This window comes from Aliikangiella coralliicola, from assembly GCF_007004725.1.
Classification (GTDB): Bacteria; Pseudomonadota; Gammaproteobacteria; order Enterobacterales; family Kangiellaceae; genus Aliikangiella; species Aliikangiella coralliicola.
This window is the reverse complement of record NZ_ML660161.1, coordinates 408,136-465,806: the sequence shown is the minus strand read 5'-3', so window position 1 is coordinate 465,806 and position 57,671 is coordinate 408,136. Positions and strand designations below refer to the sequence as shown.

The following is a 57,671-nucleotide window of genomic DNA, read 5'->3' as shown; positions in this document are numbered from 1 at the left end:
TCTCGTCTGGATTTCAAGGTTGAAATATTCGTTTGAATTCTCAACACCTGGCTTCTTACTTCCTGATAGATTGGACCTTCTTTCAATTCTTCATATGCACCAGTCTTACGACTTTCTATTTCCTCGACAATCTGCTTTTTTAAAGTCGCAATTTGGCTTTTGATTTGTACAATGTCAGGAAAGGTATCATGATAATCGAGCCGAAGTGTGTCCAACCGGCTTTCGAGATTAACAATTCTTTGATTCAACGCAGATTCACGTGCCAAGCTTGAGGAGCTGATACCTGTTCCTTCACCTGATAACTGCCTTCGTCTGGCCAACAATTTAGAATCTTCACTATGGATTTCCAGGTTGATATTTTCCAATTGCCGCTTTAATTCCAACAAGCGATCATTGGTTACAGTTTTTGAGCCTGGTGCGGAGGAATCAATATTTCTCGAACGAAATTCTTTTATTGCCAGTTCGACCGCTTGTAGTTTTTTATGGTAATTATTAACCTCGTTATTAATAAACTCATAAGCTGCTCGACTTTCTGCCTGCTTGGCTTTGATAGTGTCATCAACAAAAATTGATGTCATCGTTTTAGCAACGTTAAAAGCTCTCTCGGGGTCAAGATCACTAAACCGGATTTCGATTAAGTTCTTGCCTGAATTACTAAAATTTGTTTTTGACTTTATTTCTTCTACTTGTAAGTCCATTTGAACGGGAGTAGGCTCTTCATCAAAAAACTCACCGGCATCAATAATTTTTAGCATCGATTCTCTGCTGAAAATTACCTGCCTGGCCATCTTAGCCCGATCAATTACGCTAGAAGAAGTAACAGCAGTCCCTTCCATTAATGGACTTAGAATGTCCTGTTGATCAACTAAAATCACACTCGATGAGGTATAAACCCGCGGCCATACCCAGGCAAGCACCAAAAACGAAAACGCGGTTACCAGGTAAACCGCCGCTACAATCTTTTTTCGTTCCCACGCTTCGCGAAGAATTCGCTTTACAAGATCACCAATCGAAAATTTCATATTGTCACCAAATTAAAAAATACGCTCTGGAATAGACAAGATATCTCCTGGCTCAAGTGAGTAATTTGTTGCCATGTCACCGTTATTGAGGATTTCAAAAAGCTCAATATCAATGGTATTTACCTTTCCATCAACCTTTCTAAACAATCTTGTGCTATTAGCAGAGGCAAACTCATTCAAGCCGCCGGCTTCCAAAACCACGTCCAGTACAGTCATACCTTGTCTAAAAGGTAAAGACATTGGCGATCTCACCGCGCCAGTCACTCGAACACGAGACAGGAATTCGTGACTTCTTAACTCATTAAGAATCACTGCCACTCGCGGATCTCTTATATATTTAGCGAGTTTGTTCGTAATATCGTCGGCAACTTCAACGGGGGTTTTTCCGCCTGCAGTCACTTCTCCAACCAATGGAACTGAAATTTTGCCATCAGGTCGGACCGGGACAGTAATCGACAATTCCGGGTTTTTCCAGACATTGACCGACACAATATCGTCAACGCCAATATAATATTGGTCCACCAGAAGTTTTTTATCCTGGCTTGTGGCCGGGCCTGAAGCAACGTCCTTTGGCGTGCTCCCGCAAGCTACAATTAGCGACAACAACCCGATTACAAGTATTAATCTCATTTTTTTCCCCTATCTTGCGCCCTTACCCAATATTATCACTTCTACTGTTTGCAACAAAACCAGAACATCCATCAGGAATGAGTGGTTTTTAACGTAATAGAGATCATATTGTAGTTTATTATAGGCATCATCTTCACTTGCGCCATACGGGTATTTTAACTGAGCCCACCCAGCAAGTCCCGGTTTAACTCTATGTCTGGCGCTATAAAATGGCACTTTATTATCCAACTGTTCAACAAATTCAGGTCTTTCGGGCCGCGGACCCACAATACTCATGTCTCCACGGAGTATATTCAGCATTTGCGGTAACTCGTCGATACGTACTTTTCGAATAAATTTCCCAATTCTGGTAACTCTCATGTCGTTCTGCTTAGCCCACTGAGCACCATCTTTTTCCGCATTCACCACCATACTGCGAAATTTTAACAATTTGAAAGGCTTCCCATTAAGACCAACTCTTATCTGAGAATAGAAAATTGGCCCTTTGAACCCACTTTCAATAAAAATCAATATTGCAGTCACGATCAAAACAGGAAACATCATTGCTAAAATAACAAAGCTGATAGCAATATCGAATATTCGTCTGATTGACAGGCCAAAACTGCTCTGTTTGCATCCATCTGCGAATATCATCCAGCTTGGATTGAGCATATCCAGACGTAACATGCCTTTTTCTCTTTCCCAGAAAGAAACAAAATCGATAACATTAATATTCGAAAGTTTACAATCAAGAAGAGCGTCGACAGGCAAAGTCTTGCGGCGATCTGAAATCGCGAGCACAATTTCGTCAATTTCATAGGCTTCACAATATTCAGCAAGATTATCCCCTGGACTAACCAGGTATTGTTCTGAAATGGAGTGTTGGTCATCTGGAAAATCAACAAACCCATGAATCACATAGCTCGCGTTTTTAGGCGCTAATATTCTTACCGGGTCCGTTTTATCCAACAAATGGCTAGCTAAATCTCCGGCACCTAATACCAGAACTTTACGACGAAGCGAACGTCCATCAACTGTCTGGAAAAAGATTAACCGAATTAATACCAACCCAATAAAACTGGTCAACAAGGTATAAGCCAAAATTCCTCGGCCTAAAACAATGTTAGGAAATACGTAATAGACAACGGCTAAGGCTAGTCCGCCGAGTGTCAAACTTATTAAAACCCTGACAACGATACTCGGAAGATAATATTTACCCCGTGGACCGGGTGTCTGATATTGACCCATTGCGACCATCGCAAACAACATGATGATTGCATAAATGGCTCCTCTCAGAGGAAAAAATTGCAATTCTTCAGCGGTTGGCTGCCACAATAATTCACTAAATCGTAAATAGGAGCCTGCGTAAACCGAACCAAACAAAAAAGACAGCTCGATTAAGATTAGAAATACGTACGGAACTCGAAAATGATGATTAAAAATTTTGACCGTGGCCATTTGAACTTCCCTATACCAAGGCTAAGCAGAATGTTAGTCGGTTGTTATTCAAAAAAACTCAAGTAATAACCCACAAATACTAATACTTAAAAAGCACTGAAATTGCTTTATTAAGTTCCCCATTCAGACATCGAACTCACCACCTCAAACATGAGTTCTCAATCTTCATTTTTATAGTTAAACAACTAAGAGTATCTGGTTTAAAACTGAAAGCTTTTTCGTTTTAATTATTATTAACAATTTCTATTTTGAGAAATTGAAAGCAAGCTGAAAATCGTACAGTGACAGCAGCTTATTGTCAATAACCGACTAAAACTCATCGCTTGTTCGCCTGTTTTTTGCGACAAAATTAACATTATAAAAACGGAATGTTTCGTAATCGTTTTCCAGTAGCTGCAAAATAGGCATTGGCCACCGCGGGCGCTAACGGTGGCACGGCTATTTCACCAACGCCGCCAGGCTTTTCACTACTGTTAATTATATTGATATGAATAGGCGGTATTTCATTTATTCTTAACATCGAATAATCATCAAAATTACTCTCTTTGACACGACCTTGTTCAATCTCAATTGAATGTTTAACGGTGGCATTTAAAGCAAAAATAATCCCACCTTCTATTTGCGCTTTGACCGTATCAGAGTTAACCACGATACCGACATCCGCAACACAATAAATATTGTCGATGTTTAACTCATCAGCGTCATCAACTTTAGCTTCAACAACCATTGCAATATAGCTACCAAAACAGGGGTACAGAGCGATTCCAAGAGCGCGACCTGAATTTTCTCGTTGCTGCCATTGTGCAATGCGCGCCACATTCTCCAAAACCAATTTCGCCCGATTATTTGCAACCAGTTTCAATCGAAATTCTAGTGGGTCTACTTTAAGTGAATGGGCAATTTCATCGATAAAACACTCAGTCACGAAGGCGTTATGAGAACTTGCAATCGAACGCCATGAACCAATGGGCACACCATGGTTTTTATGGCTGAAATATAACGACTGATGTGCCATTGAATAAGGCATTGAAAGGGCGCTCCCGGCGACCAGTCCTTTCGATGCGCCGGCAGCGTGATGTTGCCAATCAATAATATTTTGCTGCTCGTCAATTTTTGCGGCAATTTTATGGTATGAAAACGGCCGGTAAAAGTCGTGCTGAATGTCCTCTTCACGAGACCAGATGAGCTTCACAGGAAAATCCACCTGCTTTGCAATAATGACAGCTTCTGCAACATAATCCTGCTTTAATCGTCTGCCGAATCCACCACCAACCAGCGTCGGAAAAACTCGCACATTGTCGGATACGCCAATTTTTCTGAGCATTTTACTAGCCCAATATCCAACGCCTGAATTCAGATTTTCCCGTGCTTCAGCCTGAGCGGCAACGGGGTGCTGTGTCGGCGCCCAGATATCACAACCATCGTCATGAACATGGACAGTACAATTAACGGTTTCCATTGGTGCATGGGCTTGAAACGCGGCAGAATATTCAGCATTAATTTCCAGTTCTTTACCGGTGGATACGATAGTTCCATTTTGCTTAACCAGCTCGCCCTTTTGATTGACCAGTTGTTGTAAGTCAGTTCGAATTTGTGCAGTGCTGAGTTTTTCTCTGGTAGATTCAGTCCAAGTGATCAGTAACTTATCTAACGCTCGTTGCGCCTGCCAGTACGAATCAGCGACAACCGCCACCGCTTTTTCTAACTTAACGACCTTTTGGACACCACTAAGTCCGGCAATTTTTGACTCATCAACGGATTGCAGTCTAGTACCAAACACCGGTGCGTGTTTAATCGCTGCAAATTTTAAACCCGGCAATTCAACGTCAATTCCAAATTGCGCTGCTCCAGTGACTTTATCAGCTGCATCAAGGTGTTTAACCGGTTTACCGATCAAGTTAAATTCATTCGGTTGTTTAAGGGTAACTTTATCTGGAACAGCTACGTTTTTCGCAGCTTCAGTTAATTCTCCAAAGGTAATTTGTTGTCCAGATTGCTTATTCCAAACCTTACCTTCTTTCGCGTAACACTCGGAAGTGGCCACCTTCCATTGATTGGCAGCGGCCCCTATCAGTAATTCTCTTGCCGTCGCCCCCGCCTTTCGTAACGGCGACCATAAGTTTCGAATTGATTTACTTCCACCAGTGTACATCGATCCATACTTTGACGATGCTTCAGCCAGTTCGACTTCCACTTTCGACCAGTCAACTTCAAGTTCTTCAGCGATTAAGATGGGAATAGCAGTGAGTATTCCCTGGCCCATTTCAACTTTTGAAATTGCAATCTGTACTCGATTGTCTGGGAATATTGTTAACCACGCATTAGGCGTGAAGGCTTGATTATCTTCAGCGTCATCGCTGCAGGCCGAGAGTTGAAAGCCAAGAGACAGGCCAACTCCAGCATAGGTTGTGACTTTAATGAAATTCCTTCGACCAGGATTCTCTGGCTGACTCATGCGAAAACCGTCCTAATTGTTTTTACTTGATGACTACCATTTTATACGCTCGTCTTGATGAAAGTTTGACTTCCAGCGCAGACGCTCTACCGAAATTATTAACCAAGGTAACTATTAATCAAGGTAACTGGCAAATATCTCTTGAATCGGTTTTTGGAAAAAGTTGATTGATTAGCTTTTAAAGAGACTTTTTTAAAATGTCTTGTTCTTTTTTAGTTATTTTTGTCTCTAAATATCAAAGAGCGGACTACTGGCTCCTTTCCACTACTGACTCCTTTCCACGACAAATCTTACAAGCGTTTCAACCGACTCGAAAACTTCTGCCGACAGATCATCATCTTCGGCCATAAATCCAAAAGTTTCTTCGATAGCGGTAATAATCGACACTATAGCCATTGAGTCGAATTCCGGAATATTTCCTAACAACAAGGTATCATCGGCCAATTCTTCAATGGCCATGTCAAGAGACAGAGTCTCGATGAGTAATTGTTTGATTATTGCGGAAACGTCTTTATTGCTCATAGTTGATTCTTCTACCGAATTTGGCGGGATTCTATCAGTAACTCGCGGGCTTTGCACATGAGAATTTAATCTGAATGGGCTGGATAGGCGAATAAATTGCATTAATAACTTCTTGTTAGTAAGGAACTATTGGGCCTGTTTACTCTTTTATAGACCGCAACTGTTGTGGCTAAAACTTTGTCAATCAAGGTCTTTGGAGCGCAGTTTAGTCATGCTAAATAAGCGACAAACAACGCAGAGTGGCAGGGTTTTAGCCACAACCCGCAGGGCTGGTCCTTTTTTTTGCCCAACCGCGTTAAAAGTCGAGCATGTAGAATAACTACATTACTCACCTTTTGCCTTGCTGGTTAAAAAAAATGAACTCGGCAGTTGCGGTTTATAAAAGAACAAACAGGCCCTAGCATTCAGAATAGTTTTTTCATATGCTAGCAGCATTAACCATTCTCCATAAAATCAGGCCCAGGAAAAAAATCGTGACAACTCAGGCGACATCTTTCAACAAAGATAAAATTAAAATCGTCCTTCTTGAAGGAATTCATGCAAGTGCAGAAAAAGTTTTTCGCAACGAAGGCTACACAAATATTGTAACTGCAGCAAAATCCTTGCCCGTAGATGAGCTAAAAGAGACCTTGGCTGACGCTCATTTTCTTGGAATTCGCTCACGTACCCAGGTAAACCCAGAATTACTTTCCCATGCTCCCAGATTGGCAGCCATCGGCTGTTTTTGCATTGGCACCAACCAGGTCGACCTGGAAGCAACCGAATTGCGAGGAATTCCAGTATTTAACGCACCATTTGCTAACACCCGCAGCGTCGCAGAACTTGTATTAGGAGAAATGATACTGCTGCTACGCGGCGTTCCACAAAAAAGCGCCGCAGCGCATCGTGGAGAGTGGATAAAATCGGCAGCCAACTCCTTTGAAACCCGAGGCAAAATCCTCGGCATCGTCGGTTATGGTCACATCGGCACCCAAACCGGAATATTAGCTGAAAACCTTGGAATGAAGGTTCAATTCTTTGATATTGAAAGCAAGTTAGCCCTGGGTAACGCCCGTGCTGCTGAGAGTTTCCATCAATTGTTAGAAACCTCTGATGTTGTAACCTTCCACGTGCCGGAAACTGATCTCACAAAGAATATGATGGATGAAACTGCGTTCAAACATGTGAAACAAGGTGCCATTCTAATTAACGCTTCGCGCGGCACAGTCGTTGATATTGACAGCCTGGCTAATGCTTTAAAAACTGGCGCTGTTAATGGTGCCGCTATCGATGTATTTCCCAAGGAACCCAAATCTAACCAGGAAGAGTTTCTTTCTCCATTGAGAGAATACGACAATGTGATCCTCACCCCTCACGTCGGTGGCAGCACAATGGAAGCTCAGGCCAATATCGGCATAGAGGTGAGCGAAAAACTGGTTAAATATAGCGACAATGGCTCAACACTATCTTCGGTCAACTTGCCGGAGGTAGCACTACCGTCACATAAAGGTAAGCACCGCATTTGTCACATTCACCAAAATGAGCCAGGGATTCTTGCTCGTATTAATGACGTATTTTCTTCTAATAATGTCAATATTTCTGCCCAATACCTGCAAACCAGTGCAAATGTTGGTTACGTGGTTACCGATATTGACCAGGCGTCAAGCGACAAAGCATTTGAAGCACTCAAGCAGATCCCCGGAACTATCAAAACCCGGATTCTCTACTAAAATCTGACTGCGATGAGTTCGCGGTATTATTAGGTCTTGTGGGTCACACAAGGCCTAATAATCAAATAAGCGAGCGCTTTATATGATTTACTATTGCACCAAAATAGTGCACTATTAAAATATTATTTTATAAATTCACCAAAATAGATCATTCGTAACGCACAGTTTAGATAAGAATGGATAAAAATCAGGGCGCAAAATTGAAGCATTCATGCAATTAAATGACCGATAAAATTCAATGTCAATTTTCTCAAACCTTTCACTGAATATTCTCAATACCGCAATCTTGTTCCTCAACAAAGCCTGCGAGGTGGAATACCTCAACCAATCGGCCGAACAACTACTTGGATATTCATGTCGTCAAATCAAAGGAGAAAACCTGTTTAGCCTGATAAGAGCGGACTTTGACCAAAATACACTGCACCAGTTTTATCAACAACGACAATCGGGTTTCATTGAAGAGGCCCAAATTAGAAGCGCTGCAGGGTTAGTAAGTAGTAACATTATGATTTCGCGTATCGAGCTTGAGCAAGAAAGCTATCTCCTGCTGGAGTTCCAGAGTAGTGAACACCACGCGAATATTCGCAAGGATATGGAATTACAACAACAAAATCGCGTCAGTAACCATCTTATTCGAAATTTAGCCCATGAAATAAAAAACCCTCTCGGTGGAATAAAAGGGGCAGCCCAATTAATGGAACGGAAGCTTCCCAGCGATTTTTCTAACCAGTATACGCAAATCATTATCAACGAGGCCGACCGCTTAAGTGATCTGGTCGGTCGGTTACTCCTTCCTGCTGAACCTGAGGAAAAGCAATCAGTAAATGCTCACTTACTCATTGAAAAAGCACTTGAAATTACCCTCTTGCAACACCAAAGCCCGATAAAAATTATTAAAAACTACGATCCCAGTTTGCCGGAATTATTACTATCCCCAGGCCAGATCCAGCAATCTTTGTTAAATCTGATAAAAAACGCGGCTGAAGCCATTGAAGGTGAATCGATTGATCGCGCTGGAGAAATTCAGCTTAAAACCAGAATCCTGCACCAACACACCATCGGCAAAGTTCAACACAAGCAAGTTATCCGAATCGACGTGATAGACAACGGTGTTGGTATACCAGACACATTATTGAAGGATATTTTTTTCCCAACCATCAGTGGTAAGAATAGCAGCGGACTTGGCCTGAGTATTGCACAGTCCCTGGTACAACGACATGGTGGAATTATTGAAGTGGAAAGCAAGCCAAGACATACCTGTTTTAGTCTGTATCTACCGCTGGAATATAATAATGACTGAAGCACAATCCAAAGATCTGCTATTGGTGGATGATGACGAAAGTATTCGATGGGTTCTCAATGAGCTCCTTCAGGATATGGGGCATAAAGTCACACAGGCCAATTCTGCCGAAAGTGCGCTCTCTGTGTTGGAGTTTCATACCTTTGATTTACTCATCACCGATGTACGCATGTCTGGAGAAAGTGGAATGGAGCTGCTTTCTCGATGTCAGAGTGCTTTACCAGATATGCCCGTGATCATTATGACAGCCCATTCTGATTTGGAAAGTGCGGTTCAAGCTTACCAAAAAGGTGCTTTCGAATATCTACCAAAGCCGTTCGACCTCGATGAAGTGGTCGCCACAGTCAACCGAGCACTGGCTCCTAAACCCTCAGTTAAAAGTCAGCAACAAGCAGATATTAAACATAATAAGTTTTCTATCATCGGCGAGTCTCCCGCAATGCAAGACTTGTATCGAGCGATTGGGCGACTTTCAAACTCTCAAGTCACAGTGCTTTTGCACGGTGAATCAGGCACGGGAAAAGAATTGGTTGCAAACGCACTGCACCAGCACAGCCCCAGAGAACAGGCACCTTTTATCGCGCTTAATATGGCCGCGATTCCCAAAGATCTGATCGAATCAGAGCTATTCGGCCATGAAAAAGGTTCATTTACCGGTGCTAGCGGCCGTTATCAGGGGCGATTCGAGCAAGCCGATAATGGGACTTTGTTTCTCGATGAAATCGGCGACATGCCCTTAGAAACTCAAACTCGCTTATTACGCGTACTCTCTGAGGGTGCATTTTATCGGATAGGCTCTAATCAACCGACTCATGTGGACGTGAGAATCATCGCTGCGACTCATCAGGACCTGCACAAAAAGGTCGAAAGTGGAGAGTTTCGCGAAGATCTTTACCATCGACTAAATGTCATTCCACTGCACTTGCCGCCATTGCGTCAGCGGAGTAGCGATATTCCACTGCTGGCTGAGCACTTTCTGAACACCATATCCCTTGAGCTGAGAGAACCACAAAAACGCCTTTCTCGAGAGGCCCTGGCGATTATGGAGAGTTACCCATGGCCGGGAAATGTTCGTCAGCTGGAGAATGTCTGTCGCTGGCTTTCAGTGATGGCCAACAGCCAGCTCATTATGCCCCAGGATCTACCACCCGATATTGCACCTGAGATTGAGCAATATGCTCCGCCAACTCAATGGCAAAAACAATTGTCCAGCAAACTTGTCAGTGATTACCAAAAAGGCGATCATCAGGCTTTTATTAAGGTTCAAGCTGAACTCGAACAATTAATCATTCAAACAGCTTTAGAAATAACCTTGGGAAAAAAGGCCGAAGCATCTAAAATACTTGGCTGGGGTCGAAATACGCTGACCCGAAAACTCAAAATCTGAATCCAATTAATTAAAAGCGAACCCGATGTTAAATATCGTACTATTCGAACCTGAAATTCCACCGAATACTGGGAACATAATCCGTCTGTGCGCCAACACAGGCTTCTATCTGCATATCATCGAACCCTGCGGTTTTGCGCTTGATGATAAACGGCTTCGCCGCGCCGGACTGGATTATCACGAATTTGCCGATTTGAAAATCCACGCCGATTTTGAATCTTTTATGCAAACAGAGAAACCAGCTCGGCTTTTTTCATGTTCGACCAAAGGGCGTAAAAATCCAACAGAAGTTAAATTTAATCGACAGGATTACTTAATGTTTGGTCCAGAAACCAGGGGACTACCTGTAGAAATATTAGAGAGCATGCCGGCTGAAAATATTCTCAGGCTGCCAATGGTTGAAAATAGTCGCAGTCTGAATTTATCAAATAGCGTAGCAATTTTTATTTATGAAGCCTGGCGTCAACTAGAGTTTGAAGGGGCATTTTTGCCTGAATAGTGGTTATGATTCAGTTATTACGATTCAGAATACAGGTAATTAACTTAACCTGAACTCGGGATAAGAACAGCCAGAAAACGTTTAGATTTTAAGACATTACTAACATATCGTTAAAGACAGGCAGTAAAAGGCGAGGCAGAAAATCGGCCAGTGCAAGTCTTTTAGTGGATATCAAGGCGAGTTTGCGTGGTAATAGCCAGCTATTAGTAGCAAATTCAACGCAGAGAGCCGCTAAAAGACTTGTGCTGGATGGTTGGTCTTATCCCGAGTTCAGGTTAATTTAATCACCCTCAACTTTCATGGCCCGAGTTAGCAATTCTCTTGCGGCCTGCTTTGGATCTTGATCACAATAAAGAATATTGTAGATTGATTGGCAAATGGGCATATCCACTTCATGAAGTTCTGCCAAATGACGCACTTCTTTAGTATTTCTAACACCTTCTACCACTTGGCCGATTTCAGCTGCAGCCTTTTCGGTCGAAGCGCCTTTACCAAGCGCCAAGCCAAACCGCCGATTACGCGATTGATTATCTGTACAGGTCAGCACCAGATCACCCAGTCCAGCCATTCCGGTAAAAGTTTCGATTCGCCCACCGAGTTTTTCGCCCATCCGCATCATTTCAGCAAGCCCACGTGTCACCAGCGCTGTTCGGGCATTGGCTCCAAATCCTAGACCATCCGCAATTCCTGCGCCGATAGCACAAATATTTTTGAAGGCCCCGCCAAATTGAACACCTTTTAAATCTGAGCTTAGATAGACTCTAAATGTTTGATTTACCAATCGTTGACTCAGGTCTGCGGCGAATTGGCCATCATCAGCGGCCAGGGTAATCGCAGTGGGTGATCCCACCGCCAACTCTTGCGCAAAAGTTGGGCCGGATAAGACAGCCTTAGGACAATCCTCTCCGAAAATTTCGATCACTCTGTTTTCTAGAAAATCGCTGCTATCTGGCTCCAGACCTTTACACGCCCATACAATTCTCACATCATCGTCTGTCAAAGACTTTATTCGATTGAGCGTTTGTGAAAATGCATAACTTGGCGTTACCACTAAAATATCTCGCGCAACTTCAATGGTTTTCTCAAAGTCACTGGTAATTTCAAGATTTGGTGGTAGTGGTGTGTTAGGAAGGTATTTCTGATTGAGTCTTTTCTCTTTCATCGACTCAATTTGCTCGGGGTCTCGCCCCCAAAATATAGTCCGATTACCATTTCGGGCTAACAGAATAGCCAATGCGGTACCAAAAGACCCTGCTCCAAGTACCGCAATTGGTTTTTGCAAAATATCAGACATTTGCGATTGGACGATAACTACTGAATAGTTTCCGAACCAGTATTTTCAGCACCTTCTGCTTGTTGCTGTGCTTCTGCCTGAGCTTTTTGCATACGTTCTGCGTAAAGCGCCATAAAGTTAACCGGTGCTAGTTGAAGAGCAGGTAGGTTTGCGCGACCAATCAGGTTTGAAATAACCTCACGGACGTAAGGATAAAGCGACTCTGGCGCTGCTGCACCTAGTAACTGGTGAGTTTGCTGCTCGTTAAAACCATTGATGAAGAACAAGCCTGCTTGCTGAACTTCAGCAAGAAATGCTGTTTTCTCTTCAAGTTCAGCGCTTAAAGTCACACTTAACACAACTTCAAAATGATTGTCTGCAACTTTGCGAGACTTACTGTTCATTTCCATTTTGACTTGTGGCTTGTATTCAACATTGAACAACTCAGGTAGGTTTGGTGCTTCAAAAGAAATGTCTTTTACATAAATTCTCTGAATGGCGAATTGTGGTGCTTGCTGTTCTTCGTTCGCTGCAACTTCTGGATTTGTATCTACTTGATCAGTCATAACTTCTCTCTTTTATCTCAATTATTAAAATTCTTTACAGGTAATTTCAGCGTAAATCGGACACCGCCAACTTTAACTTTTCACTACTGGTAAATTGTCCCCAACCCATGACGCCATGCCACCAGTCAGTTTATGAAGCCGCTCAAATCCCGCTTTTTGCAAGGTTTGGCAAGCCCCTGAAACTTGAATGCCATTAGCGCAAACCATAATAATGGGTCTGTCTTTGTATTTTTCAAGATCTTTTGCGCTTTCTTTTATTTTACTCAAAGGAACATTAACTGCTCCTTGAATATGACCCTTATTAAAATCTGCCTGTCCGCGAATATCAACTACTACGGCATCATCTCGGTTGACATAATTTGTTAACATCTGTGTCGTCACAGATTTTGGGCCATGAGCCATTATTTTAATTTGTAGGGATAACAATAAGATTGCAACAACCAACCAGGCACCTGATAGTTCCCAGTGGTTGATAGCAAATTGGATAAAATCGTTCATAACTCGCCTTTAAAATGCCTTTTTAATCTACTACAAGCGTCAATTACTTCGTCCTCAGCGGCTGAGGGAAAATAAACCCAAACACTTGTATTTTGAAGTTGTTTGGGTTTACAAGGCTGAGCATTATACACACACCAGATGTCCTTATCTATGGCGTTGGTGCCGCTTTGTGTTTACAAACAAGCCGATCAAAAAACCGTTCAGATAATTAATCTGAACGGTCCTTATTAACCTGTTGATTTTATTAAATATCAATGATTTGAATGACTAACCTGTTATTGATTGATAGCAGGCTCAACTTTTAGCGTTGCTCCTTCTGCGTCAGTTACTCTGATTAAAGTGCCGACTTCCAGATCATTGCCTTCAACACGCCAGAATGTATCGTCGATTTGAACTCGACCAACACCATTTTTAATGCCTTCAACTAGTGGAACCTGACGGCCGATTAAAGCTCTTCCTCGTTGGTTAAGCGTGCCCGACTCAGTATCGTCCTCCGGCTTACCTTTGCGCCAATGTTTCCAGGCAAATACACTTGTGATTGAGAACACCGCAAAAATCAGCACTTGCAGTTCCCAGCTCATTTCTGGAAACATAAACAATAACCCACCGACAATAATAGCGCCTATGCCAAACCACATCAGAATTGCGCCGGGAGCCAACATTTCAAGAATTAGCATCACAAAGCCGAAAACCACCCAATGCCAATATACCAGACTATCAAACATTTCATTCACCTCTTAGAACAGTCATGAAAATCAACCTCGCTTATTAACCCTGGTTAGCTTTTCACTGTCTTTACAATTTCCGCAATACCTGCAACTGAACCGATTACAGAACCCGCTTCTAATGGCATCATCACTATTTTTGAGTTTTCTGCCTTACCGATATCAGCCAGTGCTTCAATATATTTTTGCGAGATAAAATAGTTAACCGCTTGAATATCACCCTTTGCGATCGCCTCAGAAACCATATTGGTCGCCGCAGCTTCAGCCTGAGCCTGCCTTTCCCGTGCCTCAGCCTCTAAAAACGCAGCTTGCCTTTCCCCTTCCGCTTGCCTGATTTCTGCTTCCTTCTGACCTTCTGCTTTCAAAATTGCAGACTGTTTTTCGCCCTCAGCTTCTAAAATCTGCGCTCGCTTTATTCGCTCGGCTTTCATTTGCTGCGCCATCGCGTTAACCAAATCTTTAGGTGGTAAAATATCTTTGATTTCGATTCGCGTGATCTTAACCCCCCAAGGGTTTGTTGCTTCATCAACGATAGTCAAAATGCGCGCGTTAATTTGATCACGTTTAGACAGCATTTCATCCAGATCCATCGAGCCAAGAACCGTACGAATATTGGTCATCACAAGATTTTGCATCGCTCTTTCCAAATCGTTAACTTCATACATTGCCTGAGAGGCATCAACGATCTGGTAGAAACAGACGGCATCAATAGTTACCGTTGCATTATCCTGAGAAATAACTTGCTGCTCGGGAATATCTAATACTTGTTCCATCATATTCACTTTCGCACCAACGGTTTCAATGACTGGTGTAATCCAGTTAAAACCAGGTCGGAGGCTTTTGGTAAACTTTCCAAATCTTTCTACAGTATATTCAAATCCCTGGGGAACGGTTTTAATTCCCAGCAGGATTAAAAATACAATGACCCCCATGATACCTAACGCAATAAATCCACCATCCATAATATTTTCCTTGAATAAAAGTTAATCGAAAATTTTAATGCCGTATTCGTCTACGGATAAATATTAGTCTAATTAGTAAGCCCCAAAGCAATGTATAACGCAATGTTTTTATCACCAGTTGTGACAAATCAACAAACAATCTAACGATTTACAGAAAGAAAATATTCCAACTTATCGATGGAAATTAGAGAAATGAAAGGGGAATTAACGATGAGAGTTTACCTCGCTCATTTGGTGACAATAATAATTAGCGAAGTAAACTACTTGAAAAACAGTTTTGTCAGAAATATCTTAACTTACGATAACAGCAGTCTCATCTAACCCCTGAGCGCCATCACCGACAAAGCGAAAGTAGTTAAAACCGATTTTAACCATGTCACCGTCGACCAGTTTTTCTCGCTCTACACCACGCCCATTTAACTTAGTCCCATTGGTACTTTTTAAATCTTCCAGGTAAACCACTTCAACACCATCCATATAGGGATCAGACTCAACCACCAGACGCGCGTGCTTGGAACTCACAGATTGATCATCAATGACGATATCACAATCTTTTGCACGACCGAGGATGACTACTTCATCACTGATTTCCCACTTGTTAATCACAACATCTTCAACAATTAAAGCCAGGTAGGCCATTGATTACTCCCGTTAACAAATTACCACTAAAATTTTGGAACCTGATGAAACCCCACTGTACACCAACATTTTTAATTGACTGTTATCATTGATAACGCAGCCAATCAATATCAGTTTATACTTTACAATTAAACCTCAGTTTCAACTTTTTCGCCAGAACTCTATTGACCTTATGAGCCGCTTAATTAATCACTAAAATTAACGATTCCCAAGGTCAAATTATCTCGACTGCCCTGCACCATTGCCTGACGAGTCATTTCGTCACAAACTGCCTTTCCTGTGGCCGATTTTGTTAAATATCCAGCAATAACCGCTTCAGCCAAATGATCGTGAACACCGTCGGTCGACAACAATAAAACATCTGTCGACTGCAACTCTTGAGTAACAAAATCGACTTCAACTTCCTGTTTAACGCCAATTGCTCTTGATAATAAATGCTTGCTATTCGAGCGCGCCGCTTCCTCTGAACTGATAGAACCTTTTTTTAACAAGTATTGAATCATCGAATGATCCTGAGTTAACTGGCTTAGCGTGTTTCCTCTAAAATGATAGGCACGAGAATCGCCTACCCAGGCAAGGTATGCTCGCTCGCTGTCACAAACCAACAATACGCCGGTTGTTCCCATTCCGTGATAGTCAGGATTAGTTTGAGCTGCTTGATAAATACTACTATTAGCACGAGTTAAAGTCGCAACAATCCAATCTTTCCAACCCAGCGACGGTACAGCACGTATTGTATCGAATTCTGCTTCTACCTTTTCAACAAGCTTTTCACTAGCAATTTCACCCGCTTTATGCCCTCCCATTCCATCGGCAACAATCATCCACAAAACACCCAAACTTGAATCGATACCGTAACGAATGGCATCTTCATTATTAGGACGAACATTTCCTTGTTCACAAGCTGTTTCAACTTTATAAATCATATAATAGGTGCCTTTTTAAAATCTCGTTTCAGCGCGCTGATTAGCGCATGCTTAAACTCGAACATCGTTTGATAGCGTTTACTGATATCCTTTTGCAGAGCTTTATTCGTAATCCTCACTGCACTAGCGGGTAAACGACTGTCCCAATGTCTCACCGACTGGTGTTTACTCTTCGTAATGTGATAGGCGACGCTGGCGATAGATTCCCCATTAAACGGCAGATAACCACTTAACAATTGGTAAAAAGTGACACCAAGACTAAATATGTCGCTACGGCCATCAACTCGCTTACCTAATACTTGCTCGGGCGACATATAAAATGGACTTCCCATAATGGTTCCCGTCCGAGTTTTACTTTGGTCAGCGACACAAGCAATGCCAAAGTCAGTTAATGTCACTCGCTGAATATCATCGTCGTAAATCATATTGGCTGGTTTGATGTCGCGGTGAACAACATGTTGCTTATGTGCATAATCAAGCGCGTCGGTTATTTGAATCATTAGTTGATAAACCAGTGGCGCAGGCAACAAGTTTTCCGGTTTGAGGAAGTTAGACAAGGGAGCGCCTGTCAATAAGTCCATGGCAATGTATCCCAAATCGCCTTCATCACCGACATCATAAATGGTCACAATATTGGCATGACTTAAATTCCCTGCAGTCTCCGCTTCGCGAAAGAATCGCTCCCTGGTTTCCGCAAAATTTTGATCGTCCTGCGCATCACTAAGCTGCAACGTTTTAATGGCAACATGACGGTTAATTTTAGGATCGACTCCCTGAAACACAATTCCCATCGCGCCTTTGCCTAAAACACCTTCTACGCGATAACGGCCGAAGTTTTCTATATTTTGAATTGGGCTAGTCATCGACCCAGGATTAGTCTGGCCAGGTTCGATCACCAAAGTCGATTCTAATTGCTCTTTGCCAAGCACCTGATGATACTCTGACCACTTTTGCTGACTGCCTTCGTGCTTAATACCAGTCTGGTTAATCCACTCAAATAACTTAGCAGCCAACGACTTGTTTTGTTGTGCTTCCGCTCGCAAAGCGATATCGAATACCTTTTCTACCAGATTCAAATCCGGCGATGTATTATTCAGCCAGGGTTGTATTTTTTCAAACTGCTGAGTTTCAAAAAACGTCGGCGCGGCGAGCGATAAAATTTCATTTTGCTGGTTTCTTAACGCGATAAACTTTAGCCGCTCAAAATGATAGCCGGTTAACACCAGCCAAACCGGGAAAACATATGCAAGCACCGGCAATATGGGCAACCATTGCATCTGGCTGAAAGCGACATATTGTCCCAATACCAACAAAGTGATGAAAGCAGCCATAATGGCCAACTGCTTAGTCAGCGAGAAACGAATCAAAAACCAGGTTAGAGCCAGCCCGAAAATTACCAGCAGCCAGCTAGATAAAATTACTGGCCACCCTTGAACCAGATAGTTTCCCTGTTCCAGCCTTGCCAAAGCGCGTACAACTTCGTTTGTTTGTTGAAAATAACCATCTTCAATTAATAACAGCTGCGGCGCAGACTCAGCTGAAGTGGCAATGGCTGCTTGCAAATCCACAGAATCTAATGACTCTCCAGCCACAAATACATCGCCAGTAAAACCAGCCTGCCACCGATGACTGTTAGCAAATAGTTCAAAGTAATTTCCAACTTTCAACTGCAACTTTTCTAACATATTGCCACTAACGGCCAGCCCTGCAAAAGAAGGATAGAGCGATTCATCGTGACGCCATAATAATGAAGTAGCACCATTGTTTTGACGAACAACCGGCGCATAGATAGCATCTGCCGCAGTCACCCATTTTATTTCGGGAACGGCGCTCACTCGATTAATGCTTTGGCTAAACCAGCCGAGACTTAAATCACCGTTAGTGAACTGCCAGGCTGATGCTCTGTTATCAGTGGCAATCAATATCGAACGGCGCGTTGGCTGACTAGAAATATGCCGGTTAAGCTGTTGCATCATCGCATTATTGGGGCCAATCAATAGCGCCAAACTTGCATTTGGAAATCGTGCCATCAGTGTTTTCACTGACTGAAATGCCGACGGCCCTTCCGAGTTAATTTTCACTCGCATTATGGCCGAATCGGTCACTCGATTGGGCAATATCTGGTAAAGCAGTTCACGGTTCCATTGGTTAAGTTGATTGAGTTTTCCGATATGAATTAGCCAACCTACCGCAGCAACTACCAAAACCAACAAATAAAACCAACCAGTTTTGTACAGAGGTAATTCACTTTTTTTCATGTTTGCAACAGCCTAAATGGCATGGTTTGTTGAGAAATTATTGAACTTCGGTGACAAAACAACACTAAAATTTCCGTGTTCGCATCGAGCAAGTTAACCTGCTGAAATAATTGGCCAAAGAACAACCTATCTCCTTGATTATTGTTATTTTTAAGCGCACAGAGCGCTCCAATTCAGTCCAACCGTTTAAAGAATGAATCCCCGTCAGAACTAAATAACCCTTTATTATAGATGACTGTCTTGTAAGTGCTTAGCAATAAGTCACATCTTAATGAATTAGTGTATAATCAAGCGCAAATTCACCCCTAATCTGACGATTTATTTACGTATGCAACGAAGACCTATCGCACTAATCATCATGGACGGCTGGGGTCATAGCGAGTCTCCAGAATCCAACGCAATCATGGCCGCAGACAAACCAGTATTTGATGATCTTTGGAAAAACTGCCCTCGCACGCTCATTTCCGGCTCAGGAGAAGATGTTGGATTACCAGACCAACAAATGGGAAATTCAGAAGTTGGACATCTAAATCTCGGCGCAGGCCGGGTGGTTTATCAGGACTTCACTCGCATCACCAAGGCAATTAAAGACGGAGAATTCCAGCAAAATCCGACTATTGTATCAGCAATAGAAAAAGCGGTTAGCGCCGGTAAAGCAGTCCATTTGATGGGCTTGCTATCAGACGGCGGCGTGCACAGTCATATTGATCATATCAAAGCAACCTGTCAGCTAGCTGCAGATTTGGGTGCTGAAAAAATCTACTTGCATGCTTTTCTAGATGGCCGTGATACACCACCACAAAGCGCGGCTCAGTATATTGAATCGATTGAGTCACTAAGTGTTGGGCGAATCGCAAGTTTAACCGGCCGGTATTACGCGATGGATCGTGACCAACGCTGGGAACGTGTTGAATTGGCCTACCGCATGCTCGTTTCGGGTCATTCAGACTACACAGCCGAGACCGCACTTGAAGGGTTGCAAAACTCCTACGACAGAGAAGAATTTGATGAGTTTGTAAAGCCTACCGTGATTGGCGAGCCAGCACCAATAGAGTCTGGCGATGCAGTTTTATTTTTGAATTACCGTGCTGACCGAGCGCGAGAAATCACCCGCGCGTTCGTTGATCAAGACTTCACCGGATTTGAACGAACCCGCCTGGATATTAATTACGTTATGCTGACTCAATATGCAGCTGACATTCAAGCACCTTGCGCTTATGGACCTTTGCACTTACCGAAGGTACTGGGAGAGCATTTACAGGATTTGGGCAAAAAACAATTACGTATAGCAGAAACTGAAAAATACGCCCACGTGACCTTTTTCTTTAATGGTGGTGTCGAGACTCCTTTTGAAGGTGAAGATCGCGAACTCATTCCTAGTCCACAAGTGGCTACCTATGACTTACAGCCGGAAATGAATGCTCCCCTGCTCACTGATAAGTTTGTTGCTGCCATTGAGTCTGGTCAATATGATTTTATCATCTGTAATTTCGCCAACCCTGATATGGTGGGTCACACTGGTAATTTTGATGCCACCGTAAAAGCAATCACTTGCCTGGACAAATGTTTAGGAAGAATTATTGATGCGCTAAAAACTGCTGGTGGCGAAGCGTTTATCACTGCCGATCATGGCAACGCAGAGAAAATGTGTGATCATGAAACAGGTCAACCTCATACGGCTCACACCAATTTTCTGGTTCCTTTCATTTATGTTGGCCGAAATGCCGAACCAACGAAAGAAAATGGCGTCTTATCGGATGTAGCACCGACACTATTAGCGGCTGCTGGACTACCCATTCCAGATGAGATGACTGGAACACCGTTAATGAATATAGCAGACTAGTTAATTTCCAGATTAACGATTAATACTAAAATTTATTTTTAACGAAATAGAAATTGAAAATAGTCGTTGATTTGGGACACTAACTATCAATAAGAAATAAACTAAAAAATAAATAGGTTGTCATTTGAATTTTAAGTTGGGGTTTTATCTAGTTTTACTTTTATCGCTGGCGACATCGATATCTGGCTGGAGTGCATCAGCAGATGAAAGTGAGAAAGCGAAACAAGAACTGCGACAATTAAAAAAGGAAATTGACAATCTACAAAAAAACCTCAAGTCAAAACGCAAACAACAAAGTAGAGCGATCACCCGCCTTAGAACTTCCGAAAAACAAATTGCGACAGCAACCAAAATTCTCCGCTCTACCAATCGACAACTCATTCAAAAAGAGTCGCAACTAAAAACACTCAATCGCCAACAAAAAAATCTTGAGAAAAATAAAACAGAACAAAAACAAGCACTGGCGGGACAAATAAAATCGGCTTTCATTAGCGGTCGACAAGAATATCTGAAAATGTTGCTCAACCAGGAAGATCCTGAAGCACTGGGGCGAATGCTGGTCTACTACGACTATATGAATAAAGCTCGAACGGAAAAAGTCGCGAAGCTACAACAAACCTTGAAAAATCTGGAAAATATTGATCGTGAAATTCAAGCCGAAATTCTGGAATTAAGTATTCTCAAAAAATCAAAAGAAGAAGAAACGGCAAGACTCAAAAAACTAAAAGCGAAACGAAAACAGCTGGTCAATGCGCTCAGTAAAGAAATCGAAGCGAAAAGCGAGCGATTAACCGAATTGCAAATAAATGCAAAAGAATTGCAACAATTGATCGACTCGGTCAGAGAAGCCATTGAAAAAATTGACTTCACACAACCATTAGAAGGATTGCGTCCACTCAAGGGTAAACTCCGATGGCCAACGAAAGGAAAAACCACACAAAGATACGGCGCCAGAGTTGCAGAAGGTATAAGAAGCAACGGCGTAGTCATTAGTGCTAATGAAGGCAACGCCGTCAACGCAATTCATTATGGCCGTGTGGTGTACGCCGATTGGCTTCGAGGATTTGGATTATTGGTCATCATTGACCATGGTAAAGGCTATATGAGCTTGTATGGGTATAATCAGGCGCTTTATAAGCAAGTTGGGGATTGGGTTGAGTCTGGCGAAGCTATTGCGACTGTTGGGCAAAGTGGTGGTCAGTCATTGCCGGGGCTTTATTTTGAATTGAGGCGTCAAGGGAAGCCTTTTAATCCGAGAAAGTGGTTTAAATAGTTTGTTACTTTGATGGTTTTATTTGTATCGATGCAATCTAGAACTGTATTTTTTATTTTATAAGTTCAAAAGCGTTTCGCACCGCTTTGCTTGCGTGCGACCTTCTTTTGTCCAAAGCCACAAAAGAAGGCAAAAAGGCTTTTTCGCTGAAAATAACTAATCTGTTACTTGGTGTAAGACTAGATAAGCCTCTGCCGCCATTTCTCGTTGAAAGCGACTCATTGGGCGGAAAAAAACTCGGTTCCCTCAGACATTTTTCCGCTTTATCCAATGAGTCATGTATTCCACAAGCTCGTTATAGCCGCTGGGCGAAGAATCTATTAAGACTATGTTTAATTGCCAGCAAATTTTTGCAACTTTTAGCTTCCAAGGCTCATCCGCTAATTTAATTTTATTTCATAAACAGTCATTGGTAGGAAGCCCATTAAAAACGAGTGGGAAGGCGCAAAAGAACAATTATAGATTCCATGACCAGCGTATTCGCGTTGCCTAGCGGCCAAGCGTACGGGCATTTTTGGTTACTTTTTTTGCTCTTGAAAAAAGTAACTCGCACGCAAGTGAAACGGTGCGAAACGCTTTTAAATTTCAAAAAATTACCGCATAAAAAAACTCCCAGCATTCGCCGGGAGTTTTTATCATTTCAGATTACCAATTAAGCAAAATAAAACTTAATTGTTAACAACCTGATTATCTTCGTCGCCGCAAACCAACTAGCGAAAGCATAACCAATAACAACCAGGCTACCGATCCACTACCGGAAGTTCGGTTTTGCGTCACACCAACCGAAATCGTACTTTTCGATTCCAATGTGCCATCACTAACAGTCAACTCAAATACTAATGTTCCAGTTTCAGCATTTGCATTAGAAACAGTCGCAACCGCCATGTCACTATTAGTAATTGTCACAGAAGGTCCGCTAACTTGGCTCCAGCTATAAGTTAAGTCATCACCATCAACATCACTACCAACAGCCGTTAACGTCAAGGTGTTGATTGCGTTGGTAAAGCTCTCCGAGTAACTCAACGCGGCGGTAGGTGCATCATTAACGGGTGTCACAGCAACTGTGAACGAAGTGCTAACGCTATCGGTTGGCTTTTCGTTATCAGTGATCGTTACAGTCACAACCATATCACCGGTAAAGTTCTCATTAGGTGTGATATCGAAAGTAGCACCAGATGCGTGTCCACTTAAGTTAGCCATACTACCGTTGTCTGACGAAACCGTGATGGTGTTATCAACTGAATCAACATCGGTATATTCAACAGTAACGCCAGTCAAAGTTGCTTCTTCAGCGACGGTGCCATCGGCAATTGCGGTAAGCGCTAAATTACTTTGCACTTTTAATGAAGTCGTCGAATCTTCCGCTTTCGCGCCGATATTTGAACTTTCACTGGTCGCAGTGATGGTCAAATCAGCACCTGCAATATCAGCACTAACCGTACCGGTAAAGGTAATGGTTACCGCGCTATCATCAACAGGTTGCAAACGATTACAAATGATCAGGCCAGAAGTGATATCGGTCACGCTACCAACTTGAGCACCCGCTGAACCTGTGTAAATTCGGTTAGCACCTGAAGTTCCAGTAACATTTTCCCAACCAACAGTTGTCGGCAAACCATTACCAACATTGTGAGTTACATTGTCGTATCCAAACATGATGTCACCAGTGACGTTGTTGATCACAATTTCAAAGTCGAGCACATCGTCAATCGCGGGATTGCCATCGTAAAAATCAAAATGGCGCATGTCATCAAACTCAATGATTGTCCAAGTTGAACCAACAGTAGCGACATAAGCAGCTGAGCCTGAAGCGGTATCAAGTTGCATATCTCTCCACAATGGCGCAATAACACCGTTAGGAGTTACCGAAGAAGGCAGTAACTGGTTAACCCAAGGGCGCGAGCCACTAGTAGTAGTTACTGTGACAAAACCATCGTCAGTAATTCTAATTGACGGGTAGATTTCACCTAAAAAGTTAGTTGGTATGCTAAAGGTCGAACTGACTGTGTCGCCAGTTAGCGGTTGCGGTGATATATTAAATGATGCTAAATCAATATAACCACCACCTTGACCAAAGTTCGGCATAGTACAGCTCGCATCACTGGTGTTATCTGTTGTCAGGAAGACCGGTTCTACTCCAAGTAAACCCTGGCGCACACCGCCCCAGCTGACACGAGTGCCTTCGAACCCACCGGAAATCACTGAAGCAGATCCATGAGAAGCAGTAATGCTAGTTTCGTCAATGCTAATGCCCTCAGGAATACTGGTTTCAACGAAGTAAGTTGCATCTTCGTCCGTCATGTTGGCATCAACAGTCACAGTGAAAGTAACCTGGTCACCAACCATCGGACTCGCGTTATCCACGGCAACAGAGACATCGTTTTGAGCGCGCGTTAATAACACAGAAGTCACCCCAAGATTGCCTGGGTTCGCCGCATCGGTTCCTAAATCAAATGCACCAATAAATAGGTCGCCCTCAGTCATATCACCATTCCACGAAACACGAAGGTCGTATGGAGAGAAAGCATCAACTCGAGACTCTGCTGTAACCGACAAGTTATCACTTGATGTGTTGGCAACGTAGCCACTAATCAAATCGAAAGTATCAGTTGCGTCAGTCGCAGAAGCTTGAGCGTTTTGAACGATTATCCAATAATTACCTGCGTCAACTTTTTCGATTTCACAACTTTCAGCACTGCCTGCGTTCACAGAAGCACAAATCATTTCATCTTCGTGAGGTACGCCATCGCCATCATCAAGACCAACGAATAACTGCAAGTTCGCTGCTAGCGTGTTTGCCGTTCTTGCCAATAGTAGTGGAGAATCTTCAGCCAGATTAATCCAGCTCAAAGAAACGCCGTCAGTCAAAGAATCAAAAGGTGTCGTTGCTTCGCTATCTTGTGCAGCAGATAACTCTTCAACATTTGCTTTGGTCATACCATAGGAACGCGCAGTAAACTCAGTAATTTCCTGGGTCATGACACCTCGAACAACAATAGAACCAGCATCGCGGTGAACATCTTGTTCAAACTTCTTTGGTACATCTGACGTTCTTGCTCGCGCAAACAGCGGTAATCGCGCAGTTGGGATTTCCGCATTATCAGGCGTCAATGTCACGCTACCTCTGACATATTCTCCGGTGCGTACTGAACGTTCTAAATTCGCTGTTACCGTGATAGTTTGTGTTTCGCCTGCCGCTAAAGTGAAAGTTGCCGGTTCAACGGTTACTGTCACATTACCTGTAGCTGCTGCGCCAGCCGCGGTCCAGGTAGCATCTTGTGTGGCGGTAAAAGTTCGTTGCCAACTACAACTGCTCTCACAGGTGCCGTCACCAAAACTCGGTAAGTTCAACGTGGTTGGATCACCGCCCGTTGCAGGATTAGCCGCGATATAATTTTCGTAGCTTTCATCCATAATCAAGCCGCTCTTCGCCGCCACGTCGACTCTCACTCGACCTGATCCCATATCAAACATGTCAGCAGCCGTTTCACCGTCTTCTTTACGCATATCAGTCGTCGCTGTTAGCGCTAGTGCTGAACGAATGTTATCTGGTGTCCAGGTTGGGTGAGCAGCTTTCAACAATGCTGCCGCCCCGGCAACATGTGGGCTAGCCATTGAGGTTCCCTGTAAGAACGCGAAATCTGCAGGCGATGGGCCTGTAACATCATGACCAAAATGCTGATCAGCGTAAGCCGCATAAATTGACACGCCAGGCGCCGCGACAGAAGGTGATAGCACGTCACGTACTACAAAGTTTGGTCCTCTTGATGAGAAGCCTGCCAAATCATCAGCCTGACCAATCACAGAGGTACCGCTTGAACTCGCAATAGTCGCCATGTGATCGGCGCCGCTACTTAGCCAGGTTTTGAGCGCATCGCCACTGTCAGCGTCAATATGAATACCAGGCACCACATAAACGTCGTTAGCAACATTAGTTGCGCCGCCCTGTAAATTGGCTAATACGTATCCACCAGCACCACCAGCTGCTACATTTTCCGCTTTAGCAACACGTGCAATAGCACCACGATCACAAACTACGATTTGTCCGCTAAACGTATTGGCGGGGAAAGGCGCAAGACATTGAGCAGAATCATCATCTGGGCCATCGTTCGGATTGTCAAAATCACCTGCGTAGACGATTGGCGCGGTAATTCCCGGCGTTGCACTCGAACCATCAAGCGGATCCAGCGTGGTGTCTCCACCAGTAAAATCACCGATAGTTTTCGGGAACTGGACCGTTCTACCATGGGTTGAAGCCGCTACTGTTGTATACCAAGGAGCGCCCTTTGAAGTTGTTTCAGGGTTTGGGCCACTGTTACCTGCAGAAACTGCGACAAAAATACCCGCTTGTTGTGCAGATAAAAACGCAAGTTCTGTTGAACTGCCCCAGGCACCGCCACCACCGATTGAGTAGTTGATGACGTCGACACCTTCGGTGATTGCATCTTCGACCGCATCGTTACTGACAAAATTCCAGTTACATGAAGTATAGGTATCTCCTCGATTTCCCGGCCGACAAACCTGGTAAGAAATGATATTGGCATGTGGTGCAACACCTGACATCTGAGGAAACTCAAAGCCAGTTGAATTGACACCATCACTTTCTTCAACGCCAGAAACTCGATCTAACATTGGAACATCATTCAAAACGTTACCACCAGCAGTACTTGCTGTGTGAGAACCGTGACCATTGTAATCTTCACCATTCGCCGCAGGCGGATTCGCACCAAATACTGCTGCGTCTTGGTAAACATCAGTAATAATCGGATAGCTATGTACACCGATTAATTTATCATTACAAAGTTCTGGAAAACTGCCTGCACAATCTCCGAAATAATTACCTGCACCGTTTGGATTAGTATGATCGTAACCATCACCACCAACGTCAGCAAACGCAATATTATCTGTATTAACACCGGTGTCTAAAATACCGATGATAATGCCTTCACCGGAAGTTCCAGTACCAGTTGCATTACCATTCCAGACTTCTGGTGCACCAATATGCGTCGGTCCTGTATCTGTGTCGTACATAAACGGTTGCGAACGCTCAACAAACTCAACTTCGTTCATTTTCGCAATATCGATAGCTTGTTGATGGGTCAACTTAAGCTTCATTGCATTGAGGGAGTACTGATAAGTTCTCAGCTTTTCAACATTACCGATCTTACTTTTTATTTTACTGAAAACCTGATTTTGCTGGGCTTTCAAATAGCTTACGTAGGCTTTAACTTCCGGCTTGTTAATATCAAATTTAATATCGTTAGCTTGTTTTTGATTTGTTGCTTTATTATTTTTTCCTTTACCACTATTTTTTTTCGTCGGGCTAGTCGCCGCATAGCCTGGAATGCTTCCCTTATAGACTGCAACAGGCAAAGCTTTCAAACGAACCATATAAACATGAGCCCCTTCAAGGCCTTCTTCAATTTTTATTTTGCGATCAATACTTGGTCTAACAAAATTTTTAAATACACTTTTAGAAACGATTGGCGTTGCCGACTGCAGCATGGGTGTTTCAGATCTGTCGGAGGTCGAGATTGCACTCGCTCCGATAGACGCAGAATAAATTGCAGCAGAAACCGCCGTGATTAATTTTTTATTCACTTTGGGCTCCCTGGGGAATATTAATACACTGGTTGATAATTTTTATACTACTGAACAAAAATTCAGCCGACCCATTCTAAAGCAGTCAATTCATCGTATACTATGTAAATATTTACATCGTTCCACAATGAACAAACAAAAAGGCCTAATCTGGCGGGTTCAAATTTATGCAACGCTGCTCAAAAAATATTTTTATTACGCGATAAATAATTAAAAATAAAACAGCGTGTTTTTAAAAGTTTTGCAAGTTGGGATATAAATTCAAAAAGAATATTTTATTAAGTCTTTTTTGGGATAACTTTGACGATTTTATTATTTTCCGTTGCGATATAAATAAATCCATCTGGCATCTGCTTGACATTTCTAACGCGGCCAACTCCTTCAAATAAAATTTGTTGAGAAGTCACTTTATTGCCGTCAAGTTGACAAAGAACAATATAGTTAAACTTGAGTGAGCCAACCAATAAATGTCCTGACAATTGAGGATATTTATCACCGGTAACAAATGTCATTCCTGACGGCGCAATAGAAGGGACCCAGTACCAAACAGGTTGTTCCATTCCTTTTTTCTCTGTCAACTCAGTGAACTTGGAACCACTATAATTAATTCCAAAACTAACGACTGGCCAACCGTAATTTTTTCCCTTTTCGACAATATTAACTTCATCACCACCGCGTGGTCCGTGTTCATGAGTCCAGATCACACCGGTTGATGGATTCATTTCCATGCCTTGCGGATTTCTATGGCCATAAGAAAAAATGGCGGCTTTGGCTTTCTCGTTTTTAACAAACGGATTATCTTCAGGAATACGTCCATCATCGTGTAGACGATATATTTTTCCGCCATCTAGAGAAATGTTTTGTGGATTCGTATCACGATCTCCTCGATCGCCAATGGAAAAGTAGAGATATCCAGCGCGATCAAATTCGATTCTGCTACCGAAATGTCGCCCGCCAACGGAGTTTGGTAACGCTTTATAGAGCAATTCTTTATCGACCAAAGTATGGTCTTTAAGACGAGCACGCATTATTGCTGTATTGCTACCCCAGCCTTTGCCTTCCGAACTAGAATAAGAAAAGTAAATCCAACCATTTTTCCTATAGTCTGGATGCAATTCCAGATCGAGTAAACCTCCCTGGCCGGAACTACTAATGTCTGGTAGCCCCTTTACTTTGGTTTTCTTACCCTTACTCATCTCAACAAAATATAACTCTCCTTCTCGTTCACTGACCAGAAAGTCACCATTGTCGAACTGAACCATTCCCCAGGGAACATCAATACCAGTTATCACCGTTTTCAGTTGATAGACCGCTTGTTCAGCAGCAACTGATGTCAATGAAACACAGGCCAAAACCAGCTTGATTAGTGACTTAGTCTGGCGTTTGGCAATGAATTGTTGGTTAACAAAGTTTCGTATCGCCTGAAAGAAATTTATAGTAAAGTTTTTCATCCTGAAACAGCCCCCAAAATTAGACAGGTTTTAACTCTAATATATTAGCGCAGTTCAGCGCAACATTCTGAAAAATCGGCTACATTTTAAGTTAAAACAAGATAGGGTAAAACTAATTGCAAAAATACAGTAGAATTCGAGCTTTCAGTTAAACACTCAATAAAACAGAACTCAAAATAAAGAAGAGCAGTCAGTTACTCATGCAAGAACTCTACGCCACGATCGACTTAGGTTCAAATAGCTTTCACATGCTCACAGCAGCGCTGGTTCATGATGAAATCAAAATTCTGGAATCCAATTCGGAAAAAGTCATGTTGGCCGAAGGTCTGACCAAAAAACAAGGTATTCACCCTCAAGCAATGCAGCGAGGACTTGAGTGCATTGCCCGGTTTGCACAGCGAATTGAAAATATTCCTCCGGAAAATGTGCGCATTATTGGCACCAATACGCTGCGGGCAGCGAGTAATGCAAAACAATTTGTCAATCAACTTGAAAAAGTATTAAAAAACAACTCTATCAATATCGTCTCAGGTATTGAAGAAGCAAGACTAATTTATCTTGGCGTCAATCACTCATGGAGTAATCTCAACCAAAATACTAAGAACCTTGTTGTTGATATAGGCGGCGGTTCAACCGAGTTTATTGTTGGAAGAAACTTTAAACTTAGACAAGCCGAAAGCTTACGAATGGGGTGTGTCGCTTTTCGACGCTTTTTTCCTGAGAATAAAGTTACGGAAAGCGCTTTTAAAAAAGCAGTAAAAGCAGCAAAATTTCAAATCGCAAACATTCAAAAGGAATTGAAAACCAATGCTTGGGATAATGTCATTGGATCGGCCGGAACTTTCAAAGCGATAGAAAAAATTTTGATTCAACTTGAGCTCAGCGATGAAGGAATTACATTGAAAGGATTGAAAACACTCAAAGAAATCCTACTTCAATTTGACAATATGGACGATATTTCAATCCCCGGCCTGAAAGCCCCCAGAGATCAAACCATTATTCCTGGTGTTGCCATCGCTCTGGCGATATTTCAAGCACTCAAAATTAAGAAAATGCATATTTCTCGCGGCGGTTTGAGGGAGGGAATTCTTTATGACTTGATTGGTAGAATTAAAGCCGAAGACATTCGCCAAAGAAGCATTTCCGCCCTTAGTCAAAGATATCATGTACCCGAATTTAGAAGTCAATTGCTAACCAAGATTAGTAAAAAACTGGCAGGCAATATTAAGACTTCGAAATCATTATCACTCTCTCAAGAGAACTTGAAATTCCTCGAATGGGCAGCACAATGCTGTCGTATCGGATTAGCACTAAGTCATAGCCAGTATCAAAAACACAGCGCTTACTTAATTAAATATTCTGAGCTGAGTGGTTTTACCATTAAAGAAAGAGAAGTTTTAGCGGCAATCGTGAAAAACCACCGCAGAAAATTGTGCTTCACAGCGTTAGAGGAAGTTCAAATTTCAGAATTAGAAATAAAACGACTCTCCATTGTTATCTTAATTCTCAGGCTGGCAAATATTATCGGACAAAATGGCAAAAGTAACCAAAGCGGGCACATTAAAATTGAGGCAAACAGTCAGTGTTTTACCATTGTAATGAGAGAAAAATGGTTTGCGAAACATCACCTCATCGGTCAGGCGTTAGAACTCGAACAAGACTACTGGCGTAAAACAGGCTTTGAATTAGTCATTAATTTGAAAAACGATTAGTGAGATAGGACTCTATCGACTATATGGTACCAATCTCTTTAATGTTCATCGCTATTTTTTCTGGTTATCAATTTTCTGTACATATTTAAAAACACCAAATACAACCTTAGCCATCGCTTTGTAATTAAGTTTGTCATAAGTATCATTAACGGTGTGGTACGCACGATTTCTGAAAAACGCAGTATCTGTCACCATAATAGCTGGGAAACCAAACGCCCAGTAGTTTCTATGATCGGAAAAATCGACGCCGGTAACACTGGCCGGAGCGTTAATCGAATAGGCAGAAAGATCAGTATATTGATTAATGACAGACTTAAGTCCGGCCGCATTATTCGCAGTGAACCGGTCAACAACAGCAATAAAGTTTCCTCTGTCTGGATACACAAACCCCATCAAGGGAACGGGAAAACTCTGAGAGTCCTCTTCTTCGCTAAAATAACCGATCATTTCCAAAGAGATCATCATTTTTACCGTGTGTGCTCTTAAAGATGATGCGTGAACATAACTGCCCATCTTTTTACTAGCGAAGTAAGGCGGTTCCTCCAAGCTGTAAGCAACCAGTAAAACCTGACTACTGAGTTCAACTGTCTTTAATAATCTTCCAAGTTCGATTAATCCGGCAACACCGCTAGCGTTATCATCCGCTCCAGGAAGCTCGGCATATGCATCATAATGTGCACCAATGATTATTAAATCACCTGATGTCGGCCCAAACTTCGCAATAACATTTTTATAGGTTTGAGCACCCGCGACATAACTTTGAAACGAAACATCATCAGTAGACAAACTCAACTTTTCTTTTATATAGTTCGCTACGCTATTCAGGTTTTCTGGGTACTCATTGCTCCGAGGAACCGACGTTTCACTCAAAAAGATGACATGTTTTTTTAAATTATCAGCACTGACATAATCATCCGTTAAATCGGGCTCTTGTGTGACAAAGGTTGGTCGAGTGATTGCGAGCCCGATAATGACCAAGCATATAACGACAATCAAAGAAATTCGAAAAACAATCTTAAATGCATTGGCTAATAAAGAACGATTCATGATTGAGTTTATTATCTATCGTCACTTAATAAAATAGCATTAAGTTTAATTCACTCAACAATACTGTCAAATAGTTCCATAATTCCCTCAAGCTCGACGTAATATTTTTAGCAAAAAGTTCTCTCCCAACGCCCTATTCTCTCGCAGCGGTTTCACAGTGTTTATCTAATAATATCTGCTGAACGAGCTTTTGACTCGTTCGACTTGTCATTAATCGATAATCACCGTTACTGTCCAAGACCCACGATTGTCCTTTGTCAGTAATAAAGAGTGTCAAATCTTTATAAACGCGCTCACGCAATTTGGCCGACAAAATTGGAAAACAAACTTCAATGCGTTTGGATAAATTACGCTCCATCAAATCCGCGCTGGCGCAATAGACCTGATGCTCCGCATTTTCGAAATAAAATGCACGATTATGCTCTAAAAATCGACCGATAACGGATTTCACTGCGATATTTTCCGAGAGCCCTTTGACACCCGGGCGCAATGCACAAATTCCGCGAATAATTAAATCGATGCGAACACCTGCTTGCGACGCTTTATAAAGCTTCACGATAGTTGACTTATCGGTGAGTCCATTAACCTTAATTATTATTCTCGCACTTTTTCCTTCTTGAGCCGCTTCGGTCTCATTTTCAATTAACCTTAGTATTTTTTTCTTCAAGGTGAACGGTGCGTTGAACAAATGTTTCATCGGCAATGTTTTTCCCATTCCCGTTAGCTGTTGAAATATTTTGTGCACGTCTTCACACAACTGCTCGTTGCTGCTAAACAAACTATAATCGGTATAAATACGCGCATTTCTAATGTGATAATTTCCGGTTCCTAAATGCACATAACGACAAAACTCCCCCGATTCTTTACGCAAAATAAGCATCATTTTCGCGTGAGTTTTGTAACCAACAACGCCATAACAAACAACAGCACCAGCTTCCTGCAAACGACTTGCCAAAGCCAGATTTTCTTGTTCATCAAATCTGGCTTTGAGTTCAATGACGGCAGTGACCTCCTTACCATTGCGAGCGGCCTCAACGAGAATATTAACGATTTCTGAGTTATGCCCTGCGCGATAAAGTGTTTGTTTTATCGACATAACCGCAGGGTCCAGCGCAGCTTGCCTTAATAAATCCAGCACAGGATTGAACGAACTGTATGGGTGAAGCAATAAATGGTCTTTCGCCTTGATTGAATCAAACAGACACTTACTCGACTCTAATGCGGGTGGCATTTCCGGTGAGAATTCGGGATATTCCAGGCCGGGTCTCTCCAACATTTCAAAAACAGCGAACAGTCGTTTTAAATTGACTGGACCATCACATTTATATAAATCTCGCTCAGTTAACTCATATTCATCCAATAAAAATCGAACAATATGTTCTGGGCAGTTTTCAACCACCTCAATCCTTACTGCATGTCCATACCGCCGATTAAATAGCTTACCTTGAACTTCCGCAGCCATATCCTCAATTTCTTCTTCCTTCACATTCAGATCGGAGTTTCTGGTTACTCGAAACTGATAACAACCAGTTGCCTTCATCCCATGGAATAGGCCATCAACAAATTCGTGAATGACTGCTGATAAAAACACAAATTCATCTTTATTGCTCTCATCATCTTTTGGCAACTTAATCAGACGTGGTAGCGAACGAGGTGCAGGAACAATCGCCAGTCTTGATTCCCTCCCAAACGCATCTTTGCCTTTCAAAGTCACAATAAAATTAAGACTTTTGTTAACCAGCTTGGGAAAAGGGTGTGCAGGATCCAGAGCGATAGGACTAATAATCGGTGCGACTTCTTTATCAAAATAGCTTTGAATCCATTCACGTTGACTTTTGTTCCACTCTTCTCTTTTTAAAAAATGAATATTTTCTTTTGCAAGCTCGGGCAAAAGAATATCGTTTAATACCTGGTACTGCTTACTAATATAAATATGGCATCGTTCAGCGAGTCGCTTTAATGTTGACTTGGGCGAAAGTCCATCAGGTCCAAAAACTTCCCGCCCATAACGAACCTGCAACTTCAATTTAGCCACTCGAACTTCAAAAAACTCATCGAGGTTGCTGCTAAATATTAGTAAGAATTTAAGTCGTTCAAGGAGTGGGTGACGTTTATCAAGAGACTGCTCTAAAACCCGGGCGTTAAATAACAGTTGGCTAAGTTCCCGATTAATAAAATGGCTTTTATCAACTTCTACTTTCAAAGGTATTTTTTCATTGGTATTCTGGGTTGGCAGCTGAACTTTTTGCTTACTCATACAATCCTATCCACTCTATGTGTATTTCGCTGACAGTTTTTTTTCAACCCAAAATAAAAATAACGGGCTGTCGCCAGACAAATACTACGCGTTAATTAGTAACTCACTTTTTACTTAAAGAGGTTCTACAGGAAACTTCTCGATAATTAGTCGCGCCAGAACTTAACTTTAGCGCGCTTCCAAATGACTTGGATAAGGACTTACTTTGCTTATAGGTAGCACTAATACCGCAACTATGTGACGATTTAGTGACATATGTGATTTAGTTATATTTATTGTTCGGAATTCAATCAAAAAATGCGAGAGTGAAATGATAGTCTAACCTGAGTCCGTCGAACAAACTCAGCGTTAGTCGACAGTGAATATTTTAACTACCAGCAGATTGCACAACGACAATTTGTCCATCCTGAAGTCTTTCAGCCCCACGAGTGGCCACTTGATCGCCTTGCTTTAAATCACCTTGTACTGTAACCCAATCACCCTGGCCTTTGCCCACACGAACTTTTAGACGATGTGCTTTGTTTTCATTATCAATTTTGACAACATAAGTTCCGTCTCGTCTTAAAATAAGCGCGTCTCGGTGTACAGTAATCGCAGCCCGAATTGATTCGATTGGCAAACTTACCTTAATCAACTGACCGGCAGCCCAAAAGTTCTTTCCTTCTTCGGGAACATTAATTCTCATTTCAAAAGTTTGTGAGCGTGGATCAGCAGCAGGAATAATAGTTTTTGCTCTCGCTTTCACTTGAAAAGTTTCGCCGTTTTCGCTTCGGCTCGATAATACAACTTCACTGCCCGGCTTGGTAAATGCTAAATGCTTCACCGGCACAAATAATCTCACTTCTAAACTTTCGGTATCCAAAAGATTGACCAGTACATCGCTTCGGCCAACATCGTAGCCGGCTCTTCGAACTCGTTCTGTGACTACGCCTTCAAACGGCGAACGAATTGCCGCACGTGAAAGCTGATCGTTAATCTGTTTTAGTCGAAGCTCTGCAATTTCCAGATCCGATTGAGCCAATTCTGACTGCGATTGAGTTTGCTCTAGTTGATACTGAGACGCGCTATTTTTTTTGCGTAACTCTCGTTGTCTTTTCAGCTCTCGTTCGAGATACTGTAAATTAATTTTTGCTCTTTTAAGTTGCGCGGTTTGTTCCGCCTGCTTGAGCTGTAACGGCAGCAATTCGACTTGTGCAATCAAATCGCCTTTTTTTACATAAGTGCCAGGCTCCGCCACCCACTCTAATTTCCCATCAACACCGGCAGTTAATTGAACCTGGTTGCGACTGTAAATGGTTCCCAGAATATCCGCGGTGGGTTGTTGCTCCATCGCTTTCACGGGTTTTACCTGAACCGGCCTTGGTGCTTGTTCTGCGGCGTTAACGCTTCCCCAAAAATAACTCAAGCCAAGTACAAGAATGGCCAACTTGCTAAACTGTCTTGTGACTAGCTTTGTTTTTCTGTGTCGAACCAAATTGCTCGTATCACTCTTTACGAAGTCAGACATCATTTCAAGAATCTGTATTGTATGACTCGTCTGGATCGATTTACTTTTTTGGACCAGCTTATCTTTTTGGATCAATTTACTTGTTTGGATCATAGGCTCACCAAATTTTCCTATCAACTTAATTCGCTGCGATCGTCGAATGACGATCAGCACTTTTATTTTTTAACCACAATTTGGGCACCGTCCCCAAACTCAATTGCAACAGGCTCGGCATCAATACCAGGGTAAATATGGCACTGACTCCCATACCACCGACAATTACTGTCGCCAGTCCGCGATAAATTTCAGAACCGACCCCTGGGATCATCATTAACGGCAACATGCCGAACAAACTTGTCAAAGTACTCATGTAAACCGGCCTTGCTCGAATTCTGACGGCTTGTTTAACCGCATCAGTTCGGCTCATTCCTTCTCGCTCAGCCATCCGGGTTTGATCGACCAGCAAAATGGCATTGTTGACCACAAGGCCAAGCAAAATGATGAAACCAATCATGGTCAATAAATCCAATGACTGGAATGCCACCAGATTCAATAAACTCAACCCGATAATGCCACCAGCAACCGCCAGCGGCATTACCAACAACACCATAATGCTATCGGTCAACGACTTAAATAAAGCCGTCATCAACAACAATAAAATCAAAATAGCCAACGCAAAATTCCATGCCATATCGGTAATCGCTGCTTGCATTCGATTGGCATTACCGCTCATTTGAATGCTGGCATCAGCAGGCAGGTGTTTTTTAATTTCGGGTAGCACTTTCGAATTGACCAGACCGACGGCTTCCTCAAGCGACATTGTCGACGGCGGTGAAATAATGATACTAACGGTTCGTTTGCCATCAACTCGTCTCAGTTGAGTCGGTCCTACAGTACGCTGAATTTCAGCTAACTCACCAACAGTTTGAATACCCGCCAAAGGGGTAAAAATTGGTAACGCTGCCAGTTCATCAGGGGTATTCCATTCAGTCCCTCTAAGAATAACGTTCATCCGGTCATTGCCATCAAAATACTCAGAAACAAATAGTCCGCCAGTAAAAGCTCTTACTGCATTGGCTACAGCTCGCCGGTCGAGGCCGGCTTGAGTGATCCGACGGTCATCAGGAATAAGTCGCAATTCCGGTTCGGCAAGTGCGAGACCAGGAACCGGTTGCGCGCTGGTACCAGGCATAGCTTCATTAATCAGCTTTAATCCCACACTGGCGGTGTCCATTAACGCTTCAATGTTGGGGCCCTGTATATCTAGCGTGATAGAACGACCATTACCGCCGCCTCTAACATTAATCATCGAACCGCGGAACAGGAAAACCTGGGTATCCGGCAAGTCATGCAACACCTGGGTTCTAACCACCGTCATGAGTTCTTCGACTCTGCGTGGATCATCTGAGTAGATAAAGCCGCCGCTCGCTCCCGGGCCAAAAGCGTAGAAGTTATAGCTCTTAATCTTCGGCTCTTTTTCGCCACTGTAAAACGGAGCCAGCCGAGCTTTTACGCGTGAAGCGAGCTCTTCTTCCAGAAATTCCAGATTGCCCCCGGGCGGCATATTAAAACTGTAAAAGAAACCATCAATCGGCGCACGGGGCATAAAATCGGTTCGTGGCATTAAAGTAAGAAAAACGAATGCTGAACCACCCAACAAACCACCAATCCAACCCCATCGTTTTAAGTTATTGTTGGTCAACTTCATGATCAAATTTGTGAGCTTTTCCCAATAGCTGCCAAAGGGATCTTGAATAGATAATTGCTTAAGCCAAAATCGACTAATCACCGGCATCACGGTAATCGCGGTCATCAGCGAAGCTAATACAGCCACCGATAAAGTTAGTGCTAAATCAGAGAAGAGTTGCCCCTCGATTCCTTCCATAAACAGGATCGGCAGAAAAATCGCAATCGTGGTTGCCGTTGATGCAAACAGCGCACCGGTTACCTGCAATGTCCCTTTCAACACGGCCTTTTTATCCGCCAGCTGATCATTGCCACTCTCACTTCTTAAACGCACAATATTTTCCTGAACAATAATTGCCGCGTCCAAAACCAGACCGACTGAAAATGCCAGACCCGCCAGGGAAATTACATTGAGGCTCCGATCAAATAAACTGAGGGCGAGAAAAGCAACGGCTAACGAAACAGGAATGGTTGTAGCAATAATTAAGGTAGGTCTGATCCCTCTTAAAAACATCCACAAAATTCCAAGAGCCAATAACACACCAAGACCCAGATTAGACTTCACCAGATTAAGCGCATTGCGAATATGAACGGAAGCGTCAAAGCTTAAATCGATGGCCAATCCGACTTCTCTTAATGGGCCGTCATTGAGCTCTTTTATCGCCTTATTAATTTCATCGAGCACTTCAACGGTATTACTTCCATTAGTCCGTTGAATAGTAATGTAGTAACCGGGCGCACCATTTCGTAACGTGAAGCCAAAGCGATCCTGAAAAGTCTCTTCAACTGTTGCTACATCGCTAAGATAGATCGGTCGATTATCACTATAGCCAACAATCATCTGGCCTAGATTATTGACATCATATTGACCAGCGAACCTGACCGTATAGTTCCGCCTTCCCACCTCGGCGAAACCGCCCGAAACATCGGTCGCCTGCGAAATAGTCGAAGAAATTTGCGATACCTGTAAACCTAAAGATGCAGTTTGATAGGGATCAAAAGTAATTCGTAGTTCACGCGGACGCTGACTGTTTAAATTAACCTGGCCTACTCCCGGAATTCGGGCAAAACGCGGTTCAACCACCGTATCAATCAACTTCTGAAATAGCGTAATATCCTCGATGTCGCTACCTTCCATAGGACGGATAAGTAAAGAAGCAGCATTTGGCGCTGACGGGCCTGTCCCCGATGCAGAAACGACCGGCTCGTTTGCATCGAGTGGCAATGGTGGCGCTTGATTCAAATTGTTGATGACATCCAGCATCGCTTGTTGCATGTCTGCACCGGCTTGAAAGGTCAGCGTGATATTACCGAACCCTCGTTGAACATTGGTGGTAACGTCTGTTACACCGGGGGTGTTCTTAACCACATTTTCCATTGGCTCAATAATCACAGCTTCCAGCTCTTCAGGCGCAGCAGCACGCCAGCCAGTACCAATATTAATTTGAGGCTGTTGAATGTCGGGCGTCAATTGAATGGGAAGTTTGGCAACGCTGATAATGCCAAAGACCAATATCAGGATGGTGACTACCAGGATCGCCGCCGGATTTTTAATTGACGATCGAGTGAAGTTCATTCGCGACTCGCTCCAGAAAATGCATAGGATGTTTAATTCTGGAGCAAAGCGTTATTTTTATCTCATTTTTTCGTGTATCTCGAAAAAGTAAATAGTAACAAAATTATTCAAAAATTCGCTTTATCTTAATATTCTTTCGTTTGGTCGCGAAATAGCATTATTCTGATGAATTAAGCCAACCTCAATTTCACCTTAACCATTCTTTTCCGAAGCTGCTGCGACGACTCCGGCAGAGATCAAAACGCCGCCGCTAATCCAGTTGAAATAACGGTTGGCTCTCGGCTTATTGAGAAACCCTCTCAATCGTGACGCAAATGAGCCATATAGGAAAACACTCACCAGAGTCAGGCCGATGAAAGTCGACCCCAAAACAACTAATTGCAATCCAGTGTCAGCCCTTTGATCGATAAATTGCGGAAAAAAAGCGACAAAAAACATGATCCCCTTAGGATTAAGCGCACTTACCAGGAAAGCCTGAACAAACACATTTCTATTAGAAAACTTTAGACGGCCAGCCATATTTAACTTAAGATTTTTTTCGCTTAGCAAAGTTCTAACGCCCAGATAAATTAAGTAACAAACTCCCAGCCATTTAACAATTTCATAAGCCTTTTGGGAAGTTGCTAACAATGCGCCTATTCCCAATAAAGATAATATCATCACTAATAGATCACCGAGCGCAACGCCCAGCATTAACGGTTTAATGACCTTCTTTCCATGGGTTATGGATTGGCTGATAACCATTAATACAACCGGGCCCGGAATCGATAAAATGATAACTACCGTTAACAAGTAGTAAGTGTAAACCTCTAAATTCATCACACACTCTTCTTCAGGTTAAATAAAATAAATTCGTAGATTCGACGCAACATCATCAATCAAAATAATCATCGTAGGCGCTAAGTAACTCGTCGATGAAACTTATAAACCAGGCAGATTGAGTTTAGCCTATTCTCTCCCTGCCTGATGGTTTCAGCCAATCATTTTCAGGCATCACACGAATGATAGGTAGTTCATCATTAGATTTTGGTAAATGATTGCTGATTTGAATAGCACGCCAATCAATGGTTTGAGCAACCTGAGGTATCGAGTAAATATCTCTGGCATAAGCCCACAAGTTGGGAAAATCTGTTAAGCGTTTCAGCGAACAAAAATGATGAATAAAATAAACAACATCGAATCTAACCAACGCAGGAAATAGCTGCAGATCAGATTCCGTTATTTGCTGCCCTAATAAAAATCTGCGTCCAGCTAATTTTTGTTCCAGCTTTTCCAGTCCGGCAAAAACCAATTCAATAGCCTCATCATAGGCCGCCTGGCTTTGCGCAAATCCAGCCTGATAAACACCGTTGGAAATATGCAGGTAAATAAACTGATTTAGCGTTTCTATTTCTCTAGCAAGATGTTCAGGGCTAAACGAACCAGGCTTAGTAGCGGGGAAACCACTCTCAGGTCGAGTAACGTTCCAGCTTTCTGTTTCAACTCTATCGAGCGCCCGCATAATATTTTGAGAATCATTACTGATTATTTTCTTAGCGACTTTATCCCAAAGCACGGGCACAGTGACACGCCCACTAAATTGATTGTCGCTAACACAATACAGTTGATGCAAATGAACAATTTTTCTCGTTGTTCCCGGGACCTCCCATAATTCACCATAATCCATTGGATATCCCTGAACTCGCCTACCACCAGCGATATGCAACGGAATCAAATCTTGCAAACCTTTTAATGCCCTGACTAACATCGTCCGATGAGACCAGGGACAGCTCCAGGAAGCAATCAGGTGAAAACGCCCCGGTTCATCTGCGATTGATTGAATCATGTTATCAGAAATTGGTTGAGCAATAACGCTATTCGCTCGAACATACTGACCGTTTACAATGGTTTTGTCGACTTCGGACCATTCGCCATTAATTAACATGCCCATCTTTACTTTAACCTTGATATTATTTGACATTGAGTGAGCTTTATCTTAAACATAACCTACTAATAAAAAAGCATTAATAACTCACCAACATGTGAGTTTATTTCACATATAGAAATTCCTGATTTGAGTGATGCTTTCTAATCTGAGCGAGATTATAGGTATGAGAGTATTTTTAGTTCATGAACATTTGTACTGGAGAGCTTTGGTAAAATGAGAGCCCTACCACCGCTCAATTCCCTGAAAGCATTTGAAGCAACCGCGCGACTTAATGGAGTACAAAAAGCCAGCGAAGAACTCCATGTTACTCACGGCGCTGTCAGTCGACATATCAAGCAACTAGAGAGCTGGTTGAATACGTCATTATTTACTCGTAAAGGTCGAACACTTGAGTTAACTGATGCAGGACAACAATACCTCACAACGATTAGTGCCGCGTTTAATATGATTGATGAAGGTACCCGCTTTATCCAGAGTCGCCGACAAGAAAGCCTGGTGAGAGTGACTACAACCCATTCAATTGCAAATAAATGGTTAGTCAAAAAACTGGCTGACTTTTATAAAAAATTCCCACAAATCGAAATTTGGTTAACACTCGAACAAAGGCTAAGTGAACTGTCCCAGTCGAATATTGATCTCGCTATTCGTATGGGTCAGGGGCCATGGCCTGGATTAAATTGCACGCCACTAAAACAAGATCGATTAATTCCTGTTTGCAGTCCAGGACTTATTGAAAAGCAAGGTTCACTTTCTTCTCACCTTCAACTCAAGGAATTCCCTTTACTACATGACCGCGATCCCAATGCACAATGGTCGCGATGGCTCAGAGAAAATAAGATTAAAAATCTAATACTTGATAAAGGCTCAAGATTTGCCAGCGGTGATTTGCTAATTGAAGCAGCAATTGACGGACAAGGCATTGCGTTAATCAGTGAATGGCTGGCAACTGATGCGTTAAATAATCATCAGTTAATACAGCCATTGAAAGAGTTTGTCGATTTAGGTTTTTATTTTTGGTTAGTGACTCCACAGGATCACTTCTCGAACCCATCAGTTAATACGTTTGTAAAGTGGCTTAGATCTGTAGTTTAAGTCTGTGCTTATATCAAAAGCTTTGAGTCTGGGCTTAGTCGGTTAAATAAAATTAATCAACACTCAATTCAACTTTAGTCTTGGCGTAGTTTTCCTGTGGCTTGCCTTTGATAATGACCTGGTTGCGACCAAGATGCTTCGCTCGGTAAAGCGCTTGATCACCACGCTTAATCAACTCAAAAATTTCATCATTATCAAACATAGAAATTCCAATGCTTACAGTCATATTTCCAATTTTTTCGATACTGGTTGAAGCAATTTTTTGTCGAATCCGCTCGCAAACATCAAATGCATTACTCGCATCAAAACTTTCCAGGATCAGTAAAAACTCTTCTCCGCCCCAACGGCATAACATATCGGTTGGTCGTAAGTTTTCCTGAATTAAATTACAAATTGAAACAATCGCGCTGTCACCAACGTCATGACCAAAACGGTCATTCACTTGCTTAAAATGATCTATGTCTAACATTGCAATACTGAAAACTTTCACTGAATCTAAATCCCGTTGACACAATCTCGCTAGCTGCGCTTCACCTGCTCGCCTGTTCCATACACCGGTCAGTACATCAATCTTACTTTGTTTCTCATAAATTTCCGCTTGTTTATTGGTGTGACTAAAACGGCGCAAGAAATAAGCAGCCAGAAATATTGCGATAACAGCGACGATAATTGAAAAGTTTTTAAGCAATTCCTCTCGCTCAGTCGCCAGTGTTGCGATTTCTTTTTCTTTCTCTAAAACGAGCCGTTTATTTTGTTCTTTTAGCGTTGCAGTGTAGCGATCTAAGCGTGATAAGTTAGCGGCAATACGAGAGTCTCCCATTTTTTCGGAATAAACTGACGCTTTTTCTTTCGCAAGATAGGCCGCTTTATAATTGCCGAATACAACTTCTAATTCTGCGAGGAATAAGTAGCTATCTTTCAATTGTTTTAAAAGGTCATACTTCTCACCAATTTCTATTGACTTAACGATACTGCTACGAGACTTTTCTAAAAAACCATTCTTCAATTGTAACCTGGAAATTTCTCGCATGATTTCACTTTGATGATGTTCGAGATCAGTTTTATTCGACTCTTGCAAAGCTTGATCAAGATAACTTAATGCCAGTTCAGGGTTACCTTGCTCTGCTTCAACCTTACCAAGATTTTTATATAAAATTGGTAAACTTGGTTTAAAGTTAACTGATTTCGAATACTCTAAAGACAATAACAAATCTTTGCGGGCTTCGATAAACTCGCCGAGTAAAATTTTCATAAAGCCTCGGTTTTGCATCACGATGGCCATATTCAAAACATCATTACGCGACTTGTGTGATTCTAATGCTTCTTTGAAATAGGGTTTGGCTAACTCGTATTCACCAATCTCAACGTACATTATCGCTAGCGCCGCCTTAATTCTGGCGACATCTTTTTCGTCGGCATCACTCTCAAAACTTGCCAGCGCGAGCAAAAATGAGTCAAGTGCTAGATCATGAGTGCCAGAGCTAGCATAAGCAGCGCCACGATTGTAATACGCTTGCCCCTTCAACCGATCACTTTCCAGTAAGTCTGCTTTTGCTAACAGGAGATCGGTAAGAGTAATGGTTAATGGAATATCGACGCTAATTGCGGTTGCATAACTGGCCTTAACCAGTAATTCAGGTGATAGCTTTGAGTAATCAGTTCGGTCGGCTTTTTTGAGCGCCTCCACCACTTTCGAAGGCTCATTTTGACTATTTTCTAAGATGATACCTTCAAGTTCAGATGCATTTGCCGACGATGCAAATATTAACAGCCCACTACATAAGGCTACGTATAAAACCACAATGTTTTGAGCAAACATCCTGCGAGGCATCAGAAATTACTATCTCTCTTTGGAAATTACTTAATTGAACAAGATTTATCGTTTATTTTTTAAACAAATAATACCAAGATATCCATGCTGCGTCGACATATCAGCCCGCGGTACACCTTCAATTGACGATCCACATCAGGATTCCGATAAGTGGACCAACCACACCAGCCCGCAGGCCAAACCAGTTATCGAAAAATCAAAGGATAAAAGGTAGTAAAACAACCACTCAATAGACAATTGACACTGACTGTTTCTGAAAGTATAGTTCATCCGCGTCAAAACACGCATGCCCAGATGGTGAAATTGGTAGACACGCCAGCTTCAGGTGCTGGTGGCCTTCGGGCCGTGGAGGTTCAAGTCCTCTTCTGGGCACCATTTCATTTCTTGTAGCCTTATTGCGTTAGCTTAATTCTTCCTAGATATTAAACAGATTTGTTTCCATTGATAGTGCAACTAAATATTTTTTGTTTTGGTCCGCTCGTATGATTTATGTTGAAGACTGGAGATAAATCTTTAGACTGTTGATTATTAGTAAGTTGAAAATACTTAGAGTAAGTATGCGGCTAACAAATTATTACTGTTTAACTATCTGTTAAACACTTGAGGGAAATTATGACTATCAGAAAAAAGGAAAATGAAAGTTTTGGAACTTGCCAAGCGGACATCAGGTTGGAGCTAAGTGATTATGCAAAATCTCATGGCTATGAAATTCATCACTTTAAAAACGTAGCGTGCAAATGTGGTGGAAGGTTATTTGACTTGTACATTGATGATGACGAATGTGTGGCGACAAGAATTTGTACTGTCTGTAAAAATGAACATGTAATGCTAGACGGCGAAGAATATCTAGAAGATACAGAGTTTTATCAAGCCGTCTGCACATGTGGATCTCAACCGTTCGAACTTACTGTCGGAGTTAAGTTATATTCCCACGAACATGGATTGTCAGATGATGTTCATTGGCTATTTATTGGCTGCCGTTGTCCGAATTGTAATCTAGTTGGCTGCTATGCAGATTGGAAAAACGAATTTACCGGCTATGAAAAATTACTCAGCAATGCTTAACGTCATATAATTAATCATAAGTAACCAAAGTTCAGAACCCTACTCCATCAGGTCGCAGGGTTCTCACATCAACAACATCAAATCAATTCACTCGTTTATATCCATCACACGCCCATGGTGGTCCCATACCCGGACTATAACATCTCGATACTGTATAACCACTTCCAACAAGTCCTGCCACCGCTTGAGCTTTAGTCGTACCGTAAGAAGTTTTATAAACATAACTTCCAGCAAATGCAGTGGAAGAGATAAAAATCAGAGTTGCAGCGATAGACGCTAACTTAAAGTTCTTTCTCATTATTTGTCCTTTGTTTGAATTAAGAATTAAACGAAACATCGCGATTTAGAATATTTGTTCTAAAGAATTTAATCTCTATAATTTCGCGACGACCAAACACTAACTCAAACACTTATAAAATCAGTATGACTTCAGTGACAAAATGCCATTGAGTTCTATATTTCAATGACACTTTTTAATCTCAACCTGCTTTCTCTAATTAGTTAAACAACTCCAAACCCTCCCCACTTATATAAGCTTCGCTTCCCTTGCTCGATAAAATTAAATATCACTCGTTGATAGACCAAAAAATTATTTAGATTAGTCATTGTGTGATTCAAGTATTTTTACCGCCATCTACACTTCTTCAAGATTAGCTCCACTGGACTTTTAAACTTTCGGTAAATGACTAGCCAAGCTGTCAATTGATGAAATTAATCTATGGAGCCTTCTGGTTTTAAGGTTTAATGCGTATCGTAAATTTGGGGCCGATCATCATAAAAGCGATTTTCATCCACACATGTGGTTCCTTTTACTACTAACCTACTTTCATCGGGCTCATTCCAATCTAATCGACTATAGCCATTATTAAACGTAAAGAGATTATTGCTAACACAATCAGAATGCCTTTTTTCAAATTTAATACACTCTATCGTACAGTTTGAAATTTCATTATTGGTAATATCAACTTTCTTAAAACTACTGTTATTGGAAAAAGGCATGACTACTTTTATGCTTTCAGATTTAGTCATCACTTGGCCAACCCCCATTTTATTACCTTCGATAGTCGCTGATTTTATTAATGGGCCTTCTGTACTGTCTGAAGAAAGGTTTATTGCATTAACATCTGTAAACATAAAAACATTATCTTTAATTGCAATGCCATCAGATTTCGCCAGAACCCCAGACCGCCTGTTAGGCGCAAAAATATTATTTTGAACGATACTATTGGTAGATGAACGATCAACGTTATAGGTAATATACCTTTTTAGCAAGTCACCCACTGTGCACTCTTCAGAATTAGTACAAAATACATTATCTTGCTTTATTTCGTTTGGTATCTCTCCAAATATTACATAATCATTAGCAGTGCCCGACTCTTGATTTACTTTCTTCACCACAGTTTCAATAAGAAATTTGTCTTCGGATAAAAACTGAACTGTATCCCCAACGGCAAACTGATAAGCAGAAATATGAGTCTTGATTCCTTCCGAAGTTGTGTCTAATAATTTTTTAACTCTTATTTCATTAGCGTAGAAATTAGTCGCATCATCAGCCATCCCTTGAAAATATGAATTGGCAAGAATAATTTTTCCTCTATTACTTTGCGCATGAATCCCATCCCCATTTGTCGATAAAAACCAACTCTCTTTTTTAGGTTTAATTTGTAAATTATTAAAAACGAAATCAGTTTTTTCATTTCTTTGTAACATGACAGATAGGCCAGGTGATGCATCCATTGAGATATTATGAAACTCCACATTGCCCCCTCTGGAATCATGCACATAAATAGCATGTCTTTTATCATTCCTTTCAATCATCACAAACCTGTTCCCTATGGTCGCATCAGAACTGAAATTAGCCATATGCTCGTCGTTAACAAGTTCTATTTCAAATTTATTAAAACTCTTTTCCGAAACTTCTTTAACGCTATAATGACTGCGTGTCTTTCTTTTTCTAGTAGGCTGTTTATCATCAAGTAAAAAACCAAACATGATATTATTCAAATCATCTTCAGTCGTTGCAGTGCCCTTATCATCTTCAACAAGCGTGAAATCGTCAGCCCCCATACTTTTTAAGTCAGCGTCTAGCGCTAACTCAAAAGTTCGGTTTGCCTTATTTATAGCAGTGATAGTGCCTTGAATAAATGGAACAGTGTCGTATACGATATTAATATTTTTGATGATAACGTCTTTCGATTCTTCTAAATAAAAAACGCCCGACTGCGCATTTTTAATCACAAAGGTGGTTAAAACTTCTCCTGTAAATGGATCAATCTCTCCCTCTAGTAAAATTTTATTGGCAGTGTTCAATTCTAGACACCATGTGTTAGGTGCACAATTCAACTGATACTCTCCCGCTGTAAACTTTAGAACACCGTATTCGTTTTCTTCATTACTCTTTATAGAGTTAATTTTAGACTGTATAACTGTTCTCGAATCTGTGAACTTAGCAGTTTCAGGCCTCGGCGTGAGGTTGCTTACCCAATAATTTTCTAAGTCATTAAAAGTAATCCCACCGGCTTCATTAATTTCATAAAAGTTACTTTTAACTCCGTGCCTTATGTAGTAATGCCACGCAATATAGTATTGACTTCCGAACCGTTGTTTTAACTTAGGATTGTCATTTAAGTACTCTTTAATCGAAAAATCACTAGTCCCGACTCGCCCCTCTCTTAAACCAGATTTTAACCAATGTTTAGAGGCTTGAAGACAAGTCATATTTGATAAATCCTTATTTATCTGACGGTACTCGTCGCAATTGAAATAAGGTTTTCTGAGAAAGCGAGTTCCGCCTCTTCTTTCTTTAAATCCTGCTCTAGCAAAATGATTAACTCCTACAAGATAGTCGGTAGCGTTAATGTCTTCTACTGCCGAATGAACTCTTATATCGCTGTACATTCTGACATATTCATGAACGTCAAAAGTAAAGCTTGCACGTCGTCCATCAAAAACACCTTCTCTTGCCCAATGGTCTTTCAATTGAGCATCATTCATATCTACCCCATTTATTTTCAAGTCATCATTGAAGTGCTTGTAATCTGATGCATTGAAAACTGTACTTTCTAATGCCCACCGAGTCTTTCTACCCTCTGATTTACCATGATTGTAATAATGAAGCGCAATTTTATAATAGTTTGTGCCGTAAGCTTTTTTCAGGTCACTATGCATAGCGACGTAATCTTTTACATGAAAAAACGGGCTTGATCTTCTTCCTTCGTACACCCCATGTGAAAGCCAATGATTTTTGGCAGCATCACAACTTTTCAAGTTTCTTAAGTCGTAATTATTTCTTTTATCGACGTAATAGTCGCAATCAAATATTAGCGATGATTTTAATTTTTCAGAATTAGAAATTGCTCTTGCATTTTGACTGAATAAAACTGGCAAAACGATTCCTAATAGCCAGACGACTTTTTTCATAAATGACTCCAGATAAGTAGATGTTCGCGAAGCGACAAACAATAAGAAATTACTTTTTCGGCGAGGCTTAATAAAACTGTCAATCAATATACAGCGTTGTTCTTTTTCAAGTCAATAGCTTAAACCCTGGTATACTGTGCTAATTTGTTAAATATCGGGACATTCAATTTTTTATTAGCACCAAGGACATTTCGAAGAAGAAAATTTTAGACGTGGACTTTTTAGTAACTCAATTAAAAAACCATTTAACAGTTCTCAACCCTTTACTCAAATCAAAGCTAGTATTTCACAAAAGTATTCCAGCCTGAGGTATTGTTGATATTTTAAAGTTGACGCTTCCATCACTTTTCATAAAAAGTATAGATTCGATTTATTCAAGAAAAACCAGGTTTACGCGGAAAAAACCGCAAACAAGCTTCTCGGTAATATTTACATTGATGCAATATAGACATTTTTGCTGCAAACACGGGCAAGAAGAAGTTTCACTTCATTGCTACAAGTTGGCAAAAGCACCTGAATTTCAACAAAAAAATCGGCGTTTCTATTACTCACCGATATGTAACTTTTTCCAGCATGTCACTTTGTTATAAAGTGTAAAAATTTTATTTACGGACAACTTTTTTTTTAACCGAGTGTCTAAAGTATCATGGTACTTCAGCTACGTTGACTCTAATCAGTTCAATCGAAGTTGGAATAATGATTTGAGATATATTAACTATTTGAAGGGAGAATCAAATGACTCAAGCACATTTTGCTATTTTTGACCTCAACGCTCCACTAGAAAGAGTGAGGGTTCCACTGGATTTGTGTAACTTGCTAATCGAGCGTTTTTTGGCAGAGGAAAAACCGAGCCTTTACAGCAAAGAAAATACTCAATTTAATATTCTACGCTTGGAGGAAAATGATCCAACTCGCGCTCAAGTTGATGAAGTGTTTTCGGAGTTTGAAATCAATGCAGTTCGCATTCATGAGTTTCAACCTCACCATCAAGCGACACCACATTTTGATAGTGCTTTTAATGGATATAAAACATTGATTATTCGTCTGGACGATAACGGCAAATCTCGCCTGAAGATCGAAGGTGAATTAGTTCCAGAACATCAAGGTCTTGGTTTTAGATTACCGAGCGGCACACTCCATGAAATTATCAACGGCGATCATATTAGATATTCATTAACAATATGGGGAAAACAGAAATTAGGTTAAGAGCCGAAAGCTAGCGCGAAAACACATCATCAAATTTTTGCCGAGCAAATAAGTCGACTGCATAAAACTCAAAATAGCGTTCTTCGGTTTCGCTCATGTTCAGGAGTTCACCATCCTCTCCAGAAAACGCTATGCTTCCATCGAGCTCTATCAGCATTAAGTCGTATTTGATGGTAACTTCATAAACCACTATCTAACGCTACTATCATCCAGGAATCTGTTTTTATTTCCTTTTCTTCCTGGTATTTTACTCACCAAGACGACTAGAATACGAACCTCCTGGAATGCCAGTTCATAATTATTAAATTGAAATATATGGAGCAAAATGAATGAAAAAGATTTTCGTATTATTTATCGTAATTTTATCTACTAATGCTTTAGCTGGAGGGAGAACAAACTGGGCTGTGCCATCCCAAATAGATATTGAACGTGGAAATGGTTTTATGATTTATGGAAGCTTTGGTAACCCTGGAGGTTGCACTCAATCTAACCAAATTTACGTACGAAAAGACCATCCTGAATATGACAAAATTTATTCTGCAGTATTAACGGCCTTTACTGCGAAAAGACATATAAGAGCTTACATCCACAACTGTCAAAACGTTAGCTGGTACTCAGCGACGGCGACTTACAATACACTCAACTTAAATGGAGACTTTAATATTAAGAACTAATGGTTTTCTTAATCAGCTCTCCATCGTAAGCTGCATTAAATATAGCTATATTCAACCCCGATTTATTTTAGAATCGGGGGAAAACTTCCGAAGCGTAATAAAGACTAGCTAGAGAGCTTGCCGCAACTTCACTCATTTTGTGTTTTACGAATCTCTGTTACCATTTCATAACCAATCCCCCAATTATCCGTTTTCACTTCATCAATTACGACGAAAGTGGTCTTTGGCTCTTTATTTAGAACATCAACTAAAAGCTTCGTGGTTCCCTCAATTAACTTTTGTTTTTGCTCACGTGTGACACCTTCATCGGTGACTTTGATATTGACGTATGGCATCGATACTCCTGTTACTAATTGCTACTTTAATTGATAAAAATTAAAAAATTGATGTAATCACTACCCTTTTAAAATTAAACAGAGCAATACATTTTGTTGACAATTTTCCACTCACCGTTCTCTTTCAGGAAACCAAGAAAATCGATATAAAAGTTATCCAGAATAGGACACTCTACTTTGGCCATTGCTTGCTCGCCGATAACTTCTATAGAGAGAATGTTAAATCGGTAAAGTTCTTTTTCCTGTTTCGGTACCGGCCTGCTAGCAACCAGGTCAAGCCATTCTGTTAAACTCCGTCTAAGATTCGGTGCTTTTAGATAAACATCAGAATGAAAAATTGCCCTTAGTTTCTTAACATCAGCTTCGTACAATCCGTCAAAATAGTCCTTCAAAATTGACGTAATGACCTGTGTGTCATCGATGTAGGTGATTTCATTTTGCATAACTGATTTCCTGCTAAGCAGCCGCTTTTGACTGCTGCTCATTAAGAGCAAGTTGATAGCCAGGACGAGATTGAATTGCTTCGATCATTTGTCGACCTTGAGGACCAATTTTAATGTCGACCGGAAAAGCGCCGCCCCAGGATGAATAAACCGCTAACAAAAAATCCGCGGGTGAAGGAGTTTCACCACCCAGGAATGATTGAGTCTGCAGTCGCGCCTCTACCACTTGCCAGAGTGCATTAATCGCCCCCGCTGCGGCCTCCAAAACTGTCTGTTTAGTTTTACTATCAATATTGAGTTGACTCACAAAAAATAATCGACCGTAAGCTGGATGCATGGTTGCGTTGGCAAATAACATGTCACTTAAAGCCGTGGAGCGGTCAATGCCTTCTTTAGGTAACAAAGGATTTGGGTGCTTATCCAGTAAATGAAGCAAAATGGCGGCACCTTCTGTTAGTACTAAGTCGCCATCTTTTAAAACAGGAACGGCGCCAACTGGATTCAACTTTTCAAAATTTTCTGCGTTGGCTCGATCAACGATTTTAACAGTTTGTCCCAATTCATTAAGAATAGCGTGGGTTGCCAGAGCACATGTGCCGGGCGAAAAATAAAGTGTGTACATATTAATAATCTCCTCGTTTTTATCACTTTTAAATAGGCCTTCAAAACCTGGCCTGTTCGTACTAACTGAACTGGAGTAACTATTGTAGGCTTGACACTCTGTTTGATATATGGAAACTTTGGAAACCATATGTTTACAAATTGAGAACAATAATGGACAAGCTACGAGCAATGGAACTCTTTGTTAGACTTGCAGAGGTAGGAAGCTTTACTCGTTTGGCGGAAGAGCGAAACCTCTCAAAATCGATGATTAGCAAGGAAATTAGCCGTCTTGAAGAAGATATTGGTGCACGTTTGCTCCACCGTTCAACACGGAATATTCAACTTACCCAGGTCGGTTCTGGATACCTGGAGCGATGCCGTGAAATATTAATGAAATTAGATGATGCCGATAGTTATGTTCAAGATCATCAACATCAACCTAAGGGCAAACTCAGAATCAATGCGCCTATGGCATTGGGCCTGACCGATCTATCATTGTTATTTGCCGCGTTTATGCGCGAGTACCCAGACATTGAATTAGACATTCACTTAAGCGATGAGCCACTTGATCTGGTGAAGCAAGGCTTTGATGTTGGCTTTCGTGCCTCAAGTACCCGCTTCGATTCAAGTTATGTGGGAAAACCATTAACACAATTTAGTTATCATGTTTGCGTTGCCGCCGATTATTTTGAGTCCAACCCAAATATTAACCAACCGGACGACCTCATCCAGCACAACTGCTTGGTCTATAGTTATTTTCGCGGTAAGAATTATTGGCCGCTGGGCGATGGTGTCGAGGTCAGCGGCAGACTAAAAGTAAACAGCACACCTTTTATGATGGAGCTTATCCGACAAGGATTAGGCGTGGGATTTATTCCTGACTTCGTCTGCGATTATGATCTCAAAAAAGGCACGGTAGTTGAAGTTTTAGCCAATGTTAACAAACCTAAGTTGACGCTTTATGCATTATATCCGGCAAGACAGTTCGCGCCGCCTAAGCTTTCACATTGCATTGGATTTTTCGAACGCTGGTTTCAGCAACAAGAGAAAAAAAGTAGTTTATTATTTTGATAGCTGAGATCTGGATAAAAAAGAAATTGAAACAAATGTTCTCCGCCAGTTATTAACTGGTGTTTTTCACTGATAAATCTCCATCAATTTACTTTTTAGTAGGCTAAAGTTTTTTCGCCATTTTAATGATAATATTTTCAGCTCCATTGTCAGCAATCTGTGTTTCTCGGCTCACTTCTCGGTAACCGCGTTTATAGTACAAGGGTTCGCCAGCCAAGGTTGAGCCAAGCTCAATTAACTTAAACCCAACATCACGAGCGGCATTTTCTCCCAACTCTAATAATAGTGTCCCGATACCAAGACGCGTCCAATCAGGGTGCGTGTACATAGCTCTAATTCTTGCTGCGTCTTTAGTCGGATCACTAAAACTATCGTCTCGTCCTTTAGTATGATCACCGCCATAAAGCGTTTTACGCTTTCCCCAGCCACCACAGCCGACCATCACGGTTTCATTTTGATGTAACGTCTCGATCACAAAATACGTTTCGTCTTCAATCAAAGTTCGGTCAACCCCCATAGTTTCTTTCGCAGCTTCAATTTCAGATTGAGAAAGAAATGATTTCATATTAAATTCGATCGAAGCTTGCATGAGCGCGATGATTTTCGGAATGTCTTCTTCAGCGGCAATCCGATGAGTGAGTTTAATGGCGCTCAAATTATTTGAATGACTCATCTTTCTTTCTCAAAGCATTCAGTAATGTGATTCATAGAAACTTCCATTACAAGAAGGCACCTTTTATTCCATCAAACATATATTGAGTAGCCAGTGCAGCAAGTAATACACCGAGAATTCGAGTGATGGCGTTGGCGACTGTCTGCCCCATCATAGCAATGATTTTTGTTGCCGCTAACAGAATCATAACGGTCAGTAACAGCACGGATAACATTGAGCCAATAACGACCCCTTGCTCTTGCAGGTTCTCGGAATGGTTGCTCATCAACAACATAATATAAGCAATGCTCCCAGGGCCTGCCATAAATGGAATTGCCATCGGAAAAACAGATATGTCGTCATACTCGTCATCGGAATTTACTACCGTTCCGTCATCGCTGGCTTCGTGAGAAAATTCCGCTGATGCCTTTTCTCGTCTTTCAGTCCTTTTTTCAAAAACCATATCCAGAGCAATCAAGAAAAGTAATACCCCTCCCGCGGTCTTAAAAGCTAATAAACTAATTCCCAGCGCAGACAGCAGAGCATTACCAACAAACGCAAATAACAGCAGAATAATTGAACCGGTTATTACTGACTTAATAATCATTGAGCGTTTAAATGAAGCACTCGCACCTTCAGTCATTACTGCAAAGATCGGTGCAATCCCCAATGGATCGATCACCACAAAAAAAGTCACAAAGCTGCTAATGAAAAGTTCATACATAAGATTCGGCTCTCCCAGGAGCTCAGAATTGACATCTGAGCGCTAGCACAATGGATTGTACTTTACCCCTTCTCAACCTGACACTCAACTCGTCATCAATAAAGGACTCAAGCTCCCCACCAGTATTTCTTGCAGGCTATAACTCGACAGGCTAGCAAATCTCCTATTTCATAGACGTGATTTATAAAGGTGAAGAAGCAACCCCAACTTACAATTCGTTGATAAAGCAACAATTGATAATTACCCGAATGAGTCAGGTTCATTACCGAGCCTTTAAAATCTCATATAGAAATAAATAAGAACAGAAATAGTTGAGCTTCTCTGTTTTAATCCATCTTTTTTGAATTAACTGCTATTCTAAAAGTATCCCCTAAAAGATCATCGCCAAAACTTCATTCTACTTAAACTAGAATCGACTCTGGTCAAGAGGTGTCAATGCCACAATCATCAACAGATGCGCTATTCGCGAGACAACCCATCTATGACAATCAGATGAATTTATACGGTTATGAGATTCTTTATCGAGATAGCAATGATAATAATGCGACCATCGATGATCCTAGCTCAGCAACATTGAAATTATTAATGAATTACTGCAGTGGCCTGTTTGAAAATGTTCACAATACTTACGTCAAGATTTTTATTAACTTAACCAAAGAGCTGCTCATTTCTGATATTTTTTTCCCGCTTCCACCAGAGCGTGTCGTGATTGAAATTTTGGAAGATGTCGATGTCGATGACGAGCTATTAATTCGAATTTCTGAATTGAAACACCAAGGATATACCTTCGCTATCGACGATTATAATTGCTCGTTAAAAGTCGAAAAACTGTTACCACTGATGGACCTGGTTAAAGTCGATGTCCTTAATGTTGATATAGAGGAAATAAACGCGCTGTTTAAAAATCTTGCGAAATCACTAGGCAAAAAAAATACGCCTATATTGCTCGCTGAGAAGGTCGAAAGTGAGAGCGTACTAAAGGAATGTCAGAGATCCGGCGCCACATTATTTCAAGGCTTTTTTCTAAAAAAGCCCGAGATGGTTTTTGGTAAAAAACCTAGCTCTACCGGTCAGAGCGCATTACGTTTACTCGCAGCCATACAACAAGAAGGCGTAACGATAAAACACATCAGCGAACTAGTATCCCACGATATTAAAATCAGCTATCAACTGCTAAAAATTGTTAATAGCCCGCTTTGCCGGTTACCAAGAAAAGTTGAAAATATTCAAGAGGCTGTGGTTTATCTCGGATTAAAGACAGTTAAGCAGTGGATCATGGTAATGACACTCTCTAGCCAGGAAAAATGTCCTTTAGAGCTTTTCAGAGTTGTGTTAGAAAGAGCTAAGCTATGCGAACTAATTGCTCAAGACGAACCTGACATAACTGCTGATACCTGCTTTACAGTTGGGCTTTTTTCTAATATTGACCTTGTCATGAGAGCCGATAAAAACTGGCTATTGGAACAAGTTGGGCTTTCAACCGAAATCATCGAGGCCATCATCGATAAAAAAGGAAAGCTAGGAAATATTTTGTCGATATCAGAAGCGGTCGAGAATGCCAACTTCATTAAACTCGGCGAACTATCACCCAAGGATAATGGTCGAGTCGCCATCTTAAGTATAGAAGCCCAGCGATGGGCAAATAATATTTTATCTCACATCAAATAACCGGCTTTAACACTATGACGACTGATTCAATTTTGATCACGGACGATTCTCAGGAAAATCGTATGCTATTAAAAGGTCTGCTTGAGGATAATTATTCAGTCGCAGAAGCTGATTCGGGAGAAGCATGTTTAAGTGCCATTGCAGAAAGCCCACCAAGCCTGGTACTGCTGGATATTAATATGCCGGGAAAGTCCGGGTATGAAGTTTGTATTGAGCTCAGGAAAAACAGTCGTACCAGTTCATTGCCGGTCATATTTGTTTCAGGTATGGACAGCACAGAAGAGCGCCTTGCCGGTTTTGAGGCCGGAGCTGATGACTTCGTTACCAAACCCGTCGACTTTGAACAGTTGAGTAACAAAATAGAGAGTATTCTCCACAAAGGTAAAGAGCTAAAAACTGCCAGGGAAAACGCCTCAGGCGCGGTTCAGGTAGCTGTTGAGGCCATGACTTCAGGAAGCGAATTAGGTCAGGTTATACAATTTGTTAAACGACTACAGGAGCTAGACACTGAGGAAAAAGTTGGTTTGGCAATAGTCGATATCATGAACGCATTCAAACTCAATGTTTCTGTGTTAATCTTTGGAGACTCACCACTTTTTGTCGGATGCAAAGAGAATAGCATTGAAGCAAAACTCTTGGAAAAATTCCGTATGGCTAAGGAACGAATTACCAATTCAGGAATTAGGACAATCATTCTAAGTAAAAACTTCATTTTTCTGGTCAAGAATATGCCACTAGATGACGAAAGCCGTTACGGACGCTTCAAAGATCATCTGGCAATTTTGGCAGACATTGCTGACAAAAGATTGGAAAGCTTAAAAATGAAGCAAGCATTGGAAAATCATAAAGTAGAAGTGTTAAAGCAAGTGATACAACTTACTGAGCAGAAAGTAGCATACGTAAAAGAAAAAATTCAGTTACACACGGGCAACATTAATGATGAAATGAATGGCATGATTGCTAATCTGCAAGGCATACTCTTTTCTTTAAGCTTAGATGAAGATCAAGAAATAAAGCTAATGGCGCTAGCTTCAGATACTTCTAACAAGTTACAGGAAAGTGCTAAAAACACGGCACACCTTGATTCCAACTTAACTCGGGTGCTAGAAGCATTATATAAACTGTTAGAGGAGCATCAGTAGTGAAAGTCTCACCAATCAATTAAAATTTATTAAGCAGTCCGTTCGTCACCATGCTGAAATTAGCTAAAATTCAATTAAATATACTGGCAAGGTAAATCACATGCTATGTCCACTCACTCGTCACTATCGACAACGAACAACGAAACGCCAATTTTGATGCAAAAGTTCCTGGTCATTGTCGCTTACTTAGTATTGTTTTTCTCTGCGCCCCTTCATGCCAAAGAGAGAGACTTATTATCGATTAGCCTAAAAGAGCTCATGGCGATTCCAACGAACAAAGGCGTTAAACAAGACCTTGGAATATTTCAATCAGACTCGCAACCAACCACTGCAAACTCGATCAATTTTGGCTTTTTGGCTGGCTTAAGTATTAGCGCAAAATACTCTGCGGTTCAGGTAGCAGCAATTGATCTGGCAGTCAGCGAAATTAATTCAATGGGAGGAATTGGTGGACGCCCTCTCACAGTTTTGCGAGGTGACGATCATCATTCCCCAGATCGCTCGGTAAAGCTCGCTAAAAAGATGATTGAACTTCATCGAGTTGAAGCAATTCTTGGGCCTGTCACTTCGGATAATTCTTATGAAGTTTTAAGGCAGGTTGCGATCCCGCTTAATATTCCTGCTATCACTTCAACTGCGACAGCAAATCAGATTAATCAACTTCCAGGTATCGATCTTTATTGGCGACTGGTGCCCAGTAACCGACAACAGGTTAATTATATTCTTGATCATCTAGACTCCCTTAACCGATTAAAAAGAGTATATGTCGTCGCCGGTCGCGACTTATACAGCAATGAAATTCTTGATGGCATCAAACTCGGTATCGAGCGATATAATGGCAAGGTGACTGGAGAACTTCGACTAACCCCCTTGGCAGACATAGCCTACATGGATTTACAGCATGAAATGAACATGATCAGGAAATCGAATCCAACGGCGATAATAATCACCTTACCTGTCATTCAAATCAAAGCATTTTTACAGAAAATCGAAGCCTTGTGGCGCGGTCCGTTGCCAACGATTTTTCTTGGCGATACGATGCGAGCAGAAATAGTCAGCGATACAAAATTAGATAAAG

The 57,671-nt window shown here is 41.5% G+C and carries 45 protein-coding genes and 1 tRNA gene (2 of these 46 only partly in view); 16 read left to right on the top strand and 30 right to left on the bottom strand.

From position 1 onward, the window contains the following. The 5 genes from FLL46_RS04915 to FLL46_RS04895 form a co-directional block, all read right to left on the bottom strand. Window positions 1-1,022, bottom strand: the 5' portion of a protein-coding gene (locus tag FLL46_RS04915; protein WP_142892363.1) for an XrtA system polysaccharide chain length determinant. The gene continues 502 nt to the left of window position 1, outside the view; only the first 1,022 of its 1,524 coding nucleotides appear in the window; its start codon is at window positions 1,020-1,022; the stop codon falls past the left edge of the window. A gap of 12 nt (window positions 1,023-1,034) precedes the next feature. Next, a complete protein-coding gene (locus FLL46_RS04910) occupies window positions 1,035-1,652 on the bottom strand; it encodes an XrtA/PEP-CTERM system exopolysaccharide export protein (RefSeq protein WP_142892362.1) in 618 nt (205 codons plus the stop codon). A gap of 9 nt (window positions 1,653-1,661) precedes the next feature. Continuing rightward, window positions 1,662-3,089 (bottom strand): TIGR03013 family XrtA/PEP-CTERM system glycosyltransferase, encoded by a 1,428-nt coding sequence (locus tag FLL46_RS04905; protein WP_142892361.1) that lies wholly within the window; start codon window positions 3,087-3,089, stop codon window positions 1,662-1,664. A 355-nt stretch (window positions 3,090-3,444) separates the two neighbouring features. Continuing rightward, window positions 3,445-5,544: a xanthine dehydrogenase family protein molybdopterin-binding subunit gene (locus FLL46_RS04900; RefSeq protein ID WP_142892360.1), complete on the bottom strand. Its 2,100-nt coding sequence runs from the start codon at window positions 5,542-5,544 to the stop codon at window positions 3,445-3,447. Window positions 5,545-5,808: 264 nt separating this feature from the next. After that, window positions 5,809-6,066: an acyl carrier protein gene (locus FLL46_RS04895; RefSeq protein WP_142892359.1), complete on the bottom strand. Its 258-nt coding sequence runs from the start codon at window positions 6,064-6,066 to the stop codon at window positions 5,809-5,811. A 473-nt stretch (window positions 6,067-6,539) separates the two neighbouring features. On the opposite strand from FLL46_RS04895, the gene serA reads away from it, so the two are divergent. The 4 genes from serA (at window position 6,540) to trmL (ending at window position 10,961) form a co-directional block, all read left to right on the top strand. Continuing rightward, on the top strand, window positions 6,540-7,775 hold the full coding sequence (gene serA / locus FLL46_RS04890; protein ID WP_246119265.1) for a phosphoglycerate dehydrogenase: 1,236 nt from the start codon (window positions 6,540-6,542) through the stop codon (window positions 7,773-7,775). A 238-nt stretch (window positions 7,776-8,013) separates the two neighbouring features. Beyond that, entirely contained in the window at window positions 8,014-9,075 is a 1,062-nt protein-coding gene (gene glnL / locus FLL46_RS04885) for a nitrogen regulation protein NR(II) (protein ID WP_142892357.1), read from the top strand. Continuing rightward, window positions 9,068-10,462 (top strand): nitrogen regulation protein NR(I), encoded by a 1,395-nt coding sequence (ntrC, locus tag FLL46_RS04880; protein ID WP_142892356.1) that lies wholly within the window; start codon window positions 9,068-9,070, stop codon window positions 10,460-10,462. The genes glnL and ntrC overlap by 8 nt, the downstream gene beginning before the upstream one ends. Window positions 10,463-10,487: 25 nt before the next feature. Further along, window positions 10,488-10,961 (top strand): tRNA (uridine(34)/cytosine(34)/5-carboxymethylaminomethyluridine(34)-2'-O)-methyltransferase TrmL, encoded by a 474-nt coding sequence (gene trmL, locus FLL46_RS04875; RefSeq protein WP_142892355.1) that lies wholly within the window; start codon window positions 10,488-10,490, stop codon window positions 10,959-10,961. Window positions 10,962-11,241: 280 nt separating this feature from the next. Here the strand turns inward: trmL and gpsA are convergent, their stop codons facing one another. The 8 genes from gpsA to FLL46_RS04835 form a co-directional block, all read right to left on the bottom strand. Continuing rightward, complete coding sequence (gene gpsA / locus FLL46_RS04870) at window positions 11,242-12,255, bottom strand: NAD(P)H-dependent glycerol-3-phosphate dehydrogenase (protein ID WP_142892354.1); 1,014 nt, start codon at window positions 12,253-12,255, stop codon at window positions 11,242-11,244. A gap of 17 nt (window positions 12,256-12,272) precedes the next feature. Beyond that, on the bottom strand, window positions 12,273-12,800 hold the full coding sequence (gene secB, locus FLL46_RS04865) for a protein-export chaperone SecB (RefSeq protein WP_142892353.1): 528 nt from the start codon (window positions 12,798-12,800) through the stop codon (window positions 12,273-12,275). Window positions 12,801-12,872: 72 nt separating this feature from the next. After that, window positions 12,873-13,298: a rhodanese-like domain-containing protein gene (locus FLL46_RS04860; RefSeq protein ID WP_142892352.1), complete on the bottom strand. Its 426-nt coding sequence runs from the start codon at window positions 13,296-13,298 to the stop codon at window positions 12,873-12,875. A gap of 275 nt (window positions 13,299-13,573) precedes the next feature. After that, entirely contained in the window at window positions 13,574-14,023 is a 450-nt protein-coding gene (locus FLL46_RS04855) for an NfeD family protein (protein ID WP_142892351.1), read from the bottom strand. Window positions 14,024-14,076: 53 nt separating this feature from the next. Further along, window positions 14,077-14,985, bottom strand: coding sequence for an SPFH domain-containing protein (locus tag FLL46_RS04850; protein ID WP_142892350.1), 909 nt, complete (start codon window positions 14,983-14,985; stop codon window positions 14,077-14,079). 291 nt (window positions 14,986-15,276) lie between these two features. After that, window positions 15,277-15,624: an FHA domain-containing protein gene (locus FLL46_RS04845; RefSeq protein WP_142892349.1), complete on the bottom strand. Its 348-nt coding sequence runs from the start codon at window positions 15,622-15,624 to the stop codon at window positions 15,277-15,279. Window positions 15,625-15,809: 185 nt separating this feature from the next. Then, on the bottom strand, window positions 15,810-16,550 hold the full coding sequence (locus tag FLL46_RS04840; RefSeq protein WP_142892348.1) for a Stp1/IreP family PP2C-type Ser/Thr phosphatase: 741 nt from the start codon (window positions 16,548-16,550) through the stop codon (window positions 15,810-15,812). Then, window positions 16,547-18,808, bottom strand: coding sequence for a serine/threonine-protein kinase (locus tag FLL46_RS04835; RefSeq protein WP_142892347.1), 2,262 nt, complete (start codon window positions 18,806-18,808; stop codon window positions 16,547-16,549). The genes FLL46_RS04840 and FLL46_RS04835 overlap by 4 nt, the downstream gene beginning before the upstream one ends. A gap of 328 nt (window positions 18,809-19,136) precedes the next feature. Between FLL46_RS04835 and gpmI the strand changes: the two genes are divergently transcribed. Beyond that, window positions 19,137-20,651 (top strand): 2,3-bisphosphoglycerate-independent phosphoglycerate mutase, encoded by a 1,515-nt coding sequence (gene gpmI, locus FLL46_RS04830; protein WP_142892346.1) that lies wholly within the window; start codon window positions 19,137-19,139, stop codon window positions 20,649-20,651. 124 nt (window positions 20,652-20,775) lie between these two features. Further along, window positions 20,776-21,924 (top strand): murein hydrolase activator EnvC family protein, encoded by a 1,149-nt coding sequence (locus FLL46_RS04825; protein ID WP_142892345.1) that lies wholly within the window; start codon window positions 20,776-20,778, stop codon window positions 21,922-21,924. Window positions 21,925-22,611: 687 nt separating this feature from the next. On the opposite strand, the gene FLL46_RS27795 is transcribed toward FLL46_RS04825, so the two are convergent. Both FLL46_RS27795 and FLL46_RS04815 read right to left on the bottom strand, forming a co-directional pair. Further along, window positions 22,612-27,525 (bottom strand): S8 family serine peptidase, encoded by a 4,914-nt coding sequence (locus FLL46_RS27795; RefSeq protein ID WP_142892344.1) that lies wholly within the window; start codon window positions 27,523-27,525, stop codon window positions 22,612-22,614. A 278-nt stretch (window positions 27,526-27,803) separates the two neighbouring features. Next, window positions 27,804-28,976, bottom strand: a complete 1,173-nt coding sequence (locus FLL46_RS04815) for a PQQ-dependent sugar dehydrogenase (protein ID WP_142892343.1) — start codon at window positions 28,974-28,976, stop codon at window positions 27,804-27,806. Between the two features lie 200 nt (window positions 28,977-29,176). Between FLL46_RS04815 and FLL46_RS04810 the strand changes: the two genes are divergently transcribed. Then, a complete protein-coding gene (locus FLL46_RS04810) occupies window positions 29,177-30,688 on the top strand; it encodes a Ppx/GppA phosphatase family protein (protein WP_142892342.1) in 1,512 nt (503 codons plus the stop codon). 51 nt (window positions 30,689-30,739) lie between these two features. On the opposite strand, the gene FLL46_RS04805 is transcribed toward FLL46_RS04810, so the two are convergent. The 6 genes from FLL46_RS04805 to FLL46_RS04780 form a co-directional block, all read right to left on the bottom strand. After that, a complete protein-coding gene (locus tag FLL46_RS04805) occupies window positions 30,740-31,735 on the bottom strand; it encodes a M28 family peptidase (RefSeq protein WP_142892341.1) in 996 nt (331 codons plus the stop codon). Window positions 31,736-31,868: 133 nt separating this feature from the next. After that, complete coding sequence (gene ppk1 / locus FLL46_RS04800; RefSeq protein WP_142892340.1) at window positions 31,869-33,992, bottom strand: polyphosphate kinase 1; 2,124 nt, start codon at window positions 33,990-33,992, stop codon at window positions 31,869-31,871. Window positions 33,993-34,359: 367 nt separating this feature from the next. Further along, a complete protein-coding gene (locus tag FLL46_RS04795; protein ID WP_142892339.1) occupies window positions 34,360-35,592 on the bottom strand; it encodes an efflux RND transporter periplasmic adaptor subunit in 1,233 nt (410 codons plus the stop codon). Between the two features lie 25 nt (window positions 35,593-35,617). Continuing rightward, the gene (locus tag FLL46_RS04790) at window positions 35,618-38,740 is read right to left on the bottom strand and encodes an efflux RND transporter permease subunit (RefSeq protein ID WP_142892338.1); all 3,123 of its coding nucleotides are present in this window, start codon (window positions 38,738-38,740) and stop codon (window positions 35,618-35,620) included. 192 nt (window positions 38,741-38,932) lie between these two features. Continuing rightward, window positions 38,933-39,559 (bottom strand): LysE family translocator, encoded by a 627-nt coding sequence (locus tag FLL46_RS04785; RefSeq protein WP_142892337.1) that lies wholly within the window; start codon window positions 39,557-39,559, stop codon window positions 38,933-38,935. A gap of 124 nt (window positions 39,560-39,683) precedes the next feature. Further along, the gene (locus FLL46_RS04780) at window positions 39,684-40,700 is read right to left on the bottom strand and encodes a glutathione S-transferase C-terminal domain-containing protein (protein WP_142892336.1); all 1,017 of its coding nucleotides are present in this window, start codon (window positions 40,698-40,700) and stop codon (window positions 39,684-39,686) included. Between the two features lie 180 nt (window positions 40,701-40,880). On the opposite strand from FLL46_RS04780, the gene FLL46_RS04775 reads away from it, so the two are divergent. Next, window positions 40,881-41,759 (top strand): LysR substrate-binding domain-containing protein, encoded by an 879-nt coding sequence (locus FLL46_RS04775; protein ID WP_142892335.1) that lies wholly within the window; start codon window positions 40,881-40,883, stop codon window positions 41,757-41,759. Window positions 41,760-41,811: 52 nt separating this feature from the next. Here FLL46_RS04775 and FLL46_RS04770 read toward each other — a convergent pair whose 3' ends face one another. Next, complete coding sequence (locus FLL46_RS04770; RefSeq protein WP_142892334.1) at window positions 41,812-43,590, bottom strand: tetratricopeptide repeat-containing diguanylate cyclase; 1,779 nt, start codon at window positions 43,588-43,590, stop codon at window positions 41,812-41,814. 288 nt (window positions 43,591-43,878) lie between these two features. Between FLL46_RS04770 and FLL46_RS04765 the strand changes: the two genes are divergently transcribed. Both FLL46_RS04765 and FLL46_RS04760 read left to right on the top strand, forming a co-directional pair. Beyond that, window positions 43,879-43,965 (top strand) — tRNA-Leu (locus FLL46_RS04765). Window positions 43,966-44,202: 237 nt separating this feature from the next. Beyond that, window positions 44,203-44,655, top strand: a complete 453-nt coding sequence (locus FLL46_RS04760) for a hypothetical protein (RefSeq protein WP_142892333.1) — start codon at window positions 44,203-44,205, stop codon at window positions 44,653-44,655. A gap of 82 nt (window positions 44,656-44,737) precedes the next feature. Here the strand turns inward: FLL46_RS04760 and FLL46_RS04755 are convergent, their stop codons facing one another. Further along, window positions 44,738-44,953: a hypothetical protein gene (locus FLL46_RS04755; protein ID WP_142892332.1), complete on the bottom strand. Its 216-nt coding sequence runs from the start codon at window positions 44,951-44,953 to the stop codon at window positions 44,738-44,740. 443 nt (window positions 44,954-45,396) lie between these two features. Further along, window positions 45,397-48,075, bottom strand: coding sequence for a hypothetical protein (locus tag FLL46_RS04750; protein ID WP_142892331.1), 2,679 nt, complete (start codon window positions 48,073-48,075; stop codon window positions 45,397-45,399). Between the two features lie 735 nt (window positions 48,076-48,810). Here FLL46_RS04750 and FLL46_RS04745 point away from each other — a divergent pair. After that, window positions 48,811-49,281, top strand: coding sequence for a hypothetical protein (locus tag FLL46_RS04745; protein ID WP_142892330.1), 471 nt, complete (start codon window positions 48,811-48,813; stop codon window positions 49,279-49,281). A gap of 10 nt (window positions 49,282-49,291) precedes the next feature. Here the strand turns inward: FLL46_RS04745 and FLL46_RS04740 are convergent, their stop codons facing one another. After that, window positions 49,292-49,471 carry a hypothetical protein gene (locus FLL46_RS04740; protein WP_142892329.1) on the bottom strand — a complete coding sequence of 60 codons (180 nt, stop codon included), beginning with the start codon at window positions 49,469-49,471 and terminating at the stop codon, window positions 49,292-49,294. Between the two features lie 139 nt (window positions 49,472-49,610). Here FLL46_RS04740 and FLL46_RS04735 point away from each other — a divergent pair, with 139 nt between their 5' ends. Further along, window positions 49,611-49,955: a hypothetical protein gene (locus tag FLL46_RS04735; protein WP_142892328.1), complete on the top strand. Its 345-nt coding sequence runs from the start codon at window positions 49,611-49,613 to the stop codon at window positions 49,953-49,955. 128 nt (window positions 49,956-50,083) lie between these two features. Here the strand turns inward: FLL46_RS04735 and FLL46_RS04730 are convergent, their stop codons facing one another. The 3 genes from FLL46_RS04730 to FLL46_RS04720 all read right to left on the bottom strand — a co-directional run bounded on the left by FLL46_RS04730 (window position 50,084) and on the right by FLL46_RS04720 (window position 51,355). Then, window positions 50,084-50,290 carry a tautomerase family protein gene (locus FLL46_RS04730; RefSeq protein WP_142892327.1) on the bottom strand — a complete coding sequence of 69 codons (207 nt, stop codon included), beginning with the start codon at window positions 50,288-50,290 and terminating at the stop codon, window positions 50,084-50,086. A 74-nt stretch (window positions 50,291-50,364) separates the two neighbouring features. Next, the gene (locus FLL46_RS04725; RefSeq protein ID WP_142892326.1) at window positions 50,365-50,733 is read right to left on the bottom strand and encodes a nuclear transport factor 2 family protein; all 369 of its coding nucleotides are present in this window, start codon (window positions 50,731-50,733) and stop codon (window positions 50,365-50,367) included. A gap of 13 nt (window positions 50,734-50,746) precedes the next feature. Then, window positions 50,747-51,355 (bottom strand): glutathione S-transferase family protein, encoded by a 609-nt coding sequence (locus FLL46_RS04720; protein ID WP_142892325.1) that lies wholly within the window; start codon window positions 51,353-51,355, stop codon window positions 50,747-50,749. A 152-nt stretch (window positions 51,356-51,507) separates the two neighbouring features. On the opposite strand from FLL46_RS04720, the gene FLL46_RS04715 reads away from it, so the two are divergent. Then, the gene (locus tag FLL46_RS04715) at window positions 51,508-52,407 is read left to right on the top strand and encodes a LysR family transcriptional regulator (protein ID WP_142892324.1); all 900 of its coding nucleotides are present in this window, start codon (window positions 51,508-51,510) and stop codon (window positions 52,405-52,407) included. A gap of 103 nt (window positions 52,408-52,510) precedes the next feature. Here FLL46_RS04715 and FLL46_RS04710 read toward each other — a convergent pair whose 3' ends face one another. Together FLL46_RS04710 and FLL46_RS04705 are read right to left on the bottom strand one after the other, a co-directional pair. Next, complete coding sequence (locus FLL46_RS04710) at window positions 52,511-53,080, bottom strand: GNAT family N-acetyltransferase (RefSeq protein WP_142892323.1); 570 nt, start codon at window positions 53,078-53,080, stop codon at window positions 52,511-52,513. 46 nt (window positions 53,081-53,126) lie between these two features. Beyond that, window positions 53,127-53,783: a MarC family protein gene (locus FLL46_RS04705; protein WP_142892322.1), complete on the bottom strand. Its 657-nt coding sequence runs from the start codon at window positions 53,781-53,783 to the stop codon at window positions 53,127-53,129. A 435-nt stretch (window positions 53,784-54,218) separates the two neighbouring features. On the opposite strand from FLL46_RS04705, the gene FLL46_RS04700 reads away from it, so the two are divergent. The 3 genes from FLL46_RS04700 to FLL46_RS04690 all read left to right on the top strand — a co-directional run. Continuing rightward, the gene (locus tag FLL46_RS04700; RefSeq protein ID WP_142892321.1) at window positions 54,219-55,451 is read left to right on the top strand and encodes an EAL and HDOD domain-containing protein; all 1,233 of its coding nucleotides are present in this window, start codon (window positions 54,219-54,221) and stop codon (window positions 55,449-55,451) included. Window positions 55,452-55,465: 14 nt separating this feature from the next. Further along, the gene (locus FLL46_RS04695) at window positions 55,466-56,593 is read left to right on the top strand and encodes a response regulator (protein ID WP_142892320.1); all 1,128 of its coding nucleotides are present in this window, start codon (window positions 55,466-55,468) and stop codon (window positions 56,591-56,593) included. A 105-nt stretch (window positions 56,594-56,698) separates the two neighbouring features. Continuing rightward, window positions 56,699-57,671 carry the 5' portion of an ABC transporter substrate-binding protein gene (locus tag FLL46_RS04690; protein ID WP_142892319.1) on the top strand. Its footprint extends 413 nt past the window's final position, so the window shows 973 of its 1,386 coding nt (coding positions 1-973); the start codon lies at window positions 56,699-56,701; its stop codon lies beyond the right edge, outside the window.

Excerpts from the sequence above, each read along its gene's own strand:
- FLL46_RS04730 (WP_142892327.1), bottom strand. The coding sequence starts at position 50,290 with ATGCCATACGTCAATATCAAAGTCACCGATGAAGGTGTCACACGTGAG.
- FLL46_RS04775 (WP_142892335.1), top strand. The coding sequence starts at position 40,881 with ATGAGAGCCCTACCACCGCTCAATTCCCTGAAAGCATTTGAAGCAACC.
- FLL46_RS04805 (WP_142892341.1), bottom strand. The coding sequence starts at position 31,735 with ATGAATCGTTCTTTATTAGCCAATGCATTTAAGATTGTTTTTCGAATT.
- FLL46_RS04735 (WP_142892328.1), top strand. The coding sequence starts at position 49,611 with ATGAAAAAGATTTTCGTATTATTTATCGTAATTTTATCTACTAATGCT.
- secB (WP_142892353.1), bottom strand. The coding sequence starts at position 12,800 with ATGACTGATCAAGTAGATACAAATCCAGAAGTTGCAGCGAACGAAGAA.
- FLL46_RS04750 (WP_142892331.1), bottom strand. The coding sequence starts at position 48,075 with ATGAAAAAAGTCGTCTGGCTATTAGGAATCGTTTTGCCAGTTTTATTC.
- gpsA (WP_142892354.1), bottom strand. The coding sequence starts at position 12,255 with ATGTCTGATATTTTGCAAAAACCAATTGCGGTACTTGGAGCAGGGTCT.
- gpmI (WP_142892346.1), top strand. The coding sequence starts at position 19,137 with ATGCAACGAAGACCTATCGCACTAATCATCATGGACGGCTGGGGTCAT.
- FLL46_RS04860 (WP_142892352.1), bottom strand. The coding sequence starts at position 13,298 with ATGAACGATTTTATCCAATTTGCTATCAACCACTGGGAACTATCAGGT.
- FLL46_RS04755 (WP_142892332.1), bottom strand. The coding sequence starts at position 44,953 with ATGAGAAAGAACTTTAAGTTAGCGTCTATCGCTGCAACTCTGATTTTT.
- FLL46_RS04855 (WP_142892351.1), bottom strand. The coding sequence starts at position 14,023 with ATGTTTGATAGTCTGGTATATTGGCATTGGGTGGTTTTCGGCTTTGTG.
- FLL46_RS04900 (WP_142892360.1), bottom strand. The coding sequence starts at position 5,544 with ATGAGTCAGCCAGAGAATCCTGGTCGAAGGAATTTCATTAAAGTCACA.
- FLL46_RS04710 (WP_142892323.1), bottom strand. The coding sequence starts at position 53,080 with ATGAGTCATTCAAATAATTTGAGCGCCATTAAACTCACTCATCGGATT.
- ppk1 (WP_142892340.1), bottom strand. The coding sequence starts at position 33,992 with ATGAGTAAGCAAAAAGTTCAGCTGCCAACCCAGAATACCAATGAAAAA.
- FLL46_RS04790 (WP_142892338.1), bottom strand. The coding sequence starts at position 38,740 with ATGAACTTCACTCGATCGTCAATTAAAAATCCGGCGGCGATCCTGGTA.
- FLL46_RS04835 (WP_142892347.1), bottom strand. The coding sequence starts at position 18,808 with ATGAAAAAAAGTGAATTACCTCTGTACAAAACTGGTTGGTTTTATTTG.
- FLL46_RS04770 (WP_142892334.1), bottom strand. The coding sequence starts at position 43,590 with ATGCCTCGCAGGATGTTTGCTCAAAACATTGTGGTTTTATACGTAGCC.
- FLL46_RS04795 (WP_142892339.1), bottom strand. The coding sequence starts at position 35,592 with ATGATCCAAACAAGTAAATTGATCCAAAAAGATAAGCTGGTCCAAAAA.
- FLL46_RS04705 (WP_142892322.1), bottom strand. The coding sequence starts at position 53,783 with ATGTATGAACTTTTCATTAGCAGCTTTGTGACTTTTTTTGTGGTGATC.
- glnL (WP_142892357.1), top strand. The coding sequence starts at position 8,014 with ATGTCAATTTTCTCAAACCTTTCACTGAATATTCTCAATACCGCAATC.
- FLL46_RS04895 (WP_142892359.1), bottom strand. The coding sequence starts at position 6,066 with ATGAGCAATAAAGACGTTTCCGCAATAATCAAACAATTACTCATCGAG.
- FLL46_RS04695 (WP_142892320.1), top strand. The coding sequence starts at position 55,466 with ATGACGACTGATTCAATTTTGATCACGGACGATTCTCAGGAAAATCGT.
- FLL46_RS04905 (WP_142892361.1), bottom strand. The coding sequence starts at position 3,089 with ATGGCCACGGTCAAAATTTTTAATCATCATTTTCGAGTTCCGTACGTA.
- FLL46_RS04745 (WP_142892330.1), top strand. The coding sequence starts at position 48,811 with ATGACTCAAGCACATTTTGCTATTTTTGACCTCAACGCTCCACTAGAA.
- FLL46_RS04720 (WP_142892325.1), bottom strand. The coding sequence starts at position 51,355 with ATGTACACACTTTATTTTTCGCCCGGCACATGTGCTCTGGCAACCCAC.
- FLL46_RS04910 (WP_142892362.1), bottom strand. The coding sequence starts at position 1,652 with ATGAGATTAATACTTGTAATCGGGTTGTTGTCGCTAATTGTAGCTTGC.
- FLL46_RS04850 (WP_142892350.1), bottom strand. The coding sequence starts at position 14,985 with ATGGATGGTGGATTTATTGCGTTAGGTATCATGGGGGTCATTGTATTT.
- FLL46_RS04845 (WP_142892349.1), bottom strand. The coding sequence starts at position 15,624 with ATGGCCTACCTGGCTTTAATTGTTGAAGATGTTGTGATTAACAAGTGG.
- FLL46_RS04700 (WP_142892321.1), top strand. The coding sequence starts at position 54,219 with ATGCCACAATCATCAACAGATGCGCTATTCGCGAGACAACCCATCTAT.
- FLL46_RS04840 (WP_142892348.1), bottom strand. The coding sequence starts at position 16,550 with ATGATTTATAAAGTTGAAACAGCTTGTGAACAAGGAAATGTTCGTCCT.
- trmL (WP_142892355.1), top strand. The coding sequence starts at position 10,488 with ATGTTAAATATCGTACTATTCGAACCTGAAATTCCACCGAATACTGGG.
- FLL46_RS04725 (WP_142892326.1), bottom strand. The coding sequence starts at position 50,733 with ATGCAAAATGAAATCACCTACATCGATGACACACAGGTCATTACGTCA.
- FLL46_RS04715 (WP_142892324.1), top strand. The coding sequence starts at position 51,508 with ATGGACAAGCTACGAGCAATGGAACTCTTTGTTAGACTTGCAGAGGTA.
- FLL46_RS04780 (WP_142892336.1), bottom strand. The coding sequence starts at position 40,700 with ATGTCAAATAATATCAAGGTTAAAGTAAAGATGGGCATGTTAATTAAT.
- FLL46_RS04760 (WP_142892333.1), top strand. The coding sequence starts at position 44,203 with ATGACTATCAGAAAAAAGGAAAATGAAAGTTTTGGAACTTGCCAAGCG.
- FLL46_RS04810 (WP_142892342.1), top strand. The coding sequence starts at position 29,177 with ATGCAAGAACTCTACGCCACGATCGACTTAGGTTCAAATAGCTTTCAC.
- FLL46_RS04785 (WP_142892337.1), bottom strand. The coding sequence starts at position 39,559 with ATGAATTTAGAGGTTTACACTTACTACTTGTTAACGGTAGTTATCATT.
- FLL46_RS04815 (WP_142892343.1), bottom strand. The coding sequence starts at position 28,976 with ATGAAAAACTTTACTATAAATTTCTTTCAGGCGATACGAAACTTTGTT.
- ntrC (WP_142892356.1), top strand. The coding sequence starts at position 9,068 with ATGACTGAAGCACAATCCAAAGATCTGCTATTGGTGGATGATGACGAA.